The organism is Streptomyces sp. NPDC002309 (genome assembly GCF_053593375.1).
Map to the genome: position 1 here is coordinate 171842 of NZ_JBSFCI010000005.1, position 57671 is coordinate 229512.

Consider the following 57671-nt stretch of genomic DNA (forward strand, 5'->3'; position numbering starts at 1 on the left):
TGTCCCCAGAGCACGAGCGGCAGCCAGGCGGTCTCCTGGGAGGCCATCGCCGCCTCCTCCGCCGGCAGCGCGCCGGGCGGGACCGCGGACGCCGGGGTGGCCTGGACGGCGGAGACCAGTTCGGCGTCGACCCGGAGGATGCCCGTGGGCATGAACGGGGTCCCGTCGGCGGTGGTCAGGGTGAGACGGCCCTTGCCCGCCCGGACCGGCGGCGGCTGGAGGTCGCCGGCGCGGCGCGGGCCGAGCACGCGGTAGGTGTGCCTGCCCTGGCCGGTGGTGACGGTGAGCTCGTCACCGGTGCTCAGCTCGCCCAGCCGACCGAACGGCCCGCCGTACGTGGCCTGGCGCCCCATGACGACGCTCACCCCGGCCTGCCCGGGCAGCGGGGTGTCCCGCCGGTGGCCCGGCCCGCGCGCGAGGTGCTCGGCGGTGGTGCCCTCCCGGACGACCTCCCGCAGCTTCAGCCGCGGGATCTCCAGGATCGCCACGGGTACCCCGGGCTCCGGCGCGATGCCACCGCCCGCCGACCGGCCGATCGGGGCGACCCCGTTGGCGAGGGCGGTGCGCAGGTCGGCGTAGTCCACCTGACGGTCCCGGGCGTGCCGGAGGTCCCCGATGAGCCAGGCGTTGCCGACGAAGCCGAGCAGCACCGCGGCCAGGATGCCCAGCGCGGTGCTGAGCAGCCGGACCCCGGGCCCGGCGGCCGGGCGCGGGGGACGCGCCCGGCCGGGGTCCGGCACGCCGCCGGGCTCGATGAGCCCCTGCGACGCGCCGGACCCGTCGTGACGCGGCGGCGTGCCGGCCTCCCTCACCGGTGCCGTCACCGGATCCTCACCGAGCTGGAGGTGGCGGTTCCGTTGCCGTAGCCCTTGCGCTTGGCGGTGACCGTGACCGTCAGGTTGCGGCCGCGGTCCGCGGACGTGGCCTTGTACGTCGCGGACCTGGCTCCGGATATGACGCGTCCGTCGCGCTTCCAGACGTAGCTGTAGGAGGTGGCGGAGGGCTTCCAACTGCCGACCTTGGCGGTCTGCTTGTAACCGACGCGGTGCGTGCCCGAGACGGACGGCTTCGCCGTGTTCTTCAGGGCGGGCCCGACGGCGACCTTGACGGCGGGGCTGGTGGACGACGTGCTGCCGGTGCTGTTCACGCCGGTGGCCCGGCAGGAGATCTTCTGGGCGTAGTCGGTGGTGGTCAGGACGCGGGTCCTCGCCGTGGCGCCGCCGATCGCCGTGGAGTTGCGGTACCAGGCGTACTTGACGGAGGTCGCCCCGCCGAACGCCGCCGAGCAGGTCACGGTGGAGGCGACCCGCACGGTGCCGGTCACCTTCGCGGGCGTGACGACGGCCGGGGGCTTGATCTTGACGGTGTAGGTGAACGGGGCGGAGACGGAGGAGCCGTACGCCGCCGGGTCGGCCGGGGTGAACTCCGCCTTCAGGGCGTGCGTGCCGACGGTCAGCCGGGTCGTGCTCAGCGTGGCCTTGCCGGCCTGCACGGCGACCGGATCGCCGAGCTGCTCGGTGCCGTCCAGGAAGCGCACCGTGCCGGTCGCCGCGGCGGGCGCCACGGTCGCCGTCAGCTTCACGGCGGTGCCCTCGGTCACCGGGCTCGACGGCGAGGCGGCGAGCGTGGTCGTGGTCGCGACGGCCGGTGCGGTGCTCTGGTAGGTGGTGCCGGACGTGAACCAGATCGGCGCGGTGAAGTCGCCGAACGTGGCCGACCCGAAGGCGGGCCGGCAGGTGAGCGTGAAGTCGTACCGGCCCTGCAGGGTGGTGAAGCCGGCCGTGGCGGCGTAGTCCCGCATGGTCTGCGTCAGCGGTACCGCGATGCCGCCGTTCGGCGCGGTGCTGTACGCCGTGATCGGCGAGTTGCCGACCACGAACTGTCCCTCGGCGGGGAAGCCCGCGCCCCGCACCGAGACGATCAGGTTGGTCGCCGGCTCGGGGCACGGCGCGGACGTGGTGAGGGTGATGCCGCTGACGTCGGTGCCGGTGGCCGGGGTGACCTCCATCGAGCCGACGACGTCGGCCCGGGCGCCGCCCGTGCCGAGCGCGAGGGCCGAGGCGGTGAGCAGCGGGACGAGTGCGAGGGCGAGGGGGCCGCGTACGGCTGCGAGTGTCATGGTGGGTGCCTTCTCCCGATGGACAGTGGGTCGTGGCTCAGTGGGCGGAGGTGTCGGTGGCGGGGAAGGTCTCGCGGCGCCGCGCACGGCGTACGACGAGGGCGCCCCCGGCGACCATGGCGAACGACACGGCCCCGAGCAGTACGGCGTTCGAGCCCGTCGCGGCCAGGGAGCCGTTGCCGCCGGAGCCGCCGCCGCTGACCTCCGTGGAGACGTTCTGCGAGCCGCCGGAGCCCGAGGTGCCGGACGTCTCGGTCGGCGTCGCGCTGTCGGTCGGCGCGCCGGTGTCGGTGGGCGTCGCGGTGTCGGTCGGGGTGCCGGTGTCCGTCGGAGTGGGCGTGCCGGTCTCGGTGGGGGTGCCGGTCGGCGTCGCGGACGTGGTCGGCGAGGCGGTGGTGCTGGGCGACGGCGTGCCACCGGACGGGTCGGTGTCCTGGTACGTCGTATTGGAGGTGAACCAGATCGGGGCCGTGAAGTCGGCGAGGCTCGCGGGGTTGAAGGCGGTGCGGCAGGTCAGCGTGAAGTCGTAGCGGCCCTGGAGCGTCGTGAAACCGGCGGTGTTGGCGTAGTCCCGCATGGTGTAGGTGAGCGGTACCCGGATGCCGCCGTCCTCCGTCGTGACGTACGTCTCGATCGGGGAGTTGCCGACCAGGAACTGGCCTTCGGCGGGGAAGCCGGAGCCCTGCACCGAGACGATGAGGTGGGTCGCGGTCTCCGGGCACGCGGCCGAGGAGGTCAGCATGATGAGTTCGTCGTCCGCGCCGGTGCCCGGGTCCACGTCCAGCGTGCCGGCGGGTTCGGCGTGGGCGACGGTCGAGGCGGCCGTGGCGAGCAGCCCCGCCGCGCCGCACGCCGCGATCACCGATCCGATGCGGACGGCGGACGTCCGGGTCAGCGGGGTGCGGTGCCTGAGTCTGAGGGACACGGTTTCTCTCCTTGGGTGAACGGGCGTTGGATCATGAGGTGGTGGCGGCTGCGTCGCGGGCACGTGCCCGCCGGCCGCGCAGCCACTGGGAGCCACCCGCGAGCAGGGCCAGCAGAAAGACGGCGAACCCGCCCACGGACCAGCCGAGATACGCGGTACTGGAGTCCCGCGCGGCGGTGTCCGTGACCGGCACGGCCGCGGCGGACGCGCCGCCGTCGCCGGCCCGCGCGCCCGGTCCGGACTCCCCGGCCGCACCGGTGTCGGCGCCCGTACCGCCGGATCCGACTCCCGATGCGGTCGGCGGTACGGGCTGTTCGGAGGAGCCCGGGGCGGGACTTCCCGGGGTCTCGGCGGGGGCCTCCGGGGTCTCGGGGGCTTTCACCGTCGTGCCGTCCCGGTAGGCGCTCTTGTCGGTGAACCGCAGCGACCCCTTGAAGTCCCGCACGCTCTTCAGGTCGAAGGGGCCCTTCAGGCAGCTGACGGTGAACGTGTACGTGCCGCGCAGGGTGGTGAATCCGGCCGTGCCGGCGTAGTCCCGCATCGTGAAGGTCAGCGGGATCGCCGGACTGCCCGCGGGCGCCTTGGGGTACGCCGTCAGGGGCGCGTTGCCGACGACCATCTGCCCGCCGCGCGGGAAGCCGGCTCCGGTGACGCGTGCGATGACGTGGGTGCTGTTCGCCGGGCACGGCCCCGCGGGGGTGAGGGTGATGGGCTCGGTGTCGCTGCCCTCGGCCGGGCTGACGGCGAGCGCACCGGCGTCGGCGGCCCGTGCCTCGAGTGGCGCGCCCAGCACGGCCGCGCCCGCGGCGAGCACGGTCACGGCGGCCGGCCCGACCGTCTGGCGGGCCACCGTCCTGCCCCGGCGGCGAGCGGCGGCGTCCTGCCGCGGCCGGCCGCGCCGCCGGCGTCGTACCAGGAAGGGCACGACGGCGGCCAGGACCGCCGCGAGCAGGGCCAGGAACGACCAGGGGGTCGCCGAGAACGGCTCGGTGCGGGTGACGCGGGGCAGGATGCGGTGCTTGACGTCGCCGCGGACCGGCCGGGGGTCGAGGGTGACGGTCGCGGTGCCGCGGAACGTGGGAAGCACTCCGGTGGCCTTGACGGTGACCTTCAGGGAGTCGCCCGGGAGGAGTTCGGTGAGGTCACGGGGCTGGGCGACCGCGGCCCCGCCGCCGAACAGGTCACGGACACGGACGCTCTGGTCGCCCGCCAGGCGGACGTTGCCGGTGTTGCGGACGGTGTAGGTCACGGTCGCGGTGCCGGTGCCGAAGGGGTTGGCGGTGCCCTGGTAGGTGGTGCGCAGGTCCTCGACGGCGAGACGGGACTCCAGTTCGCCGGTGACGCGCAGATAGACGCGGGCGCCGACGCGCTGGTCCACCGCGACCTTGTTGCCCTTGCCGTCCGTCCCGGAGGCCGACAGGGAGGCGACGATGCCGCCGGTGTGGTCGCCGGGGGTCGCCTTCGGCGGGACCGTGAGGGTGAACGGCACGATGACATGGGACCGCGCCGGCACCTTGATCCGGGTCTTGCGCAGCTTCACCCAGGCACCCACGTCCGTGGACTTGTGCCGGGCGGCGTACAGGTCGAAACCGCCGTCCGCCGTGGTGAAGGCGTCCCCGGCGTACACGCGCAGGGTGAGCGGCCTCGCGGAATGGTTGCGGATGGCGATGTGGTCCTCGACGACGGCGCCCGGGGTGGCTCCGTACGAGAAGTTGGGCCGGGTGTCCGGCTTCTTGGCGGACGAGGGCTGGACGCCGAAGGTGGTGCGGCCCTTGCCGTCGCCCTTGCCGTCACCCTCGCGGTCGTTCCCGCCGTCGTCCGAGTTGTCGTTCTTGCTGTCGAGGCGCGGGGCGGACGGGACCGAGGAGGCGACGGAGGGCGCCGCTTCGGCGGTGGCCGGGAGGACGGCGAGGAAGCAGGCGGCCAGGACAGCGGCGATACGGCGGGCTGAGGTCGTGATCATGTCGGTCGTCCGATCGGGCGCGGGCAGGGCAGGCGGAGCGGGCCGGGGGCCGGGACGGGCAGGGGAATGCCCGTCCCGGCCAAGGGGCGGGGCGGGGGTGGAGGTCGCCCGCCCCCGTGGGCCGTCCGACAGGGTCAGATGGCCGTCAGGGTGAGCGTGGCCGAGTAGGTCCCGGCCACGGTCGAGGTCGGCACGTGCAGGTCCAGGCCGGCGCCGAGGTGGGCGGTGCCCAGACCGGTGCCGACGGCCAGCGAGCGGGACGACTTCAGACCGTCCGTCCCCGTGTCACCGGGTGCGGCACCGTCGGCCGGGGCCACCGCCGCTCCGGCGGCGACCGTCTGGGCCTCGCCCTTGTCGATCAGCTTCGGCGTCCAGCCGAGGTTCTGACCGTTGATCAGATGCGTGCCGCCGTCGGAGAAGTCGCCGACCTGGCCGCTGACGGACCAGCCCGGGTTGCCCGCGCGGGTGTCGGTGAGCGTGACCGGGTTGATCGCGCCCGTGGTGGTGAGCAGGTCGCCGTCGGTGTTGAGCTGCGGGGACGGCAGGGTGACGTTCGGGTCGTCGACGCTGATGACCAGCGCGCCGGACTCGACGGTCGTGGTGATCGTCTCGGAGGCGGTGACCCCGGAGAAGGCCCCGATCACGTGCGCAACGGCAGCGGAGTCCGAGCCGAGGTACGCGTCGGGGTCGGCCGGTACGAAGGTCGCCGCGAAGGCGTGGTCACCGGTGGCCAGGCTGCTGGTGCGGAAGGCGGCCTGTCCGCCCGACACCGGGACGGTGGCCAGCGTGGTGGTGGTCCCGCCGACGGTGTCCGTGAACTTCACGGCGCCGGCCGCCGAGGCGGGCGACACCGTGGCCGTCAGGGAGACAGGGCTGTACTGCGGCGAGGTACCGGCCGGCGAGACGGCCAGCGCGGTGCTGGTCGGGGTCGCCGGGGTGGACTCGACGACGTACGACACCGCCGTGGACGTCGAGCCGTTGTAGGCGGTGCCGCTCGGGGTGAACACCGCCGTCAGCGCGTGGTCGCCCACCGCGAGGGCCGTGGTGGTGAGTTCGGCCTCGCCGCCGGAGACGGCCACCGGGTTGCCCAGCGCCGTGCCGTTGTCGCGGAACTGGACCGAACCCGCGGCGCCCGCGGGGCCGACGGTCGCGGTCAGCGTGACCGGCTCGCCCGCGCTGCCCGGTCCGGCCGGGGACACCGCGAGGGACGTGGTGGTGTCGGTCTTCACCGCCGGGTCGGTGTTCTGGTAGGCGGTGTTGGAGGTGAACCAGACCGAGCTCGGGAAGTCGCCGAGGCTCGTGCCGTTGAAGGCCGTCCGGCAGGTGACGAGGAAGGTGTACTTGCCCGTCAGGTTGCTGAAGCCGGCCGTGTTGGCGTAGTCCCGCATGGTCTGGGTGAGCGGGATGATCATCCCGCCGTCGCCGTCCGTCGGGTAGGTGGCGATGGGCGAGTTGCCGACCACGATCTGTCCCTCGGCCGGGAAACCGGAGCCGGTGACCGAGACGATGACGTTGGTGGCGTTGTCGGGGCAGGGGCCCGAGGTGGTCAGCGACATGCTGGAGGTGTCACTGCCGGTCGCCGGGGTGGCCACGGCGGTGCCTATGTCGGCGGCGTGCGCGGCGGGGGCCAGGGCGAGGCCCGCCGTCAGCGCGGCGACCAGGCCCGCGAGCCCAGCCGCCAGGGTCCGCGGAAGCGTCTTCTTCCACACAGTCGTGCTCTCCTTCTGGGAAGGATCTTCAGGTGCGGTGAGTGAGGGCGTGGGGGGATGACGTGTCGCGGTGGTGTCAGGGGGTCTGCTTGCTGGTGTCGCCGCAGTTCGCGTTGGTCGCGAAGCCATAGGTGTTGATCACGGCGGCCTGCCGGCAGATCAGGGAGTCGGCGCCGACGAAGACGGTGTTGTACGGCGCGGTCCCGAGCTTGCTGGTCGGGATGACGTTGTAGACGTCGCGCTTGACGCCGAAGTCGCTGTTCAGCACGGTCGGCGCGATGCCGTCGACGGTGCCCAGGATCGCCCGGCCGCGCAGGTCGGCGATGGTCTGGGAGGCCTGCGAGTTGTACTGCGCGATGGAGAACGGCACGATCGACCTGTCGTCGAGGACGCGGCCGTCGTGCTCCTGCACCGGGCTCCCGCCCTTGGCGTCCTTGATGCAGGGGTAGACACCGGCGACCACGTCGGCCTCCGTGATGCCCATCTGGGCCTGCCAGAAGGAGCGGGTGCCCGAGCCGGCCTGGGGCAGGTAGACGGTGAGGTTGTAGTTCGGCCCGTTGCCCACGTAGTTGGGGTCGCAGTGGTAGATGGCCTTGAGGTCGTTCAGCGTGAGCTTGCGCGGCAGGGTGCTGGTCGGGGTGATGGCGTAGCTCACCGCATCCACCGCGAACGGCACGTAGGTCAGACCGGGGTTCGCGGCGGCCAGGTTGAGGCTGGAGGAGCGCGCGAAGTCCAGGCAGCCGTTGCCCGCCTGGAGGGAGTTGAGCAGCGCGGTGCGGCCGGCGCCGGAACCGTTCGGGCGGTTGATGGAGCAGCCCGGGGTGGTGGCGGGGTTCTTGGTGGTGATCTGCGCCGAGCCGGTGGCGTCGTAGGAGCCGATCACCTTGGTGCCGTTGATGGTGATGGCCTGCGCGAGGCCGTTCATCACGTCCTGCGTGGTGTCGGAGCCCACGCCGGACAGCTGACGGTGCGCGGGCGGGCCGGACGGGTCGGCGACGGCCTGGTTGGCGCAGAGCGTGCCGGTGAGCAGGCCGGCGAGGCCCATCGCGGAGACGAAGATCTTCCTCGTGTTCATGTGCTGTACCTCTCGGTCAGGCTGAACGTCGGGTGGTGCCCGACGAGTTGACTTCGGACAGTTCGTTGGCGCGGACCTGTCGGTGAAGGGGTTCGGGCATCACCTCCTTCCGTCTCCGGGCGACGTGTCCCTGTCGCGCCAGGCCACGACCAGCGCGGCGAGCCGCGGTGCCGCCCTCGGCAGGAGGGGGGCGCAGACCGCCGCGGCGAGCCCGACGATCAGGGCGATCAGGAGGGCGTGGCGCACGGCGCCGAGCGCCCATTCAGGGGTGCGGGACAAGGGACCTTCGGCGGCCGCGGGAGTCGTGGAGGCCGAAGCCGAGGCGGCAGCGGACGTGGAAGCGGTGCCGGAGGGTCGGGCGCTCGCGGAGGCGTCGACGCCGGGTGCGCCTCCTGGGGCGCCCCCCGTTCCCGCCGCTCCCCCGGTGCCGCCGGGCGAGCCGCCGCTGCCGCCCGTCGTGCCGCCGGGGTCGTGGCCCGCGGACGGGGGCGGCGTGCCGCCGGCCCGCCGGGCGATCGTCTCGGCGGCGGCGCGCGTCTGGGCCCGCAGGCTCGCCGGCAGCGGGGCGTACCCCTCGGGGAGGGTGCCCGCGGAGACGCCCGGCCGCTGGCCGTCGCCCGCGATGTACGTCAGCAGGTGCGCGTAGTCCTCGCCCTCCTGCCCGGTGAGCTGCTCGGGCACGGTCGCCGCGTAGGTGAGCAGGGTGAGCGGGTAGGCCCTGGCGTTCTTGGCGCCCGGGTCGGGGCGGAGCACGCCGGTGACACCGCTCGGCTTCATCGCCGCCTGCCCGGCCAGCAGCCCGGCGGTGTGGGGGGCGACGAAACGGCCGGCCGGGTTCTGGAGCCGCGCCGTGATCAGTCCGTACCGTGCGGCGGTCGCCGTGTCGGTGAGGGCGATGACGGCGCGCTTGCCGGTGGGCTGCGGCGGGTCCTTCTTGTAGCCGGGCGGGGTCGCGGTGTCGTCCCAGGAGGTGCGGGCCAGGGTGTCGCCGCGGGCGGCGGCGCGGGCGGCCGCGTGCAGGTCGGTGGCGTAGGGGTGCTTGTCCTGGATGCACAGCGGGTGTTCGGGGTGGTCGGGGAACTTCTGGCAGAACGGGTCGCTCTTCGGGAACTCGTCGCGCGGCAGTTCGAGGTCCTCGTAGTGCGGATTGACCTTCATCCCGGAGTAGTCGGGATCGCCGTGGCGGCCCTCGTCGTCGGGCGTGCCGCTGAGGAACTCCCGTGCGGCCGGGTCCTGTTCCAGCCAGCTCCAGAGCTGTCGGGCCGCGTCGGACACCGCCTCCGGGACCAGGACGTCGCCGAGGCTGCCGGCGAAGTCCAGGTCGGCGTAGTCGGGGTTGTGCTCGATGAACTCCGGGTCGCGTGCCAGGTTGACCGGGTTGCCCTTGGTGCTCGGCGCGAAGCGGGAGTTGCCGTCCTGGTACGACGCGGTGAGTAGTTTGGCGACCAGCCTCGGTGTGAGGTCGAGGGAGGTCAGCCGGGTGCCGTCGCGGGCCACGACCTCCGCGGGGGCGTCGAAGCCGGAACGGCTCTCGATGAAGAAGCCGAAGGTCAGTCCGGACAGTGTCACCGGGGCGTACACCGGGCCGGTGCCCGCGGGCACCTGGTCGCCGGTGGCCGGGCGGCCCAGGAAGACCATGCCGGGCTTGCCGGAGACCAGTTTGGCGCGGGCGGTGTCGTCGGTGACCTGCGCGAAGCCGTAGATCGTCTTGTCCGCGGACTGGCAGAGCGCCGGCTGCCAGCGGCCGACGGCCTCGGCGACGATCTCGTGGCCGAGCGTGCCGCGCTCGTCCGCCCCGATCGGGCAGAACTGCCCCATCGGCTCGAACCTCAGCGGTACGACGAGCCGGTGCTGCCAGTTGCTCGCGCTGAGCGGCGAGGACTGGAGCAGTCCGCTCGGCTGCGACCGGTAGGAGCCGCCGTCCACCTCGTTCTCCCCGCGCGGCACGACGACCAGCCAGCAGGTCCGGCCCTGCGTGGCCCCGGACGAACCGGCCGGGACCTCGCCGCAGCCCAGGCCCGGCGCCTCCAGGGCGGTCTGCGTCTCGAAGTAGACCTCGCCCCTGCCGTCGGGGCCGGTACGGGCGTAGGGCACCTCGTTGGTGGTGTTGGCGTCGTAGAACTCGTTCCAGTTCCCGGCGCTGACGACATCGCCGGAGACCGACTCGAAGGGCATGTACGAGATCCCCGTACCGCCCGCCGGGGGCAGTTCCTGGGCGGGGTCCTTGAGGCGGCCGTACGTGAGCTGCCGGGTGTTGGTGTACGCGCCGGCGGTCTGGCTGCCCGATCCCGGTCCCCCCGCGGAGGAGCCGCCGAACTGGCACTGCTCGGGGTCGGGGCCCGTGGAGGCGTCCCCCCAGCACTGCATGAGCTGGAGGTAGTCGGCGGCGAAGCTGGTGTCCGAGACGGTCGGTGTGCCGCCGGACCAGGTGACCTCGACCACCTGGTTGACGAGGTTGCGGGTCTGGCTGACCGTCACCTTCAGGTCGGCGTAAGTCCCTTCGCCGGACACGGTAACGGCGGACGAGGTCTCGGCGGCGCCTGCCGGGCGCGGCGCGGAGGCCAGCACGGCGACGCCGATGGCGAGCAACTGGACGAGGGCGACGGCGGTCGCCGTGCGGACGAAGCGGCGCAGCGCGGCGATCACGACGAGCTCCGCTTCAGCCGCCGGGTGAGCAGCGGCGGTCCGACGGTGAGGCCCAGGAGCAGGACTCCGGCCAGGACCATCAGGACGGTGCGGGTCCCGCTGCCGATGGACCGGGAGGTCGTGACGGGTACGGCGAAGGCGTCGGCGCCGCCGTCCGTGCCCGCCCCGCCCGTGGTGCCGAGCGCCTGGCCGGTGTCGGGGTCGACGGTGGCCCCGGAACTGCCCCCGGAGGCGGTGGCGCCGGAGGCCGAGGGGCCGGGCGAACCGCCGGTCGAGCCTCCCGTGCCGCCCGTGCCGCCGCCGGTGGCGCCGCCGGTGCCGCCGCCCCCTCCGGAGCCGGACCCGCCGCCCGAGGTGCCGCCCGAACCACCGCCCGTTCCGCCACCGCCGGCCACGTCGGTGGGTGTCTTGCTGCCACCGGTCCCCGTGGAGCACTGCGACGCGCCCTGCTTGTCGCAGGCCGGCGGGTAGGGCGCGCTCTTCACGAGCGTGTTGGTGCCGTCGCTGGAGAAGGTGGGGTTGCGGCAGTCCTTGATGTCGACGGACTCGACGTCGACGCCGGGGATCTTGCGGACCTGCCGCAGTCCGGCCTCCACCAAGTTGATGGGCAGCGGCGAGTACCCGAGGTTGTCGACGCGCTGCTGGCCCTGGCAGAGGAAGTAGTAGGCGAAGGCGCCGAGGGCCTTGCCCTTCTGGTTGTTGAAGTTCGATTCCAGCTTGGTCGGGACGATCATGTAGCTGTAGCTGGAGAGCGGGTAGGTGCGCCGGTCGGTGTCGTTGTAGACCCCGTCGAGCTTCTGCGTCAGATACGCCGGTGAGGAGGCGTTCTCCTCGATCTGCGCCTTGGTCAGCCCCACGGCCACGTTGGTCGCGGTCGGCTCGACGTAGTAGCCGGCCTTGTTGAGCACCTTGGCGACCGGGAAGCCGGTGGTGTAGACGGCGTACGAGTACTCGACGTACGTGATGGTGCCGACGTTGCCCGCCTGGGCGACGTAGCCGGAGACACCGTTCGAGCCGGACTGGGCGACGAAGCCGCCGCCCGGTACGAGCGGGTAGTTGGAGGTCGCCCCGCAGGGCGTGCCGCGGCCCGCGCGACCGCAGTACGCGTCCCACAGACCGGTGTGCTGCTTGCTCAGCCAGGTCGTGAACTGCGCGGTCGTGCCCGAACCGTCGGAGCGCACCACCGGGACGACCTTGCGGGCGGGCAGGGCGGCGGCGAGTGCCGGGTTGTCGGCCTTGATCGCCGGGTCGTTCCAGGTCTTGATGACGCCGGTGAACATCTTGGCGACGACCTCGCCGGACAGGCGGAGGTTGGTGACCCGCTTGTTGCCGATCGTCAGGTTGTACATGAAGGACGTGCCACCGGCCACGATCGGCATGTACGCGTACTTCCGGGACGGCGGCGGGTCCACGACGCCCGAGTCCTTGATCCCGTACGGGATTTCGGAGACGGCGTAGTCCACGGTGCCGTTGCGGAACTGGTTGCGGCCGTCGGAGGAGCCGGTGCCGTTGTAGTTGACCGTCATGCCGTACTGCTTGACGTTGGCCCGCCACTGGTCGAGGGCGTTCTGGCTCCAGGTGGAACCCGCGCCGGAGATCGGGACGTAGCTCGCGGCGAAGGCGGGCACGCCCGACATCGCGGCCGCCAGGACCAGCGATGCCAGCAGGGCGAAGGCGGTCACGACTCTCGGGCGGGTACGGGCTGTGGGTGCCGGAGGCGAACCGGGCATGACAGACGACTCCTGGTGCGATGAGGGGCCCTGGACTCAGGGCGGGCCATGGTGGGTGCGGGACGGGGTGCGGTTGGGGCTGGTGGCGTGCGGGCGGAGCTCGTGGCGTGCGGGGCGGGCCGGGTGGAGCGCGGGCGGAGCTGGTGGCGTGCGGGGTGGGGCGGGTGGAGCGCGGGCGGAGCTGGTGGCGTGCGGGGTGGAGCGCGGGGCCCCGGGGCGCGGGGGCTTCGCGGCCCGCGCGGCAGGGGCCGGCCGCCGCCCCGGCTGGCGGGTGCTGCGGATGAACCGTTGAGCGGGGTCACCGCTGGGTCCGCGCGCGGGTCCGCGGCGGAGGTCCGCCGCGGGGACCGTTGGACGGGTGCCGCAGCGGGGACCGTTGGGCGGGTGCCGCAGCGGGGACCGTTGGGCGGGTGTCGGTGTGAAGGTCCTGCGCGCCGGTACCGCGGCGGCGTGGTCGCCGCCCCGCTCCGCGCGTGGTGCCGCGACGGTCCTGCCGCTACGAAGCTCCTGGTGGCGGTGGTTCGGGCCGGGCCGCCCGAACCTGCCGCGACTCGGACCGCCTTCGCATCCGCTCGGCGTCACGCCGGGAGGCGACCACGCGCCGGTGTGCCTGGTTGCGGGTCAGCTCGCCCGGTCCGCGACCGCCGATGACGCGGGCCACGACGAACAGCAGCAGCACCAGGGCCATCAGCAGGGCTGCCGAGCCGAACCCGCGGGCGATCAGGCTGGGTTGGGGTGAGCGCACCAACTCGAAGGTGGCCAGCGGGAGCGAGACCTGCGGTCCGCTCAGCGGGTTGGCGTTGAGGCCGGCCGCGTAGCCGGAGGTGAGGAGCACCGGCGAGGTCTCGCCGATGCCGCGCGCGGTGCCGAGGATGACCGCGGTGGTGAGGCCGGAGCGAGCGGTGGGCAGGACCACCGTCCACACGGTGCGCCACTGGCCGGCACCGAGGGCGTAGGACGCCTCCCGCAGGGAGCTCGGCACCAGCCGGATCACCACGTCGGCGGCCCGGATGATGATCGGCAGCATCATCACACCGAGCGCCAGCGCGGCGGCGAAGCCGGACTTGTCGATGCCGAGGATCAGGATCACCGTGGCGTAGATGAACAGGCCCGCCACGATGGAGGGCAGCGCGGTCATCGCCTCGACGACGGTCCGCACGAACCGGGCGTACTTGCCCGGCACCTCGTTCAGGAACACCGCGCAGGCGAGCCCGAGCGGCACAGTGATGACCAGGGAGATGGCGATCTGCTCCAGCGTGCCGACGATCGCGTGCACGACGCCGCCCTCGCTGAGCGGCTGGAGCGGGCCGGTGCGGGAGAGGTCGTCGGTGAAGAAGTTCAGATGACCGAGGGCTGAGTGACCGCGCCACAGCGTGTACGCCACCACCAGCACCAGCGCGGACAGCAGCAGCGTGGCGAGACTCTGCCACAGCACCGCGGCCACCTTGTCCCGTACGGCGACCCGGTTCTCGTCGAAGGAGACCAGCACGGCGTAGACCGCGAGGAAGAGGACGTAGGCCACGACGACGAAGCCGAGGAGCGAGTCGAAGGGCGCGATCCACACGAAGAGCAGCACGGTAAGGCACAGCGATCCCACCCCGGCACCGACGAGGGCGAGCACGTCGGAGGTGTGCAGGGCGCCGGTGCTGCGGCGCGTCTCCGGGGTGTCGTCCCGGGGGCCGGCGGTCGGCGTCACGGTCTTGGTCGCGGTCGCGGTGGGGGACACCGGCCGGTCCTTGAGGAGATCGGTCATCTCAGGCCTCCGCCCCGACGCCCGAGCGGCCGCGGGCCGCGATCGAGGACGCTATGAAGTTCACGACGAGGGTCAGCAGGAACAGCGCCAGGCCGGCGGCCATCAGCGCCGACATGCCGAACTCGCTGGCTGATCCGTAGCGCAGCGCGATCAGTGCGGAGACGGAGTTGGTGCCGTTCTGGAGCACGTGCCACTGCACGGTGAAGACCGGCGAGATGATCATGTAGACCGCGATGGTCTCGCCGAGCGCGCGGCCCAGGCCGAGCATGGTGCCGCCGATCACGCCGCCCCATCCGAACGGCAGGACGACCGTACGGATCATCCCCCACCGGGTCGCGCCCAGCGCGAACGCGCCCTCGCGCTCACCGGGCGGTGCCTGCGAGAACGTCTCCCGCATCACCGAGCAGGCGATCGGCGTGACCATCAGCGCGACGACGACCGCGGCGATGAACGTCGAGGACGTGTACACGGTCATCGTCTGCAGCGGATCGTGCGGGTCGACGCCGTGGACCTCGAAGAGCGGGATCCAGGAGAGGTACGTGGAGATCCAGCGCGCCAGTCCGGTGATGTGGCCCTGGAGGAAGAAGGCGCCCCACAGGCCGTAGACCACGCTGGGCACCGCGGCCATCAGGTCGACGAGGCTGATCAGCGTCCGCCGCACGCGCCTCGGCGCGTACTCCGAGATGTAGAGCGCGGTGCCCAGGGCCAGCGGGAGCGCGATGAGGATCGCCAGGGTGCCGATGAGCACGGTGCCGGTCAGCACCGCGGCGATGCCGAAGTTCCGTGAGTCCGGCTCCCAGGCGGCCGTGCTCAGGAAGGACCACCGGGCGACACCGAGCGCCTGGTAGGCGCGGTACGTCAGGAAGACGCCGACCAGCAGCATGATCGCCAGCACCAGGGCACCGCTGCCACGGGCGGTGCCCCGGAAGAGCCGGTCCGCGAACTCGCCCCTGCCGCGCAACGCCCGCGGCACGTCCTCGACGCCGGCCCCGGTCACGTCGTGCACACCCGCGCTCATCAGGCACCCGCCGCGAGCGGGACGACGGGGGTCGTCATGGAGGCCCTACCGCGGGTGACCGTCTTGGACGGCATCACGCCGGGACCCGGCAGTGCGCCGGAACCCGGCAGCGCGTCGGGGTGGAGCAGCGGGTCGGGGCGCCGTAGAGCGTCGGGGCGCCGCAGCGCGACCGGACGCGGCAGCCCCTTGGCGCCTTCCTCGGGCTCTTCTCGCGTAGACCTCGGCCGTACGGGAGCGCGCAGCGCACCACCCCGCGTGCGCGGGCGCCCCGCCGTCGGTTCCGTCAGTTGCGCCAGCGGAACAGCGTCCAGGAAGTGCGTCAGGTTGTACTGGCATTCGCGGTACCGGTGATAGGCCCGCCCGGCGACGGCGACGGTCTGACCATCGATTTCCAGCCGCCATGTCCATGTGACCGCCGAGTCCGACATCGTCAGAACCCCGCGCGCCGTCCCCACGTTCTCCCGCAGCCGGGCCACCGACGTCCGGCACTCCTCGTAGGAGCCGAACACCCCTGGACTGCGCCCGAGTTCACGGTTGTTGGCGCCCACCATCCGCCAGCCGACCGGCTCCTCGTCCCCCTCGGGTCTTCGAAGCGATTCCCGCACCACGTACAGAAAGCGCGGCGTAGCCATCGTCACCACCCCATCTCCCCCTCCGCGCGGGCGTCCCTTTTTCGCCACGCGCCGAGCACCTCCCCAGGTGCACTTGACAGTCGCGGGCTTGTGTAGGGCTTGTGAGCACAAAGAGGTGAAGGCCGAACGGAGGGAAAATGAACGAGAAACTCGCCGGAATCCAGGGCGGAGCAATCGCGGCGGTGGCGGCCCCGGGGCGCGCCGGGAGAAGCCCGAGGTCGGCGAGGCCTGAGGAGGAGATGCCTCCGTCGAGGAGCCGGTCGCCCCCCATCAGATGGCACACGCATTCAAGTGACCGTGGGGCCGGCCCGGGGCCCACTCCGGACCGCCACGCCGACTCCGGACCACCCCGGCCGGCTCCGACCGCCCCGGCGTGCGACCGCCTCCGCCACCCCGGCGCCGACATCACAGGCCCCCGTCGGCCATGGGTATGCGCAGCCGTATCTCCGTGCCCTGCCCCGGAGCGGGACCCAGCGTCAGCGTCGCGCCGACGAGGAGCGCGCGTTCCCGCATCCCGCCGATCCCGGCCCCTTCCGGCGCGCTGCCGAGCCCCTCGCCGTTGTCGCGGACACGCAACTCGACGCCCCCGGCCACCGGACCGAACCTGACCTCGGCGCGGTCGGCACCGGAATGCCGCGCCGTGTTGGTCAGCCCTTCCTGGGCCACCCGGTACACCACCAGTTCGGTCTCCTCGTCCAGCGGCGGCAGATCCCCGCGGACGTCGTGGCGGACCGTCAGTCCATGAGCGGAGAACTCACCGGCCAGCGCCCGCAGCGCGCTGGCCAGGCCCAGCTCCTCCAGCACCCCCGGCCGCAGCCGGCGCGCGATACGCCGGATCTCGTCGAGCCCGGCCCGGGTCGCGTCCTGGGCCTGGCCGACCTCCTCCCGCAGTTCCCCGGGCGCCACGTCGGCGACCCGCTTGAGCTGGAGCAGGACGGCGGTGAGCGTCTGCCCGACCTCGTCGTGGAGCTCGCGCGCGATGCGGTGGCGTTCCCGCTCCTGGGCGGACAGCGCCCGTGCCGCGCTGGCCGCGCGTTCTGTCTCCAGCCGGTCCAGCATCGTGTTGTACGTCGTGATGAGCACCGCCGTCTCCACCGGCCCGGAGACCTCTGCGCGGGCACCCGGCCGCAGCAGATCCGCGGTGGCCATGGCCCGGCCCAGACGGCCCAGCGGGGCCAGGCCCACACGCAGGACGGCCGCGTTGACCGCGAGCAGCACGGCGAGACCGCAGACCACGACCAGTACCTCGCCGGGCAGCACCGGGGTCGACACCGTGACGGGGCCGAGCAGCAGAGCGGTGGCGACGAGGAGGCCGAGGGCGTTCAGGGAGAAGATCCGCCAGAACAACGACACGCCGGTACCGACCCCCTTCCCGGTTCTGGCCGACAGCACCCCTCTGACCAGCCTCTCCGCTCCGCGCCGCCGCTGTCCATCCGTGCTGACACCCATGTCGCCACGGTACGGCCGGATGGCAGCATGGCGGGGCCGAGGGCTTCCGGGCGGCTTCCCGGACGGCCGCCACCGCGGTCGGCGACCGGGCGGGCGGAGCGATCCTCACAGCCCCGGGTGCTGCCATCGGCACAGCCACCGGCAAAGCGATCAGCACAGCCACCAGCAAGGCGATCAGCAAGGGGAAGAATCGTGTCCGCTCCACGCCTCAGGGCGACGCCGCTGCCGGGCATCGGGGTCCAGTACGACCTCGTCACCCGGGAACACCGCCACCTGTCCGTGGTGGCCCACCGCGACGGCACCCGGACGGTCAACGTCTACCGGTCCGACGACCCGGACTCCTGCGCCCAGTCGCTGCACCTGACCACCGCGGAGGCCGGTGCGCTGATCGACGCGCTGCAGCCGTCGCACCACAGTTACAACGTGCTCTCCACCACCGACCTCGGCCTGGTGGCCGAGCGGATCGAGGTGGGCGCGACCACGCGCTGGAACGGCCGGGTTCTCGGCGACACCCGGATGCGGACCGAGACCGGTGCGTCCGTCGTGGCGGTATTGCGCAGGGCCGAGGCGATCCCGTCCCCGACACCGGACTTCCGGCTCGCGGGCGGCGACACGTTGATCGTCATCGGCACCCGTGAGGGCGTCGAGGCCGCCGCGGCGATACTCGGGCAGGAGTGAGCCGGTGCACTCCGCGGTTCTGCTGATCGAGTTCGGTTCGATCCTCCTGGGCCTCGGCCTGCTCGGCCGGATCGCCGGCCGACTGGGCTTCTCCCCCATCCCCCTCTACCTGCTCGCCGGGCTGGCCTTCGGCGAGGGAGGGCTGCTGCCGCTCGGCGCGAGCGAGGAGTTCGTGGCCATCGGCGCCGAGATCGGCGTCATCCTGCTGCTGCTGATGCTCGGCCTGGAGTACACGGCCAGCGACCTCGTCACCAACCTCAAGGCCCACTACCCGGCCGGGCTGGTCGACTGCGCGCTCAACGCCCTGCCCGGCGCTGCCGTCGCACTGCTTCTCGGGTGGGGCCCGGTGGCCGCCGTCGTCCTGGCGGGCGTCACCTGGATCTCGTCCTCCGGTGTCATCGCGAAGGTGCTCGGCGAACTCGGCCGGATCGGCAACCGCGAGACGCCCGTGATCCTCAGCGTGCTGGTCCTGGAGGACCTCGCGATGGCCGTGTACCTGCCCATCATCACCGCGCTGCTCGCGGGGGTCAGTCTGGCGGCGGGCAGCGTGACGCTGGCGATCGCGCTGGGCGTGGCGGGTCTGGTGCTCTTCGCGGCGGTGCGCTACGGGCGCGTCATCTCGCGGTTCGTCTCCAGCGACGACCCGGAGAAGCTGCTGCTGGTGGTCCTCGGGCTGACGATCCTGGTCGCGGGCATCGCCCAGCAGCTCCAGGTGTCGGCGGCGGTGGGCGCGTTCCTGGTCGGCATCGCGCTGTCGGGAGAGGTCGCCGAGGGCGCGCACACGCTGCTCAGCCCGCTGCGCGACCTGTTCGCCGCGGTGTTCTTCGTCTTCTTCGGTCTGCACACCGACCCGGCGAGCATCCCGCCGGTCCTGCTGCCCGCCCTCGGCCTGGCCGTCGTCACCGCCGTCACCAAGATCGCCACGGGTTACTGGGCGGCACGGCGCGCCGGCATCTCCGTGAAGGGTCGCTGGCGCACGGGCGGCGCGCTCGTGGCCCGCGGCGAGTTCTCGATCGTGATCGCCGGCCTGGCGGTGACGGCCGGCATCGAACCGTCCCTGGGCCCGCTGGCCACGGCGTACGTCCTCATCCTGGTCGTCATCGGCCCCCTCACGGCCCGCTACACCGAGCCGATCGCGATGCGCTGGACGCGCCGGCGCACCAAGGAACCGTCCGCTCCGGTACGACGTGAGGAGGACATCCGGACGGAGGCTCCCGTCGGGGACTGAGGTCCGGGCCCGGTCCGGGTGACCGTGGACTGAGGAGCGGCGCCGCTGGAGCCATCGCATCGCAGGGGCCACGCGGCATCGCAGGGGCCACGGCATCACAGGAGCCACGCGGCGCCCCAGGAACCACGGCGTCACAAGAGCCACCCGGCGCCCCAGGAGCCGCGGGATCCGCTGGAAGCGGCGTCGCCGGCGCTCGGGTGGGGCGGCGTCGCTGCCGCACCGGCGTCGCTCCTCCCGGCGTCACCCCTCCCGGCATCCCCCGGCATCCCCCGGCATCTCTCTCCGGCGTCACCCCGAGGGCGGCATCGCTGGAATCGTGTCAGTGGCCCAGGTCACCTCGGAGTGTGCCCGGAACATGGAGTTCCGGTGGTTCAGGCGTGGCATGCTCATGCATTGTTACCGACGAGTAAGAACGCGTGCTCCCGGTTCCTCCCATGCCACCCCCCACCACCCCCAGGACTCACCTTGCGCAGACGCAGTCAGCACACGCGTGCCCTCCTGCCCGTCCTGTCCGCAGCAGCCCTCCTCCTTGCCGCCGGCTGCTCTTCGCTGCCGGAAGCGGACGGCCGCCCGACGGCCGAGCGGACCCACCAGGCCCCTGTCGGCAAGGACGGGCCCGCGGCGGACGGCGAGCCGCTCGCCGTGGCCGCCGCCCCCGCCGACGCCCCGAACGCCACCGCGACGCCGGGCGCACCCGGCACACAGGCCAAGGCCCGCACGACCAGCCTCACCGTCGACTCCTACGACAGCCGGACCCGTCGCGCCGTCATCTCCGCCCCGGCCGAGCCCGGTTCAGGACCGTCCGCGTCCCCCGGCCCCGCCGTCGGTGACGTCATCGCCAGCGCCCCCGCGCCCGGCGCGCCGGACGGACTCCTCGCCAAGGTCACGAAGATCGTCGGCGAGCGGGGCGAGGGCACCGAGGTGCAGACCGCGCCCGCCACCCTCGACGCCCTCCTCGGCGACGACACGGCTCGCGGCTCCGTCCCGGTCGACCCGGACGACTTCGACGTCGACAAGTTGCTCCCCGACGTCGAGGTGTCCTGGTCCAAGTCGGGCGACGTCCACGCGGGCCCCGAGGGCGTCACGGTCCCGCTCGGGAGCCTTCGCCTCGACGTACGGGCCGAACTCCCGGCCGTGGCAGGCACGCCGGCGTCGGCCGTGGCATCCGTCTCCGGTCATGTCCAGGTCGCCCCTCAGGTCGACTTCCGCTACGGCGGCCAGGGCACCGGCGCCGCCCCGACCTTCGCGTACCTCGGTGTGTCCGGGGAGTGGACCTCCGGCTGGGCCCTGCGGGGCCGCGCCGACCTCTCCCCGGCACCGCTGCGGATCCCCTTCGCCAAGCTGCACGCCGACCCGGTGCTCCAGGTCGGCCCCGTCCCCGTCGTGGTGAACCTCGACCTGACCTGCTATCTCCTGCTCAGCGGCGACGGCCGGATCACCGTCGACGTCGAGCAGAGCCTGAAGGGCGACTTCAAGGCGGGCGGCACCTTCGGAATCGCCGAGGGGTGGACACCGGTCAGCGAGTCCACGATGACCGGCACGCCGGTCCGCACGTCCCTGACGACCGCCGGGAACGTGCGGGCGACACTGGGCGCCGAGGCGTCCGTCGGTCTCTACGGCACCCTCGGCGTCGCCGCCGACCTGGCGCCGTACCTGCGCGGCGAGGCGACGGCCACGGCCGGCACCCCCGCCGTCTGGAGCCTGTACGGCGGCATCGACCTCACCGGCACCCTGCACGTCCAACTGTCGATCTTCGGCACACCGGTGATCCGGCACAGCATCCCGCTGGGCAGCCTGCACCGGGAGTGGAAGCTCGCGGGCAGCGACTCGGCGTGAGGGCGGGCCCGGCGGTCCGGCTCATGCGCCCCGACGCGAGCCGGACCGCCGGGCGCCTGCCCGACCAGCGGTCGCGTGCCGACGCCCGACGGTCACCCGGCCCGCCCCCGCCGTCACGCCGTACGCCCACCGCATGCCCCGGCCGGCGGCCTCACGCCCCCTCCGCCCGCCACCCCTGCCTGCGCAGTACCGCCGCCACGTCCGGTGCCTCGTAGTGCTCCCCCTTGAGCACCTTGCCGTCCGCGCGCCGTGTCACCCGGCCGTCGGGGCCCAGCTTCGTCATGTTGGAACGGTGGATCTCGGATATCACCGCGTCCAGGTCGATGCCGTGCACCAGAGCGGTGCCGTAGGCCACGTAGACGACATCGGCCAGTTCGTGCGCCAGCTTGTCGAGGGGGCCGGTCACCGACACCTCGGCGACCTCCGCGGCCTCCTCGGCCAGCAGCTCGCCGCGGTGCCCGGCCAGTCGCGGCGACACCTCCGTCGGGACGGCACGGGCGTCGAGACCGAAGGCGTGATGGAACGCGCGGACCAGGTGGGCGGGCGAGGAGCTCATACCCGAAACACTATCGACCCCCTCTGACACCCCCTGTGATTCCCGCCCTGGCCAGCAGTCCTGCGGACTGGCAGGATCGCGCGCATGCCCAGAGCCCTCCCCCGTATCGGCACGCGCCGCGCCCTGCAGAGCACGGCCGCCGGAGCCGTCGCCCTCGGCCTGCTGCTGTGGTGGCTGCTGCCGCTGGGCGAGGAACCCCCGAGAGGCTCGATCACGTTCAGCACCGGCACGCCGCGCGGTGTCTACCAGGAGTACGGCACCCTGCTGCGCACCGAGTTGTCCAAGGACATGCCGAACCTCCAGGTGCGGCTGCTGACGAGTGACGGCTCCCAGGAGAACGTCGCGCGCGTGGCGACCGGCGAGGCCGACTTCACCATCGCGGCCGCCGACGCGGTGGAGACGTACGAACTGAACAAGGGGCCGGGCGCGGACGGGCTGCGCGGGGTCGCGCGGCTGTACGACGACTATGTGCACCTGGTCGTGCCCCGCGACTCGGACATCCGCTCGGTGGAGGACCTGCGCGGCAGGCGGGTCGCCATAGGACTGCCCCACTCAGGCGTGCGACTGATCGCCACCCGAGTACTGAAAGCGGCGGGTATCGACTCACAACAGGACATCACGCCCATGTCCGACGGCATAGACACCGGCCCGGCCCGGCTCGAACAGGGCGAGATCGAGGCGTTCTTCTGGTCCGGCGGGCTGCCCACGGACGGACTGCTGGAGCTGGCCGAGAAGTTCACGTTCCGCTTCGTTCCGATCGACGCGGACTTCGTCTCCGAGCTGCACCGCCAGGGCCCGGCGACGCACCACTACCGCGCGACCAACATGCCCGAGTCGGCGTACGGGGCCCGCGGCGACGGCACCGTGGCGACGATGGCGGTGTCGAACGTACTGATCACCCGCGAGGACATGGACCCCGAGCTGACCGAGTGGGTGACCCGGACGGTGATCAAGAGCCGCGACGGCATCGGGGCGCACGTCCACTCCGCCCAGCTGGTCGATCTGCGCACGGCCATCTACACCGACCCGCTGCCCCTGCACGACGGCGCCCGGCGCTACTACCGCTCCGTCAAGCCGTAGGCCAGTTGCGGGGCACGGTCAGCGTCACCTTCAGCCCGTGCGGCGCGTGGTGCGCGTAGGAGATCGAGCCGTCGGCCGCCGCGAGCAGGGCGCGTGTGATGGACAGCCCGAGCCCGGAGCCCTTCACGTTCTGGTGTCGTCCGCTGCGCCAGAAGCGGTCTCCGACCCGGGCCAGTTCCTCGTCGGTCAGACCGGGCCCGCGGTCGGCCACCACCACCGTCGAGGTCTCGCCGTTGGAGGCGACGGTGACCTCGACGCACTCGCCCCCGGGCGTGAACTTCACCGCGTTGTCGATCACCGCGTCCAGCGCGCTGGACAGCGTCACCGGGTCGGCCCACGCCGTCGTCGCGGGGCAGTCCCCCACGAGCCGTACACCCTTGGCCCGGGCGGTCGGCGACCAGGCGTCGACCCGCTCCGCCGTCAGCGCGCCGATGTCGGTGAGCCGGAGATCGGCCCCGGCGTGCTCGGCGAGCGCCAGGTCGAGCAGGTCGTCCAGAACCCGCGCCAGGCGCTTGCCCTCCGTCTGCACGGAGGCGATCTCCTCGTTGCCCTCGGGCAGTTCGAGGGCGAGCAGCTCGATGCGCAGCAGCAGCGCGGCGAGCGGGTTGCGCAACTGGTGGGAGGCGTCGGCGACGAAGGCGCGCTGCTGCTCCAGCACGTCCTCGACGTTGTCCACCATCTCGTTGAACGACCGGGCGAGGCGGCGCAGCTCCGGCGGCCCGCTGGCCACCGCGACACGGGACTTCAGACGTCCGGTGGCGATGTCGTGGGCGGTGGCGTCCAGGACGCGTACGGGCCGGAGCACCCAGCCGGTCAGCCGCAGCGCGGCTCCGACGGCCAGCAGCATCGCGGCGGTCTCGCCCGCGGCGATGACCATCCAGCCGTACAGGATCTTCGAACGCATCTGGCCGGTGGGCGAGTCGGTGACCACGGCCGCGACGACATCACCGTCGCGGATGACCGGCGAGGCCACGACGAGCCTGCCGTCCTGCCAGGGCCACACCTGTGGCGGGTCGTCGCTGCGGCGGCTCAGCAGGGCCTCGTCGAAGGCCTCGCGCACGTCGCCCTCCCGGGGGAGGGACCACTCCGTCGGCGCATGGGCCATCGAGGTGTCGTTGGCGTAGAAGACGCCGACGCGGATGCCGTAGACCTCGTGGTAGCTGTCGAGTTCGCGGCTGAGCGTCTCCAGGCGCTCGTCCGGCTCGGTGCGACGGGACCCAACGGGAGAGGCCGTGACGAACTGGGCGAGGGCCGCGAAGAAGGCCGTGTCGTCGATCCGGTCGACGACCACCTTCTGCTGCTGGGCGGCGGCCACGCTGACGGCCAGCGGGACACCGAGCGCCAGCAGCACGGCCGCCATCAGGACGATCAGCAGCGGCAGCAGACGTGCGTGCACCCGGACCCGCTAGGCGGCCGGGGCGACGAGCCGGTAGCCGACGCCGCGCACGGTCTCGATCAGGGCGGGCATCCTCAGCTTGGCGCGCAGGGACGCGACATGGACCTCCAGGGTGCGCCCGGTCCCCTCCCAGCTGGTGCGCCACACCTCGCTGATGATCTGCTCCCGCCGGAACACCACCCCGGGCCGCTGCGCGAGCAGGGCGAGCAGATCGAACTCCTTGCGCGTCAGTTGGACGACCGTTCCGTCCACCGTGACCTGGCGGGTGTGCAGTTCGATGCGTACGGCGCCCAGCAGCAGCGCGGTCTCCCCGCCCGAGGCGGGATCCTCGTGAGCGGTGCGCCGGCTGACGGCGTGTATCCGGGCGAGCAGTTCGCCCGTGTCGTACGGCTTGACCACGTAGTCGTCGGCTCCGAGGTTGAGGCCGTGTATACGGGAACGGACGTCGGAACGCGCGGTCACCATGATCACCGGAGTGCTGGTGCGCTTGCGGATCTTGCCGCACACCTCGTAGCCGTCCTGGTCGGGCAGTCCGAGATCGAGCAGGACGACACCGAAGCCCGCCCCCTCCGGGACGAGCGCCTGAAGCGCCTCCTCGCCGCTGCGCGCGTGCGTCACGTCGAACCCGTGCCGTGCGAGAACCGCCGACAGAGCGGCGGCGACGTGGTTGTCGTCCTCGACAAGGAGCAGTCTCATCCCGGCCTCCTTCGGTTCATCGGCAGTACGGACTCGGTCGGTACAAAAGTCGCTGGGCAGCGAGTCGGTGCACGAAAAGGGTGCACGCGCGCGTGCACCAAGGCAGTCACGCCGATGGATAAGGACGGCGTCAAGAGGGTTCGGGTTGCGTGGGCCTTCCGTTATCCGGCCGATACACGTCACGCCCTTCGTGCTACCACCCGTGTCCGGCTGCTACCGGATCGTGATACTCAAATTCGCCTCAGATGTAATGACGCAGGTCGCATGGGGTAGCTACTGTCCTCCGAAACCGAGGAGGACGGAGCCCGAGAGCGATGACCGAAGTATCGGTGGCCAAGGAAGATGTGGCCGCGACCGGCGAACTGGTCGTCCTGAAGAGCGTCAACAAGCACTTCGGCGCGTTGCACGTACTCCAGGACATCGATCTGACGATCGCACGCGGCGAGGTCGTCGTGGTCATCGGACCCTCAGGGTCCGGAAAGTCCACCTTGTGCCGCACCATCAACCGGCTGGAGACGATCGACTCCGGCTCCATCACCATCGACGGCAAGCCGCTGCCCGCGGAGGGCAAGGCCCTGGCGCGGCTGCGCGCCGATGTCGGCATGGTGTTCCAGTCGTTCAACCTCTTCGCGCACAAGACCGTGCTCGAGAACGTGATGCTGGGCCAGATCAAGGTCCGCAGGACCGAGAAGAAGCAGGCCGAGGCGAAAGCCCGGGCCCTGCTCGACCGGGTCGGCGTGGCCTCGCAGGCGGACAAGTACCCCGCACAGCTCTCCGGTGGCCAGCAGCAGCGCGTCGCGATCGCGCGGGCCCTGGCCATGGACCCGAAGGTGATGCTCTTCGACGAGCCGACCTCGGCCCTCGACCCGGAGATGATCAACGAGGTGCTGGAGGTCATGCAGCAACTCGCCCGTGACGGCATGACGATGATCGTCGTGACGCACGAGATGGGCTTCGCCCGCTCCGCGGCGAACCGCGTGGTGTTCATGGCGGACGGCCGCATCGTCGAAGAGGCCGTGCCGGACCAGTTCTTCAGCAACCCGCGCAGCGACCGCGCCAAGGACTTCCTGTCGAAGATCCTCCACCACTGACCGTCACTCGTCGCATCGCTCAACCCGCACCACGCACTTCGCATCACGCACTTCGCACCTCGCGACGAGTGCGTCTCCCGCACGGGACGGCCCTCCACTTCACCACGCAAAGGATGTTCACATGAAGCTCCGCAAGGTCACCGCCGCGGCGGCCGCCGCGATCGTCCTGTCCCTGACCGCCACCGCGTGCGGCGGCGGCGACGGAGACTCGGACTCGGGTTCGGGTTCGGGTGGCGGCGAGAAGATCAAGATCGGCATCAAGTACGACCAGCCGGGTCTCGGCCTGAAGGAGCCGGGCGGCTCCTTCTCCGGCTTCGACGTGGACGTGGCCACCTACGTGGCCAAGGAACTGGGCTACGAGGCCGACCAGATCGAGTGGGTCGAGACCAAGAGCGCCGACCGTGAGAACGCCCTCTCGCGCGGCGACGTGAAGTTCATCGCGGCAACCTACTCGATCACCGACGAGCGCAAGGCGAAGGTCGACTTCGCCGGCCCGTACCTGCTGGCCCACCAGGACCTGCTGGTCAAGGCGGACTCCGACATCAAGGAGGGCACCGACCTCAACGGCAAGAAGCTGTGCTCGGTGACCGGCTCCACCTCCGCTCAGAACGTGTCGGACACCATCGCTCCCGAGGCCCAGCTGAAGGAGCTCGGCACCTACTCGGAGTGCATCGCCGGCCTGCAGAGCGGCGCCGTCGACGCGGTGACCACCGACGACTCGATCCTCGCCGGCTTCGCCTCGCAGGAGCAGTACAAGGGCGAGTTCAAGCTCGCGGGCCTGAAGCTGAGCAACGAGAACTACGGCATCGGCGTCAAGAAGGGCGACTCCGAGACCCTGAACAAGATCAACGAAGCGCTCGAGAAGATGGTCGGCGAGAAGGCCTGGGACAAGGCCGTCGCGGACAACTTCGGCCCGGCGGGCTACCAGAACGAGCCCGCGCCGAAGATCGGCACCATCGTTTCGTAACGCGGGATTCCGCACAGCCAGCGGAGTGCTACGCAGGCGCGCCGCCGCCGTCCCGGCGGCGGCGGTGCGCCCTGCCCGCAACGTTCGTCACACACCACCCGGAAGCGCGGGAGATCGTGTTCGACTTTCTTTCTGACTATGACGACCCGAGCCTGTTGGGCGCCTTCTGGGTGACGGTGCAGCTCACCGTGTTCTCCGGCATCGGCTCGCTGGTCTGGGGCACGCTGCTGACCGCGATGCGGGTCAGCCCGGTCCCGCTGATGCGCGGCTTCGCCACCGCCTATGTGAACATCGTCCGGAACATCCCCCTGACCGTCATCATCATCTTCACCTCGCTCGGCCTGGCCGACATCTTCGGGGTGACGATGGGGGCGCCGGACAACTTCGACGTCCAGGGCTTCCGGCTGGCGATCCTCGGTCTGGTCGCCTACACCGCAGCCTTCGTGTGTGAAGCGCTGCGGTCCGGCATCAACACCGTGCCCGTCGGGCAGGCCGAGGCCGCCCGCGCCCTGGGGCTGAACTTCACTCAGGTGCTGCGGCTGATCGTGCTGCCCCAGGCGTTCCGCGCGGTCATCGGCCCGCTGGCCAACGTCCTGATCGCGCTGACCAAGAACACCACGGTGGCAGCGGCGATCGGCGTGGCGGAAGCAGCGCTGCTGATGAAGGAAATGATCGAGAACGAGGCTCAAACCCTGCTGATCGGCGCGGTCTTCGCCTTCGGTTTCGTGGTACTGACCCTGCCCACCGGCCTGTTCCTCGGCTGGCTGAGCAAGCGACTGGCGGTGAAGCGGTGACCTCGGTTCTGTACGACGCCCCCGGCCCCAAGGCCAAGCGGCGCAACCTCATCCTCACGGTGGTCTTCATCACCCTGCTCGCGCTGCTCCTGTGGTGGGTCTGGCAGGTCCTGGACGACAAGGGCCAGCTGGAGTGGGCCCTGTGGAAGCCGTTCACCCAGGGTGAGGCCTGGACGACGTACCTGCTGCCCGGCCTCGGCAACACATTGAAGGCCGCGGCGCTCGCCATGGTGATCGCGCTTCCGCTGGGCGCGATATTCGGCATCGCACGCATGTCCGACCACCGGTGGGTGCGTGTCCCGGCCGGCGCGGTGGTGGAGTTCTTCCGGGCGATCCCGGTGCTGCTGCTGATGCTGTTCGCCAACGAGATCTACGCCCGCTCCACGGACGTCAGCAGTGACGACCGGCCCCTGTACGCGGTCGTCACCGGCCTGGTCCTCTACAACGCCTCGGTCCTCGCTGAGGTCGTGCGCGCCGGCATCCTCGCCCTGCCCAAAGGTCAGACCGAGGCCGCCCAGGCGATAGGCCTGCGCAAGAGCCAGACGATGAGGACCATCCTGCTGCCGCAGGCCGTCACCGCGATGCTCCCGGCCATCGTCAGCCAGCTGGTCGTCATCGTGAAGGACACGGCGCTCGGCGGCGTGCTGCTGAACTTCAGCGAACTGGTCAGCGCGCGTGGCACACTCGCGGCCTTCTACGCGAACGTCATCCCCAGCTTCATCGTCGTCGCGATCATCTTCATCGTCGTGAACTTCGCCCTGACCAGCTTCGCGGCCTGGCTGGAGGCGAGGCTCCGGCGCAGCAAGAAGAGCACCGGCGCCGTACTCGGAGCCGAACAGGTGGACGAGCTCAACGCGGCCGAGGTCGGAGGTACCTTCGGCACCGGCGCCGACAGCCGCCTCTGAGACCGGGCGGCTTCCGCCGGAGGGAGAGTAAGCGGCTTCCGGCTGAGGAGGAATGGGCGGCTTCCGTCCGAGGAAGGGTCAGCGTCTTCCGTCCGAGGGTGAGTCGGCGACTTCCGTGACACGAGGGGCAGTGGCATGATCGCCACTGCCCCTCGTCACTTGACGCAAGCACCGGCAATGGGTTGCATACGTTCTGTGATCGTGCACCCTGCTCCAACCTCCTGTTCACATACGTCTCCAGAGGCACCGCTGCGGACAGGGAGCGCCGCGTGGATCCGGTGATCATCGTCGGAGCGGGGCCCGTCGGGCTCACGCTCGCCCTGGCGCTGGCGCGTCAGGAAGTGCCGTCCGTCGTCCTGGACGAGGGCCCGGGCAAGGACGAACCACGGCTCGCCCGCACCCTCGTCCTGCGCGAGGACACGGCCGCGCTCATGGAACGGCTCACCGGGGTCCCGCTCGCCGAGGCCGGGACCCGTTGGGCCGGATGGCGGTCCATGCGGCGCAAGCAGGTGGTTCGGGAGATCACTTTCGAGGACCCCGGCGACGGCGGTGCCTCCGGCAGCTCCCTCGGCGGGCACCCCCACTCGGGCGCCGTCGAACCCGACAGCTACCGCCCGGCGGATCCGGGACACCGGCTCAGCTCGGACTACGCCGTGACCACCGGCGCCGCTCCCGAGCGGCCGCCCCTCCACCTCGCCCAGCACGTCCTCACCGACGCCCTGCGCGCGGCCGTCCACCGTGAGCCCCTCGCCGAGATCGCCGTGGACAGCAGGCTCGACACCATCGAGCAGGAGACCACCGGTGTCACCGCCCGCACCAGGGGCCCCAACGGCACCTGGTGGCGCGGCAGTTATCTGGTCGGCTGCGACGGCCCCCGCTCGACCGTGCGCAAGCTCCAGGACATCCGCTTCCCGGGCCGTACGGCGGTGGAACGCTATGCCGTCGCCGCACTCCGGGCTGAACTCCCTTGGCCGGGCCGCGCGTTGCTCCACCGCACGCCACCGTGGCGGACGTCGGGCCCCTCGTCCGGAGAGATCACCGCACGCCCGCTCCCCGACGGCGTCTGGCGGATCGACTGGCTGCTGCCGCCCGGCAAGGACCTGGTCACGCCCGAACTCCTGGTGAGCCGCGTCCGGGAGACCCTCGCGGGCTGGACCGGCGGCTCCACCCCGCCGTACGAACTGCTGGACACCGGCGTCCACACCGTCCACCACCGCCTGGCACGCCGGTGGCGCGTCGGCCGGGTCTTCCTCGCGGGGGACGCGGCCCACCTGCTCGGCGCACTCGGCACGCAGGGGCTCGAGGAAGGACTCAAGGACGCCGACAACCTCGCCTGGAAGCTGGCACTGTCGTGGCACCACGGGCCTCGCGAGAACCTTCTCCAGAGCTACCAGACCGAGCGCCGCGCGATCGTCGCCGCCCGGCTGCGCGCCGCCGACCAGATGCTGCCGTTGCTCCGCGGAGGCGGCGCCCTGCGCGCCTATGTCCCCGGCACGAGCCGGGGCCACGACGCGCTGCTCACCGACGGCCATCTGGGCCGCGGGCCACTGGGCGAGACCTCCGCCTACGCCGACTCGCCCCTCGCAGCTCCGCCCATCGACGCACGGGTCCCGGTCGAGACGCCCCCGGGTGCGCCGGTGACGGATGTGCGGGTCACGGCGGAGGATGGTTCCTTCGTACGACTGCGCGACCGGCTCGGGCGCGGCGCGCTGCTCGTCGTACTGATCGCCCCGGGCACCGGCGTGTGGGAGCGCAAGCACTGGGTGAGCGCCGGGATCATGCCACGGCTCGCCGCCGCCGTCACGGCGCTGCCGCACCCGGCGGAGCTGCTGGTCGCCGAGCGCTACCCGGGCGCGTCCGCCCACACGGTGCTCCTCGTCCGTCCCGACGGACACCTGGTCACCGCCCTGAACGGCGTTCGCCCCGCCGATCTGTACGCGGCCGCCGAGGCGGCTCTCGGCGGCCCGGCGAAGGCGCCGGCGGAAGCCACCGCGGGCTCCCGCTGACGCCGGTTCCTCTCGGGCGCCGGGCTCGTCCCGCTCTCTCTCCGCCACCCTGCCGTCTCTGTCCGCAGGGTGGCGGAGAGTTGACCGGTCCGGACCGGCGTGGTGTACTCCGGATCGTGACCGACACCTGTGTGCGCCTGTGGCGGAGGGTCCATATGGACCTCATCCGCTATGCGGGTTGCGTGTGTCGCCCCTCCTGCTGATCTCGCATTTCTCCCTTCGCGCGCGCCGCTGACGCCCCGCCGTGCGCGCTCACGCGAACGCTCATCAGGACGGTGCACGTTGTCTGTCTCCCCCTCCGCTTCCGTAACTGCCTCCGCTTCCGCAGCCGCTTCGGGGGCCCTTCCCCCTTCCGCGCTCGCGGGCCCCGCCACCTCGGGGTCCCCGTTCGCTCCTGGGTCCGGCGCTGCCGCTCCGACACAGGCCGATCTCCTCGACTTCGTCCGGCGCACGGCCGCCGACGACGCGTTGGTCGACTCGCTTCCGCTGGACCTGGAGGGCCGTACCTGGGTACGGCTGGAGGGGCCTGGCGGCAGCGAGGCCTGGCTCATCGGCTGGCCGCCCGGCACGGGCACCGGCTGGCACGACCACGCCGACTCCGTCGGCGCCTTCCTCACCGCCCGTGGCGCACTCAAGGAACACTCTCTCGCCGCGCGACTGCCCACGGACGGCTGGAAGACCCTGGAGCTCAGCGAGGACGTCGACCGCGAGCGTCTCCTGCCGGCGGGCCGGGGCCGCTCCTTCGGCCGCCACCACGTCCACGAGGTGCTCAACGAGTCCTCCGAACGGCACGCCGTCTCCGTGCACGCCTACTATCCGCCGCTGCCGCGGATCCGCCGCTACAGCCGGGCCGGGGACGTACTGCGGCTGGAGCAGGTCGAACGGCCGGAGGACTGGCAGTGAGGCCCCGCACGATGTGCCATGGAGCCGGTGGACACGCGGGTCACATACGGGTGTTGAGGAGGGGCGATGAGCGGTGAGCCTAGGGTGCCGGTGGGCATCGACGAGTTGCTGGAGCGGGTGCGCGAGAGGTACGCGCGGATCGCACCGCAGGAGGCGTACGAGGCCGCCCGGCGCGGCGAGGCCCTCCTCGTGGACATCCGGTACGAGGCCCTGCGTGAGCGCGACGGGCTGATCCCCGGCGCCCTGGTGGTGGAGCGCAACGAGTTGGAGTGGCGCCTCGACCCGCTCGGCAGCCACCGCCTTCCCGAGGCCACAGGCCATGACCTGCGCGTCGTGGTCGTCTGCAACGAGGGTTACGCGTCCAGCCTCGCGGCGGAGTCCCTGCACCGCCTGGGGCTGCACCGGGCGACCGATCTGACAGGCGGCTTCCAGGCTTGGCGAGGTGCGGGCCTGCCCGTGACGGCCCACCCGTGACGCCCGCCTCGCAACCTTCGCCCGCCTGAAACGCCGCGCAGGGCGCTGGCCTCCAGGGCACTTCGAACCCCCAGGGCAACGTGGTGCGCCCCAAGGCCTCGACGCCCCTCGGGCCACGAGGTGTCAAGGCGTCCAAGCCCTTCAGACCCACGTAGCGTCCAGCAGCGCCGGCGCTACGTGACGTCCAGCTGCCCACGCTCCAACGCCATCGAACCCGGCGGCGCCTAGAAGCCCTCCTCCGCCAAGAACTCCGTGTCCTCCCCCTCTTCCTCCAACGCCCGCCGGACCACCCGCAAGGCCATTCCCTCGGGATACCCCTTCCGCGCGAGCATCCCCGCCAGCCGCCTGAGCCGCTTGTCACGGTCGAGGCCGCGGGTGGAGCGCAGCTTGCGGGCGACCAGCTCGCGCGCCGTCGCCTCCTCCTGCTCGGTGTCGAGCTGGGCGACGGCCTCCTCGATCAGCGTGGAGTCCACCCCCTTGGTCCGCAGCTCCTGAGCCAGCGCCCGCCGGGCCAGCCCCCGGCCGTGATGCCGGGACTCCACCCAGGCATCGGCGAAGGCACTGTCGTTGATCAGCCCGACCTCTTCGAACCGCGACAACACCTCCTCGGCCACGTCGTCCGGGATCTCCCGCTTTCGCAGGGCGTCCGCCAGCTGCTTTCGCGTACGCGGGGTCCCGGTGAGCAGGCGCAGGCAGATCGCCCGTGCCCGCTCAGCCGGGTCCCCTGGAGACTCCTCCTGCTCGGCCCTCGACAAGGAGAAGGTGTCCCCGTCCTCTGCGGACGAGTCCGCGATGTCCCGCCGGCGACGCCCGCGCCCCCGTCGCGCGCCGGCCTCGCCACGCTCCCCGCGACCGCCGCGAGTCCGGCCGCCCTCGCTCGCACCCGTACCGGTGCGCGAGCCGGCGTCCTGCCGGTCCTCACCCTGCCCGGCCCCGGCAAAGCCCCCCTCGCCCGCGTTCCCCGGATCCGGCTCCCTGGGGATGCCGGAGGCGGGGTATGCGTACTCGGCCCAGTCGGTTCGCCGTGTCACGGGTCAGCTCTTGGCAGCCGCGGCCTTGGTCTTGGCGGTCTTCGCCGCCGGTGAGGCCGGCGCCGCCTTGGCCGGGTCGTCCGCGGGGGCGGAGACCGCGGCGTCCGTGCCCGGCTCAGCCGTCGGCTGTTCCGGCCGCACGCCCACGCCCAGCTTCTCCTTGATCTTCTTCTCGATCTCGTTGGCCAGGTCGGGGTTGTCCTTCAGGAAGTTGCGCGCGTTCTCCTTGCCCTGGCCGAGCTGGTCGCCCTCGTACGTGTACCAGGCGCCTGCCTTGCGGACGAAGCCGTGCTCCACACCCATGTCGATCAGGCCGCCCTCGCGGCTGATGCCCTGGCCGTAGAGGATGTCGAACTCGGCCTGCTTGAAGGGCGGCGCGACCTTGTTCTTGACGACCTTGACGCGGGTGCGGTTGCCGACCGCGTCCGTGCCGTCCTTCAGGGTCTCGATGCGACGGATGTCGAGTCGCACCGAGGCGTAGAACTTCAGTGCGCGGCCACCGGTCGTGGTCTCCGGAGAGCCGAACATCACACCGATCTTCTCGCGCAGCTGGTTGATGAAGATCGCGGTGGTCTTGGACTGGTTGAGCGCGCTGGTGATCTTCCGCAGGGCCTGGCTCATCAGACGGGCCTGCAGACCCACGTGGCTGTCGCCCATCTCGCCCTCGATCTCCGCGCGCGGGACGAGGGCGGCGACGGAGTCGATGACGATGAGGTCGAGAGCACCGGAGCGGACCAGCATGTCCACGATCTCCAGGGCCTGCTCGCCGTTGTCCGGCTGGGAGAGGATCAGGTTGTCGATGTCGACGCCGAGCTTCTGCGCGTACTCGGGGTCGAGGGCGTGCTCCGCGTCCACGAAGGCGACCTGACCGCCGGCCTTCTGCGCGTTCGCCACCGCGTGCAGGGTCAGGGTCGTCTTGCCCGAGGACTCCGGGCCGTAGATCTCCACGACTCGGCCGCGCGGCAGGCCGCCCACGCCGAGGGCCACGTCGAGCGCGGTCGACCCGGTCGAGATGACCTCGATGGGCTCCTTCGTCCGGTCGCCCATGCGCATGACCGCGCCCTTGCCGAATTGCCGTTCAATCTGTGCGAGCGCGGCTTCGAGGGCCTTCTCGCGGTCGGTTCCTGCCATGGGTTCCACCCGGTTTGCTTGAGTCGATCGCTTCACGTCAAAGACGCTAACGCCTGCCACTGACAATGCGCCCCGACGCCGGTCCGGCCTGTGGATAACTCGGGCACTTCTGTGTCAAATACCTGTGGAAATCCTCGCCGAGAGCCTCACCGGAGCCTCCATAAGAATGGATGTTCGATTTTCGTGTCAAGCTCGCCACTCGGCACCTCCGAGACTACGACCGCGCGCTGACACCGGGCCCGGGTTTCCTCCCCACCGCCCTGCTGCGGCAGGGCCCGGAGCACGTCCGCCAGGGTCCGAGGCGTGGATGGGGCCCTGCTCACGGCTGTCCGCCCCGGGGCCTCACGGCTGTCGCTCCAGGGCCTCACCGCTGTCGCCCCGGGGCCGCGGCTACGAACGCTCGTCGTCCGCGGAGCCTTCCCCCGAAGCACCCGAAGCACCCGAAGCACCCGCATCCCGCGAGGCCCCCGAGCCACCCGAACCCTCTGCGGCATCCGGTTCCCGCGAGGCGCCAGAGCCCCCCGAGCCACCTGCATCCCGCGAGACGCCCGAACCCCACGTGCCACCCGAGCCACCCGAGCCCCCCGAATCCAGCGAGGTCCCGGAACCGCCCGAGGTCGGTGAACCGCCCGAGTTCCCCGAGACACCCGCACCCCCATCCGCCCGTCCCCCCGGCTCCCCGGGCTCCGCGACCCGCTGCCGCCCCCACACCCGTCGCGCGCGGGTGACCAGCCCCGTCCCCGGGGCATTCCTCCGGTGCCCGTGCACCCGAGGGTCGTCGGTGACGTCGTACCGCTTCACGTACGCACCGAGGAACGCCTGGAGCGTGGCGACCGCCGGGATGGCGATCAGCGCGCCGACGGCCCCGAGCAGGGCGGTACCCGCGACGACCGACCCGAAGGCGACCGCAGGGTGGATGTCGACGGTCTTGGAGGTCAGCTTGGGCTGCAGCACGTAGTTCTCGAACTGCTGGTAGATCACGACGAAGATCAGCACCCACAGCGCGTACCAAGGATCGACCGTGAAGGCGATCAACATGGGCAGGGCGCCCGCGAGATACGTACCGATGGTGGGGATGAACTGCGACACCAGCCCCACCCAGACGGCCAGCACGGGCGCGTACGGAACGCCGAGGCTCTCCAGCAAGATGTAGTGCGCCACTCCCGAGATGAGCGCCATCAGACCGCGTGAGTACAGATATCCGCCGGTCTTGTTGACGGCGATCTCCCACGCGCGCAGCACCTCGGCCTGCCGGGCGGGCGGCAGCACGGAGCAGAGCGCGCGGCGCAGCCTCGGACCGTCGGCGGCGAAGTAGAAGGCGAACAGGGTAATCGTCAGCAGCTGGAACAGGCCGCCCAGGACCTGCGCGGACACGTCGAGGACACCGGTCGCGCTGTTCTGCACGTAGTTGCGCAGCCAGTCGGAGCGGAGCACGCCCTCCTGGATGTCCACGCGTCTCAACTCGGTCTTGAAGTGGGCGTTGATCCAGTTGATGACGGAGTCGAGGTAGTCCGGGAAACCCTCGACCATCGTGATGATCTGGCCCGCGAGCATCGAGCCGAGCAGGGTGACGAAGCCCGCCGAGACGATCATCACGGCGAGGAAGACCAGAGCGGCGCCCAGCCCCCGGCGCGTTCCGCGCGAGGCCATCCAGCTCACGGCGGGTTCGATGGCGAGAGCGAGGAAGAACGCGATCAGGATGTTGATCAGCAGGCCGGTGAGCTGGTGGAAGGCCCAACTGCCCAACTGGAACACGGCGACCAGGGCGAGCGCCAGCACCATGGCGCGCGGCAGCCAACGCGGCATGCGCCCCCCGGGCGTGACGCGACCGCCGGCCGGGGGCCGGACCGGCGGCGTCATGCCGGAGGGGGAGGTGTGCGGGGCTGCCTGTCCTGTCTCGTCTGCCACGATGCAAGTCTCACTCACGCCACGGACAATCGGGTGACGTCCTGTGATCTTCCTGACCGGTCAGCGCCTTTCCTGCGGGACGTTCATGACCACGCAGACCACACGCCACACTTCCTTGGCCTCCCAGCCGGAGTCGAGCGCCTGGTGCACGGTACGTTCGCCGAGCTCCGACATCACGTGATCACGCGCGAAGGTCTCGGCGTATCCCGTGCCGAAGTGCTCCGCCATCCGCTCCCAGAAGACCGTCAACCTCATGACATCAGTATCCCGCCCCTGAGAGTGGGCCCGAGCCGGGAGCGCCTGCCGAGACCGCTTTCCGTCCTACGGTCTGAGCCATGGCCGAAACAGGAGCTTCACCACTCCCCCCGACGCCCCCGGCGCACTCCCCGCTGTTCCGCGCCGAGCAGTTCGTCTGGCTCACCGCGCGCGTGCTGGAGCAGCGCCTCTTCGCGTACCACTTCCTCCACGGCGGCGCCGACCCGGTGGAGACGGCACTGGACGCCTACCTCAACCAGGACGGCGGATACGGCCACGCCCTGGAACCCGATCTGCGCGGTCCGGTCAGCCAGCCCCTGCACACCGCGCACGCCCTGCACGCGCTGGACGCGATCGGGCGCTGCGGCGGCCAGCGCGTGGAGCGGGTGTGCCGCTATCTGACCTCGGTCTCGACTCCGGACGGCGCCCTGCCGGCGGTGCATCCCAGTCAGCGCGGCTATCCGACGGCCCCCTTCGTGCCCGTCGTCGACGACCCGCCCAGCGAACTCCTCGCCACCGGGCCGGTGGTGGGCGTCCTGCACCGCAACGAGGTGTGGCACGCCTGGCTGTTCCGGGCCACGGACTTCTGCTGGCAGGCCGTCGAGTCCCTGGAACGGTCCCATCCCTACGAGATCCAGGCGGCGGTGACCTTCCTGGACTCGGCGCCCGACCGCCCGCGCGCGCAGGCGGCCGCCGACCGTCTGGGGCGCGTGGTCCGCGCACAGCGCCTCGCCGCCCTCGATCCCGGCCACCTGGACGACTTTCCCGTCGCTCCCGGGTACGCGCCCGGCGAGCACCACTTCCCGCACGACTACGCGAGGACGCCGCACTCCCTCGCGCGCGCGTGGTTCACCGACGACGAGATGGAACGTTCCCTGGACTTCCTGGCGGGGGAGCAGCAGCAGGACGGCGGCTGGCCGATCAGATGGCGCCGGTGGGCCCCCGCACCCGCGCTGGAGGCACGCCCCCTGGTGACGATCCAGGCCCTGCGCACGCTCAGGTCCTACGGCCGCGCCATCGGCTGACCCCGGTTCGTCAGCCACCGAGCGCCCGCACCCCTGCCGTCACCACCACGGCCGCCGCGACGACCAGCAGGAAGGGTGCTCGCAGGATCAGCGCCACGGCAGCCGCGGCGACCCCCGCGGCCCGGGCGTCCAGCACCAGCACCCGACCGTCGGCGAACGTCTGCTGCGCGGTGAGGGCGGCGAGCAGGGCGACGGGCAGCAGCGCGGCGAGCCGCTTGACGAGAGGCCGCTCCAGCACGCCGGCCGGCACCAGCAGACCGGCGAGTTTCACGGCGTAGCAGCTGACGGCGGTCACACCGATCGCCATCCAGACGTTCACCGGCTCTCCTCCCGTCCGGCACGGCGCCCACTCGCCCACAGCACCACCGGCGCGGCCAGCGCGGCCACCAGCACCGGAAGGCCCGCGGGCAGCACCGGCAGCAGTCCGAGTCCCAGAAGCACCGCGAGCCCGGCGACGACCCGCTCGGTCCCGCTCGTCAGCATCGGCGCGAGCAGCGCCAGGAAGACCGCAGGCCCGGCCGCGTCGAGCCCCCATGCGGCGGTGTCGCCGAGGGCCTCCGCCCCCAGCGCCCCGAGCAGCGTGGTCAGGTTCCACAGCACATACAGGGTGAGCCCCGTCACCGTGAACCCGATCCGGACGCTGCGCCGCGTGGGCTGCGCCAAGGCGACCGCCGCCGTCTCGTCGATCACCCACTGCGCGGCGAACGGGCGCACCGCGCGCGGGAGGGCCAGCAACTGCGACAGACGCAGCCCGTAGAAGGCGTTGCGCACGCCCAGGAAGAAGGCACCCGCAGCCGCGGTGAACGGATTCCCGCCCGCGGCGAGCGCCCCCACCAGCGCGAACTGGGAGGCGCCGGTGAACACCAGCAGACTGAGCGCACATGTCTGCCACAGGGTGAGCCCGCTGCCGGCCGAGGTCACCCCGAAGGCGAACCCCGACAGTCCTACGGCGACTCCGACGCCGAGGGCGTCCCGTACGACGGCGGCATCCGGCCTTCCGTCGGCTTGTATGTCTGCGAGAGCTGTCTGATCTGCCACGCGTCGGACGGTAGGCGCGGCCGCCGAGCCGCGTCTTGTACGTTCTTGCGCTCCCGCTGGTAGGCCCCCGGCGGCACACCCACGATCCGGCTGAAGTGCCGGTTCAGATGCGGCTGGTCCGTGAATCCGACCAGCGCGGCGACCTCCGCGGGCGCCGTCCCCCCGTCCAGCAGGCGCCGGGCACGCCGCACCCGGGCATCGGTCAGCCAGGTGTGGGGCGGCATGCCGTACGACTCCCGGAAGGCACGCAGCAAGGCGAACGGACCCGTGCCCAGTTCCTCCGCGAGCCTCTCCAGACTCGGCGGCTCGGCCATCCGCACCTCCAGCACCTCCCGCGCGCGTGCGGCGACGCGCGCCCCCGCCGTCCGGACCTCGCGCTGCGGCACCGCCCCTCCGTTCGCCCGCAGCAGCCGGGTCACCGCGACCCGCAGGAGTGTGTCGGCGGCGAGGGCGTTCCCCTCGTCGGCGGCGCGCAGCACCTGGTGCACCAGTCCCACCGCGTACGGGTCCTCCAGCACGGGCCGCACGAACCCGGGCGTCCCACGGATCACCGTCGTCTCGGCGGCGATCTCCGCCACCAGGCCGGGCGAGGGGTAGACAGCTCCGTAACGCCACCCCTCGGGCACCCCCGCCCGCCCGGTGTGCGGAGTGTCGGGATTGACCAACGCCAGCGCCCCTGCCCCCGCGTACTGATCGCCCCCTCCATGATGGAAGACCTCCACCCCGTCCGCGATCGCCGCGATCACGAAGTGCTCGTGCGTGTGCCGCACAAAGGTCTTCCGCACGTACCGGGCCTGCAGCAGATCCACACCGGGCAGCTCCGGGTACCGCCAGTGCCGCGCACGCTCACCACCCGAGGTCATGCCCTCATTCTCCGCCACGGCTCCCGGCGGATCGCGCCCTCGGACCAAACCCCCAGCTCAGCCCCGTTGTCAGTGCCGAGGTGCAGGATGGACGCATGGCGAGCTCCACGCACCGAGCCCTGGAGGGCTTCTCCCCCGCGACCCGCGGCTGGTTCACGGGGGCCTTTTCCGCGCCCACCGCCGCCCAGGCCGGCGCGTGGCAGGCCATCGGTGAGGGCTCGGACGTCCTGGTCGTGGCCCCCACCGGCTCGGGCAAGACCCTGGCCGCCTTCCTCGCCGCCCTCGACCAGCTCACCTCCACCCCCCACCCCGCCGACCCCAAGAAGCGCTGCCGGGTCCTCTACGTCTCACCGCTCAAGGCCCTGGCCGTCGACGTGGAGCGCAACCTCCGCAGCCCCCTCACCGGCATCCGCCAGGAGTCCGTCCGCCTCGGCCTGCCGGAGCCCGACGTGCGGGTGGGCATCCGCTCCGGCGACACCCCGGCCGCGGAGCGCAGGGCCCTGTCCACCCGCCCACCGGACATCCTGATCACCACCCCCGAGTCCCTGTTCCTGATGCTCACGTCAGCCGCCCGCGAGGCCCTGACCGGCGTGGAGACGGTGATTCTCGACGAGGTGCACGCCGTCGCCGGCACCAAGCGCGGCGCCCACCTCGCCCTCTCCCTGGAGCGTCTGGACGAGCTGCTGCCGAAGCCGGCTCGCCGCATCGGCCTCTCCGCCACCGTCCGCCCGGTCGACGAGATCGCCCGCTTCCTCTCCCCGCAGCGCAAGGTGGAGATCGTCCAACCGAAGTCCGGTAAGGAGTTCGACCTCTCCGTCGTGGTCCCGGTGGAGGACATGGGCGAGTTGGGCGGCTCCCCGGCCACCGACGGCGGCACCGAGGGTGGCGACCGCCCGTCCATCTGGCCGCATGTCGAGGAGCGCATCGCCGACCTCGTCCAGTCCCACCGCTCCACCATCGTCTTCGCGAACTCCCGCCGGCTCGCCGAGCGCCTGTGCAACCGGCTCAACGAGATCGCGTACGAGCGGGCGACGGGCGAGTCCCTGGGGGAGCACCACTCACCTGCGGAGCTCATGGGCGGCTCCGGGGCCGCCCAGGGCGCCCCGCCCGTCATCGCCCGTGCCCACCACGGCTCGGTCTCCAAAGAGCAGCGCTCCCTGGTCGAGGAGGACCTGAAGGCGGGCCGGCTCCCGGCCGTCGTCGCCACGTCCAGTCTCGAGCTCGGCATCGACATGGGCGCCGTGGACCTCGTCGTCCAGGTCGAGTCCCCACCGTCGGTGGCCTCCGGCCTTCAGCGGGTCGGCCGCGCCGGGCACCAGGTCGGCGCGGTCTCGACAGGCGTGGTCTTCCCGAAGTACCGCGGCGACCTGGTCCAGGCGGCGGTGGTCACCGAGCGGATGCGCACCGGCGCGATCGAGTCCCTGAGGGTCCCCGCCAATCCCCTCGACGTCCTGGCCCAGCAGCTCGTCGCGATGACGTCGATGGACACATGGCAGGTGGACGACCTGCTCGCCACGGTCCGCCGGGCCGCCCCCTTCGCCTCGCTCCCCGAGTCGGCGTTCACCGCGGTCCTCGACATGCTGGCCGGCCGCTACCCGTCCGACGCGTTCGCGGAGCTGCGCCCGCGCGTGGTGTGGGACCGCGTCACGGGCGCCGTCACCGGCCGCCCCGGCGCGCAGCGCCTCGCCGTCACCTCCGGCGGCACCATCCCCGACCGCGGCCTCTTCGGCGTCTTCCTGGCCGGCGCCGACCCGAAGAAGGGCGGTGGCCGGGTCGGCGAGCTCGACGAGGAGATGGTCTACGAGTCACGCGTCGGGGACGTCTTCACGCTCGGCACCAGCTCCTGGCGCATCGAGGACATCACCCGCGACCGGGTGCTGGTCTCCCCGGCCCCCGGCGTCCCGGGGCGCCTCCCGTTCTGGAAGGGCGACCAGCTCGGCCGCCCGCTCGAACTGGGCCGCGCGGTCGGCGCCTTCCTGCGCGAGGTCGGCTCCCTCGGCACGGAGGACGCCCGTCTGCGCCTGCTCGCCGCGGGCCTGGACGCCTGGGCCGCCGACAACGTGCTGTCCTACCTCGACGAACAGCGCCAGGCATGCGGTCACGTCCCCGACGACCGCACCATCGTCGTCGAACGCTTCCGCGACGAACTCGGCGACTGGCGCGTCGTCGTCCACTCCCCCTTCGGCGCCCAGGTGCACGCCCCGTGGGCGCTCGCGCTCGGCGCCCGCCTCTCCGAGCGCTACGGCATGGACGCCCAGGTCATGCACGCCGACGACGGCATCGTGCTGCGCCTTCCCGACGCCGACCTCATGGGCCTGGACCTGCTGGACCAGGAGCCGGTGAAGCCGGGCGCCGAGTACGACGCGGAGCAGGCCCCCGTGGGCGCCGCGGACGTGGTCTTCGACAAGGGCGAGGTCGACCAAGTCGTCACCGACCAGGTCGGCGGATCAGCCCTGTTCGCGTCCCGTTTCCGCGAATGCGCCGCCCGCGCGCTGCTGCTGCCCCGCCGCAGCCCCGGCAAGCGCACGCCCTTGTGGCAGCAACGCCAGCGCGCCTCGCAACTGCTCCAGGTCGCAGGGGAGTTCGGTTCGTTCCCGATCGTCCTGGAGGCGGTCCGCGAATGCCTCCAGGACGTCTTCGACGTCCCTGGCCTGGTCGAGCTGATGGGCGACCTGGAGTCCCGCAAGGTCCGCCTGGTCGAGGTCACCACCCCGGAACCGTCCCCCTTCGCCCGCTCCCTCCTCTTCGGCTACGTCGCCCAGTTCCTGTACGAGGGGGACTCGCCGCTCGCCGAGCGCCGTGCGGCCGCGCTGTCGCTGGACTCGCGCCTGCTCGCCGAGCTGCTCGGCCAGGCCGAGTTGCGCGAGCTGCTCGACGCGGAGGTGCTGACGGAGCTGGAGCGGGAGCTCCAGTGGCTCACCGAGGACCGTCGCGTCAAGGACGCCGAAGGCGTCGCCGACCTGCTCCGTCTCCTCGGCCCGCTGACCGCCGCCGAGCTGGCCGAGCGGGGCGCCGACCCGCAGTGGGCCGAAGAGCTGTCCCGGGCCCGCCGCGCGATCCGGGTCCGTATCGCCGGCGCCGGCCACTGGGCGGCGATCGAGGACGCGGGCCGTCTGCGCGACGCGCTCGGCACGGCGCTGCCGGTCGGCGTCCCGGAAGCCTTCACGGAGCCGGTGAAGGACCCGCTCGGCGACCTCCTCGCCCGCCACGCCCGCACCCACGGTCCGTTCACGTCCGCCACGGCCGCCGCCCGGTTCGGCCTGGGCGTGGCGGTCACCGAGGGCGCCCTCCAGCGGCTCGGCGCGTCCGGGAAGGTCGTACAGGGCGAGTTCCACCCGGCCGGCATCGGCCAGGAGTGGTGCGACGCCGGGGTCCTGCGCCGGCTGCGCCGCCGCTCCCTGGCCGCCCTGCGGCACGAGCTGGAGCCGGTGCCGCCTCCGGCGCTGGCCCAGTTCCTCCCGCAGTGGCAGCACATCGGCAGGGGACACTCACTGCGGGGCCTCGACGGACTGGTGCGCGCCATCGAGCAGTTGCAGGGAGCCTCGGTACCCGCCTCCGCCCTGGAGAAGCTGGTCCTGCCCTCCCGCGTCGCCGACTACACGCCTGCCATGCTCGACGAGCTCACGGCCGCGGGCGAGGTGGTGTGGGCCGGTGCGGGTTCCCTTCCGGGCAAGGACGGCTGGGTGTCCCTGTACATGGCGGACGCGGCCCCTTTGCTGCTGCCGCCCCCGCATCCCCTGGAGCTGACGGCCCTCCACGAGTCCGTGCTGACCACCCTCTCGGGGGGTTACGGACTGTTCTTCCGCCAGATCGCCGACCAGGTCCGCGCCACCACGCACCCCGAGGCCACCGACCCCCAACTGGCCGACGCTCTTTGGGACCTGGCCTGGTCCGGCAGGCTGACCAACGACACGCTGTCCCCGTTGCGCTCCGTGCTCGGCTCGGGCCGCACCGCGGGCTCCACAGCCCACCGCGCCAGACGAACGGTTCCACGCGGCCGCTACGGTTCACTGACCGCCGCCGCCCGCACGGCGTCCCGCAGCGGCCCGCCCACGGTCGCCGGCCGCTGGTCCCTGCTGCCGGCCCAGGAGCCCGACGCCACCGTCCGCGCGCATGCGCTGGCCCGCACCCTGCTCGACCGGCACGGTGTGGTCACCCGGGGCGCGGTGGCGGCAGAAGGCGTCGAGGGCGGCTTCTCCGCGACGTACCGCATCCTGTCCGCCTTCGAGGACAGCGGTCAGGCCCGGCGCGGCTATGTGGTGGAGGGCCTCGGCGCCGCCCAGTTCGCGATGGACGGCGCGGTCGACCGTCTCCGCGCCGTCGCCCACGCACGCGACCGGGGCGAAGCCCCGCCCGACCCGGCCTTCGGAAGCGGCTCGCCGCACGGCGACGGCTCCCCGGGGAGCGCCTTCGGCGGCGCCCCCGACGGCTTCTTCTCCCCCGCCGACGCCCTCGGCCCCTTCGACGACCACGCCTACCAGGGCGACGAGGCGTACGACACCCCCGACGGCGAGGCCCCGCTCGCCCATCCCGTGCCAGGCGAGTACGTGTCGCCGAGGGACCACGCCGCAGCCGCCCGCACGCCCACCTGGCAGAACGGTGGGCGCTCCCCTCACACCCCGGGCTCCCCCGCACGCCGCGACCGCCCCGGCGCCGCTTCCCGCGCGGTCGTCCTCGCCGCCGCCGACCCGGCGAACGCGTACGGCGCCGCCCTCCCCTGGCCCGAGCCCCCGACCGGCGCCGGCCACAAGCCGGGCCGCAAGGCGGGCTCTCTGATCGTCCTGGTCGACGGCGAACCCGCCCTCTACATGGAGCGGGGCGGCAAGACCCTGCTGGCCTGGCCCACAGACCACGACGCCGCCCCCACCGACGACCCCCGCCTGACCGACGCCGCAGAAGCCCTCGCCACGGCCGCCCGCGCGGGATCCCTGGGCACGGTCACCGTGGAACGCATCAACGGCACCGCAGCCCTGACGTCCCCCGTGGGCACCCTCCTGGAAGGGGCAGGCTTCATCGCCACCCCGAGAGGCCTGCGCCTACGGGCGTGACCCCACACCCAGACCCACACCGACGCCCCCGCCCCCGCCCCCGCCCCCGCCCCAGCACCAGCACCAGCACCAGCACCAGCACCAGCACCAGCACTCCAAGCACACTCCCCCCACCAGAACATGCCACCCTGAATCCATGCCCGAAGGAGACACGGTCTGGCAAGCCGCGAGACGACTGCACACCGCCCTCGCCGGCAAGATCCTGACCGTCTCCGACCTGCGGGTCCCCCGGTACGCCACAGCCGACCTCACCGGCCGCGCCGTCCTCGACATCACCCCCCGCGGCAAACACCTCCTCACCCGCATAGAAGGCGGCCTCACCCTCCACTCGCACCTCAGGATGGACGGCACCTGGAAGGTGTTCGCCGCAGACACACGCTGGACCGGCGGCCCCGCACACCAGATCCGCGCGATCCTCGGCAACCCCGACCACACCGCCGTCGGCTACCGACTCCCCGTCCTCGAACTGCTCCGCACCAGCGACGAGGGCCAGGTCGTCGGCCACCTCGGGCCGGATCTCCTGGGCCCGGACTGGGACCCGGACCAAGCCCTGGCCAACCTCCTCGGCGACGCCGCGCGCCCCCTCGGCGAGGCGCTCCTGGACCAGCGCAATCTCGCCGGCATCGGCAACGTCTACAAGAGCGAGCTCTGCTTCCTGCTCGGCGCCACCCCCTGGCTCCCGGTCGGCGCGCTCCCCGCCGACCGCGCCGCCAAGCTCCCGGCTCTCGCGAAGAGGCTCCTGGAGGCCAACCGCGACCGCCCCGTCCGCAGTACGACAGGCCGTCGCGGTCAAGACCTGTTCGTCTACGGCCGCGCACCCCGCCCCTGTCTGCGCTGCCGCACCTCCATCAGGGTCGCCGACCAGGGCGACGGCTCCCGCGAACGCCCCACCTACTGGTGCCCCCGATGCCAGACGGGCCCGGCCCCGACCCCGGGCAGACGTCAAGGTAATTGACGGACCGTCAGAAATACTCGTACCGTCCCCGTATGGCCGTACAGGCATACGACCTCACCGGACGCACCGCGTTCCTCACCGGCGCCGCGGGCGGCATCGGCCGCGCCTCGGCGATCCTGCTGGCGCGGGCGGGCGCCGTCGTGCACTGCGCGGACCGCGACGCCACCGGGCTGCACGAGACGGCCGCCCTGATCAAGGACCAGGGCGGCACCGCGCACACCCACCAGCTCGACGTGACCGACCGCGCCCAGGTCAGACAGGCCGTCGAGTCCTGCGGGCGCCTTGACGTGCTGGCCGCGATCGCCGGGATCATGCACAGCAGCCCGGTCCTGGAGACCCGCGACGAGGACCTCGACCGGGTGCTGGACGTCAACTTCAAAGGCGTCCTCCACGCCTGCCAGGAAGCCGCCCGCGTGATGCTGGCCCAAGACGTCAGGGGCAGCATCATCACCATGGCGTCCGGGGCCGTGGACACCGGCGGCCCCGGCCTGCTCTGCTACGGCGCCGCCAAGGCGGCCGTCGTACAGCTGACGAAGACGCTCGCCACCGAGATGGGCCGCTACGGCATCCGGGTGAACGCGGTCGCACCGGGCTGGATACGCACGCCGATGACCGACCGCCACGACAGCACGGCCCAGGCGCACACGGAATCACTGATGGCGCGGATGTCCCCACTGGGCAGGGTCGGTGAAGCCGAGGACGTCGCTCACGCCGTCCTTTACCTGGCCTCGGACGCCTCGTCCTTCACGACGGGCCAGATCCTGCGTCCGAACGGGGGCGTGGCAATGCCCTGGTAGTGACCCCCCGGGTCACCCGCCACAACGCCGCCCCGAGTGAGCCTGCCGCACGCCCCCCGGGCACGCAGTGCACCGGCAGCAGGCTCAGCCCCCACCCCCCGGCCACGACCGCCCCCTCCAGCGCCCCCGCGTCGGGCGCCGTCACCAGTCGCAGCACGGCCCACCACCACACCACGCCGAGCCCCAGTACGGCCCCCCAGCGCACTATTCGCCCCGCCATGGCCGTCACCTCCAGCTCGGCGCCATGAACGCCGTCCTCGTCTCCGGGGCGACGCCGACGACGCTAGTCGCGTGCCCTCGCGCCACGGGAGGGCGCACCAGCGGCACAGGGGCGCACATCCACGCGATCTCCGCCGACCGGGCGCAGTGCCGACCGGCGATCAGGCCAGGTCAGCCGCCCAGCGTCCGTCCACAGCAGCCGTCCGCAGGTGCTTGGCAACGACGGCGAGCACGCGTCGACGCGGACGCTCGTCGGCGCCGGCGCTCGTCACCCGTTCTCGGCCTGGAACATCCAGTGGTGCTTCTCCAGATCCGCGGTGATCCCGATCAGGATGTCCTGCGAGACGGGATCCGGGGCCTCGGTGGCCACCACCCGCTCACGCATCCGCCCGATCACCGCGCCCAGCGCGTCCACGAGCACGCCGACCGCTTCCGCGTCCCGGATCCAGCCGCCGGCGGTCGCCGCGATCCCACTGCCCACGGCCACCGTCGAGGCACGGCCGTCGGGTGAGACACCGAGGGCCGAGGAACGTTCGGCCACCGTGTCGGAGTGGGTACGCGCGCTGGTCACCACGTCGTCGAGTTGAAGGTGCACGCTGCGGAAGCGGGGGCCGACCACGTTCCAGTGGACCTGCTTGGCCACGAGGGAGAGGTCGATCAGATCGACGAGGGCGCCCTGCAGCGCCTCGGCGACGGTCTTCAGGTCCGCGTCCGACAGCGGACTTTTCACGACGTACATCGCACCTCCGTTGACTGGCCCCGTCACTCCCTCCACGATGACCGCGCCGACCCGGACCGGCAAACGCACCCAAACGGAACGTAAAGCACTCCCCAAGAGGAACAACCACACCACACCGGACCCACCCACCCCGCACAATCGGCCGAGCCCGAACCCACCCACCCCGGCCAAACCCCGAACCCACACACCCCCGGAACGGCCAACCCCGAACCCGCACACCCCGGAACGGGCCAGGCACACAATCCCGCACCCCCCGGAACGGGCCAGGCACCCGAACCCACCCACCCCGCCCGCACCCCAGCCCGCACACCCCGCCCCCACGGGCCCCGCCCGCACCCCAGCCCGCACGCTCCCGCACCTCTGCACCCCCGCACCCCCGCACCCCAGACACGCGAAAACCCCGACCGCTCCCCCGGATCACCCGGAGAAGCCCCGGCCGGGGCCTCGCACGTTCCTGACGGTCACGGAGCCCGTTCCGCGCGGCGGCGTGCCGCACACCCGGGCCTCGGCTCAGGCGGCAACCACGTCCACCGCCTCGGCGGGCGCCTTGATGGTCACCCGTTCCGGTGGCACACCGGCCACCGACACGGAACCCAGCATCGGGCGAACCGGCGTGGGAACAGGCTCGCTGGAAGTGGCCGCTGCAGACTGTGCCAGCTCGGCGAGGGCGAGCTCGTCGCTCACTTCCCGCATGAGCTCGGACATCCGTACGTCCAGCGCGTCGCAGATCGCGGAGAGCAGCTCGGAGGAAGCCTCCTTCTGCCCCCGCTCCACCTCGGAGAGATAGCCGAGTGAGACTCGGGCGGACGAGGAGACTTCGCGCAGAGTACGGCCCTGGCGCTGGCGCTGCCGACGCAGCACGTCACCCAGCAGGCGACGGAGCAGAATCATCGGTGGCTCCCTCCTCGGACCGCGTAGCCGCATCCTTCACGCCCCACCGTACCGCCTTGCGCTGCGGCCGTGCGGGGAGCGATGTCGTGTTCACTCAGGGCTGCAAACATCAAAACCCCCCGTTCCGTTCCGTATCCTGTGCCCGCTCATTCCCGGTCTGTTCGCTCGCCAGCTCCCTCAGAAGCAGTACGAGTACGCTCCGTACACTCTCCATACGAATTTCCGCCCGCCGCCCGTTCAACCTCAGGGCCTCCACTTTTCCGCCACTGGCAGAACCCTCAGAGGCCCCGGACGGTCCGTCCAGTGCGACGAAAACGGTTCCGACGGGCTGACCGTCCTGGGGGTCGGGACCCGCGACACCGGTGGTGGCGATGCCCCAGTCGGCGCCCAGCGCCTTGCGCACTCCGGCCGCCATCTGGGCCGCGACCTGCGGATCCACTGCTCCGCGCTGAGCCAGCAGGGTGGCGTCGACGCCCAGCAACTCGTGCTTGAGCTCGGTCGCGTACGCCGTCACGGACCCCCGGAACGCCTTCGAGGCCCCGGGCACCGCCGTCAGCTCCGCCGCGACGAGTCCACCCGTCAGCGACTCCGCGACGGCGACGGTCTCGCCCCTCACCGTGAGTAGTCGCACCACTTCGGTGGCCGGCGAGCCGGCCGGGGAACTCACCCTTGCGTCTCCTCCAACGCGGCCTTGCGCTCGGCGATTCCCTGCCTGCGCAGGACCATGGCCTGTCTCACGTAGTCCAGTCCGGTCACCACGGTCAGGACGACCGCGGCGCCCATCACCCAGAACCGCAGGGTGGCCAGCCATCCGGTGAGCGCCAGCACGTACATGCCGACGGCCACGCCCTGGGTGAGGGTCTTCAGCTTTCCGCCACGGCTGGCGGGGATGACGCCGTAGCGAATGACCACGAAACGCAGCAGTGTGACACCGAGTTCCCGGCCGAGGATCACCGCCGTCACCCACCAGGGCAGGTCACCCAGGGCGGAGAGACAGATCAGCGCCGCACCCATGATCGCCTTGTCGGCGATGGGGTCGGCGATCTTCCCGAAGTCGGTGACGAGGTCGTACGTGCGGGCCAGGTGGCCGTCGAACAGGTCGGTGATCATGGCGATGGCGAACGCCGCCCAGGCGAGCGAGCGCCAGGCCGGGTCGTACCCGCCGTCGGCCAGCATCAGCGCGACGAAGCCGGGGACCAGCAGCAGCCGGAGCATGGTCAGGAGGTTGGCGACGTTCCAGACGCTGGCCTGGTTGACGGCCGCGGCCGCGATCTTCCCGCCCCGTGCCGGCTTCGCCCCCGTCTGCGCGCCGGTGGCGCCGGCCCCGGAGACACCCGCTCCGGAGGCACCCCTCTCCGTGGCGGCAGCGCCGAACCCGCCCGTGGCCTGCGGTGAGCCCTTCAGGGAAGCGCGCTGCGAGGAGGCTCCTTTCGAGGCCGCGGCGGTGCCGTTCGCCTGCGCGGGGCCACCCGCGGCGGACGCCGGTACTCCGGTCATCTGCCAGCCTCCTCACTGCCGGCCCGGCCGTCGGCGCCGGTGGCGGCGAACGCCAGTGGCTCGGCCACCAGGTCGACACCTTCGGTACCGACCACCTTCGCCTCGACCATACGACCGGCACTCAGCGTCCCGCCGCCGGTGAGCAGCACTTGTCCGTCGGTCTCCGGCGCCTGGTGCGCCGCTCGGCCGTAGGTGCCGTCCTCGCCGTCGACCGATTCCACGAGCACGTGCAGCGTCTCACCGACGCGGTCCTCGGCACGCTGCGAGACGAGTTCCTCGGCGAGCCGCGAGATGTGGGCGAGCCGCTCGGCGACGACGTCCTGGTCGAGCTTGTCGTCGTAGGTCGCGGCCTCGGTGCCCTCCTCGTCGGAGTAGCCGAAGACACCGATGGCGTCGAGCCGCGCGCCGTTCAGGAACCGCTCCAGCTCGGCGAGGTCGTCCTCGGTCTCACCGGGGAAGCCCACGATGAAGTTGGACCGCACGCCCGCGGTCGGCGCCTTGGTGCGGATGGTGTCGAGCAGCTCCAGGAAGCGGTCCGTGTCGCCGAACCGGCGCATGGCGCGCAGCACGGCGGGCGCGGAGTGCTGGAAGGACAGGTCGAAGTAGGGCGCGACCTTGGGCGTCGAGGTGAGCACGTCGATCAGGCCGGGCCGCATCTCGGCGGGCTGGAGGTAGCTGACGCGCACCCGCTCGATGCCGTCGACATCCGCCAGTTCGGGAAGCAGGGACTCCAGCAGGCGGATGTCGCCCAGGTCCTTGCCGTAGGAGGTGTTGTTCTCGGAGACCAGCATGATCTCCTTGACGCCCTGCTCGGCCAGCCACCGCGTCTCGTTGAGCACGTCGCTCGGGCGGCGCGAGATGAAAGAGCCGCGGAAGGAGGGGATGGCGCAGAAGGTGCAGCGCCGGTCGCAGCCGGAGGCCAGCTTCACGGAGGCGACGGGGCTGCCGTCGAGCCTGCGCCGCAGCGGCGCGCGCGGGCCGGAGGCCGGGGCGAGTCCCTGCGGGAGGTCCGAGGGGGCACCGTGTCCGGGCAGCGCCACGTCGGACGCCGACTGCCGCTCGGCGGGGCTGATCGGAAGCAGCTTGCGCCGGTCGCGGGGGGTGTGCGAGGCGTGGATGCCGCCGTTCAGGATGGTCTGCAGGCGGTCGGAGATGTCCGTGTAGTCGTCGAAGCCGAGCACGCCGTCGGCCTCGGGGAGAGCCTCGGCGAGTTCCTTGCCGTACCGCTCGGCCATGCAGCCCACCGCCACGACGGCCTGGGTTCTGCCATGACCCTTGAGGTCGTTGGCCTCCAGCAGGGCGTCGACGGAGTCCTTCTTGGCGGCGTCGACGAAGCCGCACGTGTTCACGACGGCGACGTCCGCGTCCCCGGCGTCCTCGACGAGCTCCCAGCCGTCCGCCTCCAAGCGGCCTGCGAGCTCCTCCGAGTCCACCTCGTTACGGGCGCAGCCAAGGGTGACAAGTGCGACGGTACGGCGTTCAGGCATGGGCTCAAGACTACTTCGTCCCACCGACACCCCACGTCGACGGGGTTGGCCGATCTTGGCCAACCCCGTCGACACCGCTCCCCCGCACGGGCCGCCTATCCGGCCTGCGGGTCGCCCTTGGTGTACGTGAGCCGCTCCACGGCGCCGGGCCGGAAGTCGTCCTCGATCTTCTTGCCGTTCACATAGAGCTGGATGGCACCCGCGTCGCCGAGCACCAGGTTGATCTTGGAGCTGTCCTGGAAGGTCTTGGACTGGCCCTGCTTGAGCAGGCCGTCGAACAGCAGCCGGCCGTTGTGGTCCTTGGCCGAGATCCAGCTGCGGCCGTCCGTGGCGCTGACCTGGACGGTGACCTTGTCCCGGGGCGCGGCCGCGATGGCGCTCTCGGTGGGGTCGGGCTTGGCGTCGGTGGGCTTGGCCGCGTCGGCGGACGGCGAGGCGGTCTTCCCGTCGGAGGGCTTGGCGCCTTCCGCGACCGGAGTCTTGGAACCGTCCTCGCCGTCGCCCTTGAACAGGGTGAAGCCGACGAAGCCGATCACGGCGACGATGGCGGCGACCATCGCCGCGGTCCAGTTGGGCCCCCGCCGCTCGGGACGGATGCGCTCGGCCTCGAACAGCGGCGCCGCCGGCGTCGGGGCGGGCCTGCCGCCGCGCTCGGCGTCGTACTGTGCGAGGAGGGGGGACGGATCCAGGTGGACGTACTTGGCCAGGGTCCTGATGTGCCCGCGCGCGTAGACGTCGCCGCCGCAGGGCGCGAAGTCGTCCGCCTCGATGGCGTGCACGATGCCGATGCGGACCCGGGTGGCGGTACTGACGTCATCGACGGTCAGCCCTGCGGCGATGCGCGCCTGCTGCAGGGCACGGCCGATGGAGGTACGGGCTTCCTCGGAAACGTCTTCGAACGGACGCTCGTCTTCAGGGGAGTTGCCGATGGACACGGGGGCGCCTTTCGAGCGTGTAGCCACCTGTGCTGGATGTTCAGTCTAGGGGGGGTGCAAAAGGGTGAGGCAACCCGGCGGAGGGACTTTGTACGCCATCTGTATGGCTCGACGTCCCGATGACGGGGGTGGTGCTTGACGAATGATGCGGCGGGTGCTTGTCGCTTCCCTCAACTTGACGTGCGACGCGGGGAAACGGTTGCTCAATGATCCCTTACGGGTGAGTCACGATCGAACAATTTTGTGCGGCGAGCCGACGAGCGTGACCCGCTTGCCTAGCCTTCAGACTCCCCACGGATGACGGCCAGCACGCCATCCAGCTCATCGGGTTTCACCAGGACATCACGCGCCTTGGAGCCCTCACTCGGACCGACGATGTTCCGTGACTCCATCAGGTCCATCAGCCGTCCGGCCTTGGCGAAACCGACGCGCAGCTTGCGCTGGAGCATGGAGGTGGACCCGAACTGCGTGGAGACGACCAGCTCGGCCGCCTGGCACAGCAGGTCCAGGTCGTCGCCGATGTCCTCGTCGATCTCCTTCTTCTGCTTGGTGCCGACGGTGACGTCCTCGCGGAAGACCGGTGCCATCTGGTCCTTGCAGTGCTGGACGACGACCGCGACCTCTTCCTCGGTCACGAACGCGCCCTGCATACGCGTCGGCTTGTTCGCGCCCATCGGCAGGAAGAGCCCGTCGCCCTTGCCGATCAGCTTCTCGGCGCCGGCCTGGTCGAGGATGACGCGCGAGTCCGCGAGCGACGAGGTGGCGAACGCCAGCCGCGACGGCACGTTCGCCTTGATCAGACCGGTGACCACGTCCACCGACGGCCGCTGCGTGGCCAGCACCAGATGGATGCCGGCCGCGCGCGCGAGCTGCGTGATGCGCACGATCGAGTCCTCGACGTCGCGCGGCGCCACCATCATCAGGTCGGCGAGCTCGTCGACGATCACCAGCAGATAGGGGTACGGCTGGAGCTCCCGCTCACTGCCCTCGGGGGGCTTGACCTTGCCCTCGCGCACGGCACGGTTGAAGTCGTCGATGTGCCGGAAGCCGTACGCCGCCAGGTCGTCGTAGCGCAGATCCATCTCCCGCACGACCCACTGGAGCGCCTCGGCGGCCCTCTTCGGGTTGGTGATGATCGGCGTGATCAGGTGCGGGATGCCCTCGTAGGCGGTCAGTTCGACGCGCTTGGGGTCGACGAGGATCATCCGGACGTCCTCCGGGGTCGCCCGCATCATGATCGAGGTGATCAGGCAGTTGATGCAGGACGACTTGCCGGAACCGGTGGCTCCGGCGACCAGCATGTGCGGCATCTTCGCCAGCGAGTGCATGACGTACCCGCCCTCGACGTCCTTGCCGAAGGCCACCAGCATCGGGTCGTCGTCCTCGGCGGACTCCGCGAGGCGCAGCACGTCGCCGAGGTTGACCATCTCGCGGTCGGTGTTCGGGATCTCGATGCCGACCGCGGACTTGCCGGGGATGGGGCTGATGATCCGCACGTCGGGGCTGGCGACGGCGTACGCGATGTTCTTGGTGAGCGCGGTGATCCGCTCGACCTTCACGGCGGGCCCGAGCTCGACCTCGTAGCGCGTCACCGTCGGCCCGCGCGTGAAACCGGTGACGGCGGCGTCGACCTTGAACTCGGTGAAGACCGTCGTCAGCGAGGCCACCACGGCGTCGTTCGCGGCGCTGCGCGCCTTGCCCGGGCCCCCGCGCGTGAGGAGGTCGAGCGTCGGCAGGGAGTAGGTGATGTCGCCGGACAGCTGGAGCTGCTCGGCGCGCGGCGGCAGGTCGCGGTTCTGCGCGGGCGGCGCCTTGGTGAGGTCGGGGACGCCGGCCTCGATCCTCTCCTGCTGGGGACGTGCGGCGGGCACCGGCGTCGGGGTCGGCGTGGTCTCCGCGCGGTCGCCCACGCTGACGCCCTGGGTGAGGTCGGCCACGATCGGCGAGGGCGGCATGCCGTGCAGCACGGCGCCGTCCAGCGCGGCCGCGGCCGCCGCGGCGACGTCCACGGCGTCGCGCCGCCGCCCTCCCTCGGGCTGCGGCACCGACGAGCGCCTGCTGAGCCCGCGACGCCGGGAGAGTGCCTCCTGCTCGGCGCCGTCGGGGTCGTACGCCTGCGGGGCCCGCCCGCGTCCGCGAGGCCGCCCGGGGACGGCTTCGCGCCACTGCTCCTCGTAGCGCTCGTCGTCCTCGGAGTACTCCTCCTCGTAGGTCTCGGCCTCCCGGACCACACCGAGCTTCACGCCGAGCAGCCGCAGCCGCTGCGGAATGGCGTTGACGGGCGTGGCCGTGACCACCAGCAGCCCGAAGACCGTCAGGAGCACCAGCAGCGGTACGGCGAGCACCTCGCCCAGGGCGTACGTCAACGGGGTCGCCGCACCCCAGCCGATCAGGCCGCCGGCGTCCCGTACGGCCTGCATGCCGGCGCTGCGCGCGGGCGAGCCGCACGCGATGTGGACCTGTCCGAGCACGCCGATCAGCAGCGCGGACAGTCCGATGACGATGCGTCCGTTGGCGTCGGGCTGCTCGGGGTGGCGGATGAAGCGCACGGCGACGACCGCGAGCAGGATCGGCGTGAGCAGGTCCAGCCTGCCGAAGACGCCGGTGACCAGTATCTCCACGAGGTCGCCGACGGGACCGCGCAGGTTGGACCAGGTGCCCGCGGCGACGATCAGCGCGAGCGCGAGCAGCAGCAGCGCGACGCCGTCCTTGCGATGGGCGGGGTCGAGGTTCTTGGCGCCCTGCCCTATGCCGCGGAAGACGGCCCCCACGGCGTGCGCCAGGCCGAGCCAGAGCGCGCGCACGAGCCGGTAGACGCCACCGGTCGGGCTCGGTGCCGGCTGGGGCGCGGCCTTCTTCGCCGGGGCCTTCTTGGCCGGCGCCTTCTTCGCGGGGGGCTTCTTGGCGACGGCCTTCTTCGCCGGGGCCTTCGCGGCGGCGGCAGCCTTCTTGGCGGGCTGCTTCTTGGCTGCGGAGGGACGTGAGGCCATGGGTGTGAGATTACCGGTGGAGACGACAGGGGACACGTGTGCCTCCTGCTTCACCCGTTCGTGTCGCCCTTGCGCAGGCACGAAACTGACGCGGGCTCATGAGCGGGAGTCGTACGGAAGCCCACCGCGGGTCGCCGCCGTGCACTGCGGTGGGCGGGCGGGCAGCAACTCGGCCCGGCCCGCCGTCAATTCTGCGACGGCAGCACGGGAGACCCGCCGGTGCCCGGCTCCAGCGCGTCCAGTGCCCGCCGCAGCCCCGTGAGCTTGCGCTCCAGATGGGCCGCCGTGGCCACCGCCGCCGCGTCCGCGGCCTCGTCGTCGAGCTGCTTGGAGAGCGCCTCGGCCTGCTCCTCGACGGCCGCGAGGCGCGCCGACAGCTCGGCGAGCAGCCCGGCGGCCTCCTTCCCGCCCCCGACCGCGCCCTTGCCGCCGCCCTCCAACTGGAGCCGCAGCAGCGCGGCCTGCTCGCGCAGCTGGCAGTTCTTCATGTAGAGCTCGACGAAGACGGAGACCTTCGCACGGAGCACCCACGGGTCGAACGGCTTGGAGATGTAGTCCACCGCGCCGGCCGCGTAGCCCCGGAACGTGTGGTGGGGGCCATGGTTGATCGCGGTGAGGAAAATGATCGGGATGTCCCGGGTCCGCTCGCGGCGCTTGATGTGCGCGGCGGTCTCGAAACCGTCCATTCCCGGCATCTGGACGTCCAACAGAATGACCGCGAAGTCGTCCGTGAGCAGCGCTTTGAGCGCTTCCTCCCCGGAAGATGCCCGCACCAGCGTCTGATCGAGCGCAGAGAGGATCGCCTCCAGCGCCAGCAGATTCTCCGGCCGGTCATCGACCAGGAGGATCTTGGCCTTCTGCACCATGGCCCGCCCTCCTCGCCCCGGCAGTGCACCGGGCGCCGCCCCGTGGGACGACTCCGTTGCGCCGCCCATCCTCGTGCCGGTCATCGTAGCCGCACCCCGCTCGTCGCCACACCCTGTCACCGCGATGTCACTGTGTACGTAGCAGAAACGCGGCAGGGGACCAGAAGGTTCCCCGAATCCCGCGCCCGTACACGGCTACGCGCACGCTGAGTCAGCAACTCCCCACCGACATCCGCCGTTCATTCGCCCTGCATCCACTGCTCCATCACGGCCAGCAGATGGTCGGGGTCGACCGGCTTCGTCACATAGTCTGACGCACCCGACTCGATCGCCTTCTCCCGGTCGCCCTTCATCGCCTTCGCCGTCAGCGCGATGATCGGCAACCCGGCGAACTGCGGCATCCGACGGATCGCCGTCGTCGTCGCATAACCGTCCATCTCGGGCATCATGATGTCCATCAGGACGACCGCCACGTCGTCGTGCTGCTCCAGCACCTCGATGCCCTCACGGCCGTTCTCCGCGTACAGCACGGACAACCCGTGCTGCTCCAGGACGCTGGTGAGAGCGAAGACGTTGCGGATGTCGTCGTCGACGATGAGCACCTTCTCACCCCCGAACCGGATGCCCGTGCGCGGGAGGGGTTCCGTGTCCGCCTCAACACCCTGCCACGGCTCCTGGGACAGGGCCCGCCGCTCGACCCCGGGCGTGAGCCGGCGCCGCCGCCGGAAGAGCGCCGCGGCGCCGTTCTGGGTCTCGCGGTACGACCTCACCTCGGCCGGCGTCTCGACCGCCGGCCCGGCCGGCTCCGGCCACTCGGTGAGCTCCGCCACGGGGGCGGCGGGCGACAGCTGCTGGTAGCCGTTCGGGGGCAGTTCGCTCGGGTGCAGCGGCAGGTACAGCGTGAAGGTGGAACCGCGCCCCGGCTCGCTCTGCGCGTGGATCTCACCGCCCAGCAGCTGCGCGATCTCCCGGGAGATCGACAGACCGAGACCCGTACCGCCGTACTTGCGGCTGGTCGTTCCGTCCGCCTGTTTGAACGCCTCGAAGATCACCCGCATCTTGCCGGCCGCGATCCCGATGCCGGTGTCGGTCACCGAGAACGCGATCAGCCCGGCCTCCGGTCCGGTCAGCGACCCGGCCTCCAGCAACTGCTCCCGGATCGCCTTCGGCACGTCGTCGCGGGCGGGGCGGATGACCAGCTCCACCGATCCGGAGTCGGTGAACTTCACGCCGTTCGACAGCAGGTTGCGCAGCACCTGGAGCAGCCGCTGCTCGTCGGTGTGCAGCGTGGCCGGCAGCTCCGGGGAGACCCGTACGGACAGGTCCAGGCCCTTCTCCGCGGTCAGCGGCCGGAAGGTGGCCTCCACGTAGTCGACGAGCTGGACGAGCGCGATACGCGTCGGCGAGACGTCCATCTTGCCCGCCTCGACCTTCGACAGGTCCAGGATGTCGTTGATCAGCTGGAGCAGGTCGGAGCCTGCCCCGTGGATCGTCTCGGCGAACTCCACCTGCTTCGGCGTGAGGTTGCCGTCCGCGTTGTCGGCGAGCAGCTTGGCCAGGATGAGCAGCGAGTTCAGCGGCGTACGCAGTTCGTGCGACATGTTGGCGAGGAACTCGCTCTTGTAGCGCATCGACACCGCGAGCTGCTCGGCGCGCTCCTCCAGGACCTGCCGCGCCTCCTCGATCTCGGTGTTCTTCACCTCGATGTCGCGGTTCTGCTGGGCCAGCAGCTCGGCCTTCTCCTCCAGTTCGGCGTTGGACGCCTGGAGGGCCTTCTGCCGGTTCTCCAACTCGGCGGAGCGCTCCCGCAGTTGCTCGGTCAGCTCCTGCGACTGCTTCAGCAGCACCTCCGTCTTGGTGTTGACGGAGATGGTGTTGACGCTCGTCGCGATCATCTCGGCGATCTGGTTCAGGAAGTCCTTCTGGATCTGCGTGAACGGCGTGAACGAAGCCAGCTCGATCACGCCGAGCACCTTGCCCTCGAACAGCACCGGCAAGACGATCACCTGCGCGGGCGGCGCCTCGCCGAGCCCGGAGGAGATCTTCAGATAGCCGCTGGGCGCGTTCTCCACGAGGATCGTGCGCTTCTCCTGCGCGGCGGTGCCGACCAGCGCCTCACCGGGCCGGAACGACGTCGGCATGGAGCCCATCGAGTAGCCGTACGAGCCGAGCATCCGCAGCTCGTACTGGTCGTCCTTGCCGGAGTTGTCGGCCGGCGGCAGCGCCAGGAAGAACGCGCCGTGCTGCGCGGAGACCACCGGCGTCAGCTCGCTCATGATCAGCGAAGCAACGTCCGCCAGGTCCCGGCGGCCCTGCATCAGCGCGGAGATCCGGGCGAGGTTGCCCTTGAGCCAGTCCTGCTCCTTG

47 protein-coding genes (2 of these 47 running past the window's edge) are annotated in these 57671 nt (G+C 71.7%); 16 read left to right on the plus strand and 31 right to left on the minus strand.

Annotated elements, in window-relative coordinates; translation table 11 throughout:
• From ACWCPM_RS06740 to ACWCPM_RS06795, 12 genes are all read right to left on the minus strand, one after another.
• Nucleotides 1-824, minus strand: the 5' portion of a protein-coding gene (locus ACWCPM_RS06740; RefSeq protein ID WP_450975044.1) for a sortase. 148 nt of this gene lie to the left of the window's left edge; 824 of the gene's 972 nt are visible here — the first part of the coding sequence; the start codon lies at nucleotides 822-824; the stop codon falls past the left edge of the window.
• Nucleotides 821-2119 (minus strand): Ig-like domain-containing protein, encoded by a 1299-nt coding sequence (locus ACWCPM_RS06745; protein ID WP_450975045.1) that lies wholly within the window; start codon nucleotides 2117-2119, stop codon nucleotides 821-823. Before ACWCPM_RS06745 ends, ACWCPM_RS06740 begins: the two co-directional genes overlap by 4 nt.
• A 37-nt stretch (nucleotides 2120-2156) precedes the next feature.
• On the minus strand, nucleotides 2157-3044 hold the full coding sequence (locus tag ACWCPM_RS06750; RefSeq protein ID WP_450975046.1) for a hypothetical protein: 888 nt from the start codon (nucleotides 3042-3044) through the stop codon (nucleotides 2157-2159).
• A 31-nt stretch (nucleotides 3045-3075) separates the two neighbouring features.
• Nucleotides 3076-5007, minus strand: coding sequence for a WxL protein peptidoglycan domain-containing protein (locus ACWCPM_RS06755; protein ID WP_450975047.1), 1932 nt, complete (start codon nucleotides 5005-5007; stop codon nucleotides 3076-3078).
• Nucleotides 5008-5141: 134 nt separating this feature from the next.
• Nucleotides 5142-6716, minus strand: coding sequence for an Ig-like domain-containing protein (locus ACWCPM_RS06760; protein ID WP_450975048.1), 1575 nt, complete (start codon nucleotides 6714-6716; stop codon nucleotides 5142-5144).
• 76 nt (nucleotides 6717-6792) lie between these two features.
• On the minus strand, nucleotides 6793-7791 hold the full coding sequence (locus ACWCPM_RS06765; protein WP_450975049.1) for a substrate-binding domain-containing protein: 999 nt from the start codon (nucleotides 7789-7791) through the stop codon (nucleotides 6793-6795).
• A gap of 99 nt (nucleotides 7792-7890) precedes the next feature.
• Nucleotides 7891-10437, minus strand: coding sequence for a hypothetical protein (locus tag ACWCPM_RS06770; protein WP_450975050.1), 2547 nt, complete (start codon nucleotides 10435-10437; stop codon nucleotides 7891-7893).
• Nucleotides 10434-12119 (minus strand): phosphate ABC transporter substrate-binding protein PstS, encoded by a 1686-nt coding sequence (gene pstS, locus ACWCPM_RS06775; protein ID WP_450975051.1) that lies wholly within the window; start codon nucleotides 12117-12119, stop codon nucleotides 10434-10436. Before pstS ends, ACWCPM_RS06770 begins: the two co-directional genes overlap by 4 nt.
• 544 nt (nucleotides 12120-12663) lie before the next feature.
• Nucleotides 12664-13920, minus strand: coding sequence for a phosphate ABC transporter permease PstA (pstA, locus tag ACWCPM_RS06780; protein ID WP_450975052.1), 1257 nt, complete (start codon nucleotides 13918-13920; stop codon nucleotides 12664-12666).
• 1 nt (nucleotide 13921) lies between these two features.
• Nucleotides 13922-14926, minus strand: a complete 1005-nt coding sequence (gene pstC / locus ACWCPM_RS06785; RefSeq protein ID WP_450975053.1) for a phosphate ABC transporter permease subunit PstC — start codon at nucleotides 14924-14926, stop codon at nucleotides 13922-13924.
• An 11-nt stretch (nucleotides 14927-14937) separates the two neighbouring features.
• Nucleotides 14938-15570, minus strand: coding sequence for a hypothetical protein (locus tag ACWCPM_RS06790; RefSeq protein WP_450975054.1), 633 nt, complete (start codon nucleotides 15568-15570; stop codon nucleotides 14938-14940).
• 405 nt (nucleotides 15571-15975) lie between these two features.
• Nucleotides 15976-16923: a sensor histidine kinase gene (locus ACWCPM_RS06795; RefSeq protein WP_450975092.1), complete on the minus strand. Its 948-nt coding sequence runs from the start codon at nucleotides 16921-16923 to the stop codon at nucleotides 15976-15978.
• A 288-nt stretch (nucleotides 16924-17211) separates the two neighbouring features.
• On the opposite strand from ACWCPM_RS06795, the gene ACWCPM_RS06800 reads away from it, so the two are divergent.
• The 3 genes from ACWCPM_RS06800 (at nucleotide 17212) to ACWCPM_RS06810 (ending at nucleotide 20761) form a co-directional block, all read left to right on the plus strand.
• Entirely contained in the window at nucleotides 17212-17697 is a 486-nt protein-coding gene (locus ACWCPM_RS06800; protein ID WP_450975055.1) for a cation:proton antiporter regulatory subunit, read from the plus strand.
• 4 nt (nucleotides 17698-17701) lie between these two features.
• Nucleotides 17702-18925 (plus strand): cation:proton antiporter, encoded by a 1224-nt coding sequence (locus ACWCPM_RS06805; protein WP_450975056.1) that lies wholly within the window; start codon nucleotides 17702-17704, stop codon nucleotides 18923-18925.
• A gap of 465 nt (nucleotides 18926-19390) precedes the next feature.
• Entirely contained in the window at nucleotides 19391-20761 is a 1371-nt protein-coding gene (locus tag ACWCPM_RS06810; RefSeq protein WP_450975057.1) for a hypothetical protein, read from the plus strand.
• 151 nt (nucleotides 20762-20912) lie between these two features.
• Here ACWCPM_RS06810 and ACWCPM_RS06815 read toward each other — a convergent pair whose 3' ends face one another.
• Entirely contained in the window at nucleotides 20913-21317 is a 405-nt protein-coding gene (locus ACWCPM_RS06815) for a pyrophosphohydrolase domain-containing protein (protein WP_450975058.1), read from the minus strand.
• Between the two features lie 84 nt (nucleotides 21318-21401).
• Between ACWCPM_RS06815 and ACWCPM_RS06820 the strand changes: the two genes are divergently transcribed.
• On the plus strand, nucleotides 21402-22397 hold the full coding sequence (locus ACWCPM_RS06820) for a TAXI family TRAP transporter solute-binding subunit (RefSeq protein WP_450975059.1): 996 nt from the start codon (nucleotides 21402-21404) through the stop codon (nucleotides 22395-22397).
• On the opposite strand, the gene ACWCPM_RS06825 is transcribed toward ACWCPM_RS06820, so the two are convergent.
• Complete coding sequence (locus ACWCPM_RS06825; RefSeq protein ID WP_450975060.1) at nucleotides 22387-23793, minus strand: sensor histidine kinase; 1407 nt, start codon at nucleotides 23791-23793, stop codon at nucleotides 22387-22389. The genes ACWCPM_RS06820 and ACWCPM_RS06825 overlap by 11 nt on opposite strands.
• A gap of 9 nt (nucleotides 23794-23802) precedes the next feature.
• Nucleotides 23803-24489: a response regulator transcription factor gene (locus ACWCPM_RS06830; RefSeq protein ID WP_450975061.1), complete on the minus strand. Its 687-nt coding sequence runs from the start codon at nucleotides 24487-24489 to the stop codon at nucleotides 23803-23805.
• A gap of 314 nt (nucleotides 24490-24803) precedes the next feature.
• On the opposite strand from ACWCPM_RS06830, the gene ACWCPM_RS06835 reads away from it, so the two are divergent.
• The 8 genes from ACWCPM_RS06835 (at nucleotide 24804) to ACWCPM_RS06870 (ending at nucleotide 31629) form a co-directional block, all read left to right on the plus strand.
• Nucleotides 24804-25580, plus strand: a complete 777-nt coding sequence (locus ACWCPM_RS06835) for an amino acid ABC transporter ATP-binding protein (RefSeq protein ID WP_180686041.1) — start codon at nucleotides 24804-24806, stop codon at nucleotides 25578-25580.
• 121 nt (nucleotides 25581-25701) lie between these two features.
• Entirely contained in the window at nucleotides 25702-26547 is an 846-nt protein-coding gene (locus tag ACWCPM_RS06840; RefSeq protein ID WP_450975062.1) for a glutamate ABC transporter substrate-binding protein, read from the plus strand.
• Nucleotides 26548-26663: 116 nt separating this feature from the next.
• Nucleotides 26664-27341 (plus strand): amino acid ABC transporter permease, encoded by a 678-nt coding sequence (locus tag ACWCPM_RS06845; protein WP_450975063.1) that lies wholly within the window; start codon nucleotides 26664-26666, stop codon nucleotides 27339-27341.
• Nucleotides 27338-28246: an amino acid ABC transporter permease gene (locus ACWCPM_RS06850; protein ID WP_450975064.1), complete on the plus strand. Its 909-nt coding sequence runs from the start codon at nucleotides 27338-27340 to the stop codon at nucleotides 28244-28246. Before ACWCPM_RS06845 ends, ACWCPM_RS06850 begins: the two co-directional genes overlap by 4 nt.
• Before the next feature lie 269 nt (nucleotides 28247-28515).
• Nucleotides 28516-30252, plus strand: a complete 1737-nt coding sequence (locus tag ACWCPM_RS06855) for an FAD-dependent monooxygenase (RefSeq protein WP_450975065.1) — start codon at nucleotides 28516-28518, stop codon at nucleotides 30250-30252.
• A 131-nt stretch (nucleotides 30253-30383) separates the two neighbouring features.
• Nucleotides 30384-30455, plus strand: a complete 72-nt coding sequence (locus ACWCPM_RS06860) for a putative leader peptide (RefSeq protein WP_322747027.1) — start codon at nucleotides 30384-30386, stop codon at nucleotides 30453-30455.
• A gap of 79 nt (nucleotides 30456-30534) precedes the next feature.
• The gene (locus ACWCPM_RS06865; RefSeq protein WP_450975066.1) at nucleotides 30535-31155 is read left to right on the plus strand and encodes a cysteine dioxygenase; all 621 of its coding nucleotides are present in this window, start codon (nucleotides 30535-30537) and stop codon (nucleotides 31153-31155) included.
• Between the two features lie 66 nt (nucleotides 31156-31221).
• On the plus strand, nucleotides 31222-31629 hold the full coding sequence (locus tag ACWCPM_RS06870; protein WP_450975067.1) for a rhodanese-like domain-containing protein: 408 nt from the start codon (nucleotides 31222-31224) through the stop codon (nucleotides 31627-31629).
• A 224-nt stretch (nucleotides 31630-31853) separates the two neighbouring features.
• Here ACWCPM_RS06870 and recX read toward each other — a convergent pair whose 3' ends face one another.
• From recX to ACWCPM_RS06890, 4 genes are all read right to left on the minus strand, one after another.
• Entirely contained in the window at nucleotides 31854-32660 is an 807-nt protein-coding gene (gene recX / locus ACWCPM_RS06875; RefSeq protein WP_450975068.1) for a recombination regulator RecX, read from the minus strand.
• Between the two features lie 3 nt (nucleotides 32661-32663).
• On the minus strand, nucleotides 32664-33791 hold the full coding sequence (recA, locus tag ACWCPM_RS06880) for a recombinase RecA (RefSeq protein WP_450975069.1): 1128 nt from the start codon (nucleotides 33789-33791) through the stop codon (nucleotides 32664-32666).
• Between the two features lie 390 nt (nucleotides 33792-34181).
• Nucleotides 34182-35597 (minus strand): AI-2E family transporter, encoded by a 1416-nt coding sequence (locus tag ACWCPM_RS06885; RefSeq protein WP_450975093.1) that lies wholly within the window; start codon nucleotides 35595-35597, stop codon nucleotides 34182-34184.
• Between the two features lie 162 nt (nucleotides 35598-35759).
• The gene (locus ACWCPM_RS06890; protein ID WP_450975070.1) at nucleotides 35760-35954 is read right to left on the minus strand and encodes a DUF3046 domain-containing protein; all 195 of its coding nucleotides are present in this window, start codon (nucleotides 35952-35954) and stop codon (nucleotides 35760-35762) included.
• 80 nt (nucleotides 35955-36034) lie between these two features.
• Here ACWCPM_RS06890 and ACWCPM_RS06895 point away from each other — a divergent pair, with 80 nt between their 5' ends.
• Nucleotides 36035-36979 (plus strand): hypothetical protein, encoded by a 945-nt coding sequence (locus tag ACWCPM_RS06895; RefSeq protein ID WP_450975071.1) that lies wholly within the window; start codon nucleotides 36035-36037, stop codon nucleotides 36977-36979.
• Nucleotides 36980-36989: 10 nt separating this feature from the next.
• On the opposite strand, the gene ACWCPM_RS06900 is transcribed toward ACWCPM_RS06895, so the two are convergent.
• The 3 genes from ACWCPM_RS06900 to ACWCPM_RS06910 are packed head-to-tail and all read right to left on the minus strand — an operon-like array spanning nucleotide 36990 to nucleotide 38880.
• On the minus strand, nucleotides 36990-37298 hold the full coding sequence (locus tag ACWCPM_RS06900; protein ID WP_450975072.1) for an AzlD domain-containing protein: 309 nt from the start codon (nucleotides 37296-37298) through the stop codon (nucleotides 36990-36992).
• Nucleotides 37295-38017, minus strand: a complete 723-nt coding sequence (locus tag ACWCPM_RS06905; RefSeq protein ID WP_450975073.1) for an AzlC family ABC transporter permease — start codon at nucleotides 38015-38017, stop codon at nucleotides 37295-37297. The genes ACWCPM_RS06900 and ACWCPM_RS06905 overlap by 4 nt, the downstream gene beginning before the upstream one ends.
• A complete protein-coding gene (locus ACWCPM_RS06910; protein ID WP_450975074.1) occupies nucleotides 37924-38880 on the minus strand; it encodes an AraC family transcriptional regulator in 957 nt (318 codons plus the stop codon). Before ACWCPM_RS06910 ends, ACWCPM_RS06905 begins: the two co-directional genes overlap by 94 nt.
• Nucleotides 38881-38975: 95 nt before the next feature.
• On the opposite strand from ACWCPM_RS06910, the gene ACWCPM_RS06915 reads away from it, so the two are divergent.
• The 3 genes from ACWCPM_RS06915 to ACWCPM_RS06925 all read left to right on the plus strand — a co-directional run bounded on the left by ACWCPM_RS06915 (nucleotide 38976) and on the right by ACWCPM_RS06925 (nucleotide 45680).
• Nucleotides 38976-43928 carry an ATP-dependent helicase gene (locus tag ACWCPM_RS06915; RefSeq protein ID WP_450975075.1) on the plus strand — a complete coding sequence of 1651 codons (4953 nt, stop codon included), beginning with the start codon at nucleotides 38976-38978 and terminating at the stop codon, nucleotides 43926-43928.
• A gap of 136 nt (nucleotides 43929-44064) precedes the next feature.
• Nucleotides 44065-44883 carry an Fpg/Nei family DNA glycosylase gene (locus tag ACWCPM_RS06920; RefSeq protein WP_450975076.1) on the plus strand — a complete coding sequence of 273 codons (819 nt, stop codon included), beginning with the start codon at nucleotides 44065-44067 and terminating at the stop codon, nucleotides 44881-44883.
• A 32-nt stretch (nucleotides 44884-44915) separates the two neighbouring features.
• Nucleotides 44916-45680: an SDR family NAD(P)-dependent oxidoreductase gene (locus ACWCPM_RS06925; RefSeq protein WP_450975077.1), complete on the plus strand. Its 765-nt coding sequence runs from the start codon at nucleotides 44916-44918 to the stop codon at nucleotides 45678-45680.
• A 487-nt stretch (nucleotides 45681-46167) separates the two neighbouring features.
• On the opposite strand, the gene ACWCPM_RS06930 is transcribed toward ACWCPM_RS06925, so the two are convergent.
• The 9 genes from ACWCPM_RS06930 to ACWCPM_RS06970 all read right to left on the minus strand — a co-directional run.
• Entirely contained in the window at nucleotides 46168-46638 is a 471-nt protein-coding gene (locus tag ACWCPM_RS06930) for a Dps family protein (protein WP_450975078.1), read from the minus strand.
• A 510-nt stretch (nucleotides 46639-47148) separates the two neighbouring features.
• Nucleotides 47149-47529 (minus strand): helix-turn-helix domain-containing protein, encoded by a 381-nt coding sequence (locus tag ACWCPM_RS06935; RefSeq protein WP_450975079.1) that lies wholly within the window; start codon nucleotides 47527-47529, stop codon nucleotides 47149-47151.
• A 109-nt stretch (nucleotides 47530-47638) separates the two neighbouring features.
• Nucleotides 47639-48196, minus strand: coding sequence for a CinA family protein (locus ACWCPM_RS06940; RefSeq protein WP_450975080.1), 558 nt, complete (start codon nucleotides 48194-48196; stop codon nucleotides 47639-47641).
• Nucleotides 48193-49026, minus strand: a complete 834-nt coding sequence (pgsA, locus tag ACWCPM_RS06945; protein ID WP_450975081.1) for a CDP-diacylglycerol--glycerol-3-phosphate 3-phosphatidyltransferase — start codon at nucleotides 49024-49026, stop codon at nucleotides 48193-48195. The genes ACWCPM_RS06940 and pgsA overlap by 4 nt, the downstream gene beginning before the upstream one ends.
• The gene (rimO, locus tag ACWCPM_RS06950; RefSeq protein WP_450975082.1) at nucleotides 49023-50513 is read right to left on the minus strand and encodes a 30S ribosomal protein S12 methylthiotransferase RimO; all 1491 of its coding nucleotides are present in this window, start codon (nucleotides 50511-50513) and stop codon (nucleotides 49023-49025) included. Before rimO ends, pgsA begins: the two co-directional genes overlap by 4 nt.
• Before the next feature lie 95 nt (nucleotides 50514-50608).
• A complete protein-coding gene (locus ACWCPM_RS06955) occupies nucleotides 50609-51448 on the minus strand; it encodes a helix-turn-helix domain-containing protein (protein ID WP_450975083.1) in 840 nt (279 codons plus the stop codon).
• Nucleotides 51449-51723: 275 nt separating this feature from the next.
• Entirely contained in the window at nucleotides 51724-54438 is a 2715-nt protein-coding gene (locus ACWCPM_RS06960; RefSeq protein WP_450975084.1) for a DNA translocase FtsK, read from the minus strand.
• A gap of 185 nt (nucleotides 54439-54623) precedes the next feature.
• Nucleotides 54624-55304: a response regulator gene (locus ACWCPM_RS06965; protein WP_450975085.1), complete on the minus strand. Its 681-nt coding sequence runs from the start codon at nucleotides 55302-55304 to the stop codon at nucleotides 54624-54626.
• A gap of 239 nt (nucleotides 55305-55543) precedes the next feature.
• Nucleotides 55544-57671, minus strand: the end of a protein-coding gene (locus ACWCPM_RS06970) for a HAMP domain-containing protein (RefSeq protein ID WP_450975086.1). 3311 nt of this gene lie beyond the right edge of the window; only the last 2128 of its 5439 coding nucleotides appear in the window; the start codon falls outside the window, past its right edge; it ends in the stop codon at nucleotides 55544-55546.

Excerpts from the sequence above, each read along its gene's own strand:
- ACWCPM_RS06835 (WP_180686041.1), top strand. The coding sequence starts at position 24,804 with ATGACCGAAGTATCGGTGGCCAAGGAAGATGTGGCCGCGACCGGCGAA.
- ACWCPM_RS06890 (WP_450975070.1), bottom strand. The coding sequence starts at position 35,954 with ATGAGGTTGACGGTCTTCTGGGAGCGGATGGCGGAGCACTTCGGCACG.
- ACWCPM_RS06820 (WP_450975059.1), top strand. The coding sequence starts at position 21,402 with ATGCCCAGAGCCCTCCCCCGTATCGGCACGCGCCGCGCCCTGCAGAGC.
- ACWCPM_RS06830 (WP_450975061.1), bottom strand. The coding sequence starts at position 24,489 with ATGAGACTGCTCCTTGTCGAGGACGACAACCACGTCGCCGCCGCTCTG.
- ACWCPM_RS06930 (WP_450975078.1), bottom strand. The coding sequence starts at position 46,638 with ATGTACGTCGTGAAAAGTCCGCTGTCGGACGCGGACCTGAAGACCGTC.
- pgsA (WP_450975081.1), bottom strand. The coding sequence starts at position 49,026 with ATGACCGGAGTACCGGCGTCCGCCGCGGGTGGCCCCGCGCAGGCGAAC.
- ACWCPM_RS06895 (WP_450975071.1), top strand. The coding sequence starts at position 36,035 with ATGGCCGAAACAGGAGCTTCACCACTCCCCCCGACGCCCCCGGCGCAC.
- ACWCPM_RS06790 (WP_450975054.1), bottom strand. The coding sequence starts at position 15,570 with ATGGCTACGCCGCGCTTTCTGTACGTGGTGCGGGAATCGCTTCGAAGA.
- ACWCPM_RS06920 (WP_450975076.1), top strand. The coding sequence starts at position 44,065 with ATGCCCGAAGGAGACACGGTCTGGCAAGCCGCGAGACGACTGCACACC.
- ACWCPM_RS06745 (WP_450975045.1), bottom strand. The coding sequence starts at position 2,119 with ATGACACTCGCAGCCGTACGCGGCCCCCTCGCCCTCGCACTCGTCCCG.
- rimO (WP_450975082.1), bottom strand. The coding sequence starts at position 50,513 with ATGCCTGAACGCCGTACCGTCGCACTTGTCACCCTTGGCTGCGCCCGT.
- ACWCPM_RS06965 (WP_450975085.1), bottom strand. The coding sequence starts at position 55,304 with ATGGTGCAGAAGGCCAAGATCCTCCTGGTCGATGACCGGCCGGAGAAT.
- ACWCPM_RS06755 (WP_450975047.1), bottom strand. The coding sequence starts at position 5,007 with ATGATCACGACCTCAGCCCGCCGTATCGCCGCTGTCCTGGCCGCCTGC.
- ACWCPM_RS06910 (WP_450975074.1), bottom strand. The coding sequence starts at position 38,880 with ATGACCTCGGGTGGTGAGCGTGCGCGGCACTGGCGGTACCCGGAGCTG.
- ACWCPM_RS06925 (WP_450975077.1), top strand. The coding sequence starts at position 44,916 with ATGGCCGTACAGGCATACGACCTCACCGGACGCACCGCGTTCCTCACC.
- recA (WP_450975069.1), bottom strand. The coding sequence starts at position 33,791 with ATGGCAGGAACCGACCGCGAGAAGGCCCTCGAAGCCGCGCTCGCACAG.
- ACWCPM_RS06885 (WP_450975093.1), bottom strand. The coding sequence starts at position 35,597 with ATGCCGCGTTGGCTGCCGCGCGCCATGGTGCTGGCGCTCGCCCTGGTC.
- ACWCPM_RS06915 (WP_450975075.1), top strand. The coding sequence starts at position 38,976 with ATGGCGAGCTCCACGCACCGAGCCCTGGAGGGCTTCTCCCCCGCGACC.
- ACWCPM_RS06815 (WP_450975058.1), bottom strand. The coding sequence starts at position 21,317 with ATGAGCTCCTCGCCCGCCCACCTGGTCCGCGCGTTCCATCACGCCTTC.
- pstA (WP_450975052.1), bottom strand. The coding sequence starts at position 13,920 with ATGACCGATCTCCTCAAGGACCGGCCGGTGTCCCCCACCGCGACCGCG.
- ACWCPM_RS06840 (WP_450975062.1), top strand. The coding sequence starts at position 25,702 with ATGAAGCTCCGCAAGGTCACCGCCGCGGCGGCCGCCGCGATCGTCCTG.
- ACWCPM_RS06935 (WP_450975079.1), bottom strand. The coding sequence starts at position 47,529 with ATGATTCTGCTCCGTCGCCTGCTGGGTGACGTGCTGCGTCGGCAGCGC.
- ACWCPM_RS06870 (WP_450975067.1), top strand. The coding sequence starts at position 31,222 with ATGAGCGGTGAGCCTAGGGTGCCGGTGGGCATCGACGAGTTGCTGGAG.
- ACWCPM_RS06960 (WP_450975084.1), bottom strand. The coding sequence starts at position 54,438 with ATGGCCTCACGTCCCTCCGCAGCCAAGAAGCAGCCCGCCAAGAAGGCT.
- ACWCPM_RS06765 (WP_450975049.1), bottom strand. The coding sequence starts at position 7,791 with ATGAACACGAGGAAGATCTTCGTCTCCGCGATGGGCCTCGCCGGCCTG.